General features: G+C 67.0%; 58 protein-coding genes (1 of these 58 running past the window's edge). 34 read left to right on the forward strand and 24 right to left on the reverse strand.

Going from position 1 to position 55478, the window contains the following annotated elements; all coding sequences use genetic code 11:
- From Q4F19_RS21070 to Q4F19_RS21080, 3 genes are all read right to left on the reverse strand, one after another.
- A partial coding sequence (locus Q4F19_RS21070; RefSeq protein WP_303546792.1) for a pseudouridine synthase occupies positions 1-881 on the reverse strand: 881 nt, incomplete at its 3' end.
- Positions 881-2575 (reverse strand): serine hydrolase domain-containing protein, encoded by a 1695-nt coding sequence (locus Q4F19_RS21075; RefSeq protein WP_303546794.1) that lies wholly within the window; start codon positions 2573-2575, stop codon positions 881-883. The genes Q4F19_RS21070 and Q4F19_RS21075, both read right to left, overlap by 1 nt.
- The gene (locus Q4F19_RS21080; RefSeq protein WP_303546796.1) at positions 2575-3888 is read right to left on the reverse strand and encodes a dicarboxylate/amino acid:cation symporter; all 1314 of its coding nucleotides are present in this window, start codon (positions 3886-3888) and stop codon (positions 2575-2577) included. Before Q4F19_RS21080 ends, Q4F19_RS21075 begins: the two co-directional genes overlap by 1 nt.
- A 102-nt stretch (positions 3889-3990) precedes the next feature.
- Here Q4F19_RS21080 and Q4F19_RS21085 point away from each other — a divergent pair, with 102 nt between their 5' ends.
- The 3 genes from Q4F19_RS21085 to Q4F19_RS21095 all read left to right on the forward strand — a co-directional run bounded on the left by Q4F19_RS21085 (position 3991) and on the right by Q4F19_RS21095 (position 6046).
- Positions 3991-4422 carry a response regulator gene (locus Q4F19_RS21085; protein WP_303546798.1) on the forward strand — a complete coding sequence of 144 codons (432 nt, stop codon included), beginning with the start codon at positions 3991-3993 and terminating at the stop codon, positions 4420-4422.
- Between the two features lie 44 nt (positions 4423-4466).
- A complete protein-coding gene (locus tag Q4F19_RS21090) occupies positions 4467-5804 on the forward strand; it encodes an AmpG family muropeptide MFS transporter (protein WP_303546800.1) in 1338 nt (445 codons plus the stop codon).
- Positions 5805-5884: 80 nt separating this feature from the next.
- Positions 5885-6046, forward strand: a complete 162-nt coding sequence (locus tag Q4F19_RS21095; protein WP_303546802.1) for a hypothetical protein — start codon at positions 5885-5887, stop codon at positions 6044-6046.
- A 13-nt stretch (positions 6047-6059) separates the two neighbouring features.
- Here Q4F19_RS21095 and purB read toward each other — a convergent pair whose 3' ends face one another.
- Positions 6060-7370 carry an adenylosuccinate lyase gene (gene purB, locus Q4F19_RS21100; protein ID WP_303546803.1) on the reverse strand — a complete coding sequence of 437 codons (1311 nt, stop codon included), beginning with the start codon at positions 7368-7370 and terminating at the stop codon, positions 6060-6062.
- A 134-nt stretch (positions 7371-7504) separates the two neighbouring features.
- On the opposite strand from purB, the gene Q4F19_RS21105 reads away from it, so the two are divergent.
- On the forward strand, positions 7505-7885 hold the full coding sequence (locus Q4F19_RS21105) for a hypothetical protein (RefSeq protein WP_303546805.1): 381 nt from the start codon (positions 7505-7507) through the stop codon (positions 7883-7885).
- Positions 7886-7890: 5 nt separating this feature from the next.
- Here the strand turns inward: Q4F19_RS21105 and radC are convergent, their stop codons facing one another.
- A complete protein-coding gene (radC, locus tag Q4F19_RS21110) occupies positions 7891-8577 on the reverse strand; it encodes a RadC family protein (protein ID WP_303546807.1) in 687 nt (228 codons plus the stop codon).
- A 143-nt stretch (positions 8578-8720) separates the two neighbouring features.
- On the opposite strand from radC, the gene Q4F19_RS21115 reads away from it, so the two are divergent.
- The 5 genes from Q4F19_RS21115 to Q4F19_RS21135 all read left to right on the forward strand — a co-directional run bounded on the left by Q4F19_RS21115 (position 8721) and on the right by Q4F19_RS21135 (position 11270).
- Positions 8721-9053, forward strand: a complete 333-nt coding sequence (locus Q4F19_RS21115) for an AtpZ/AtpI family protein (RefSeq protein ID WP_431312443.1) — start codon at positions 8721-8723, stop codon at positions 9051-9053.
- A 39-nt stretch (positions 9054-9092) separates the two neighbouring features.
- The gene (locus Q4F19_RS21120; RefSeq protein ID WP_303546811.1) at positions 9093-9878 is read left to right on the forward strand and encodes a F0F1 ATP synthase subunit A; all 786 of its coding nucleotides are present in this window, start codon (positions 9093-9095) and stop codon (positions 9876-9878) included.
- A 42-nt stretch (positions 9879-9920) separates the two neighbouring features.
- Positions 9921-10151 (forward strand): F0F1 ATP synthase subunit C, encoded by a 231-nt coding sequence (locus Q4F19_RS21125; protein ID WP_303546813.1) that lies wholly within the window; start codon positions 9921-9923, stop codon positions 10149-10151.
- Positions 10152-10201: 50 nt separating this feature from the next.
- Positions 10202-10693 (forward strand): F0F1 ATP synthase subunit B family protein, encoded by a 492-nt coding sequence (locus Q4F19_RS21130; RefSeq protein WP_303546815.1) that lies wholly within the window; start codon positions 10202-10204, stop codon positions 10691-10693.
- 82 nt (positions 10694-10775) lie between these two features.
- Positions 10776-11270 carry a F0F1 ATP synthase subunit B family protein gene (locus tag Q4F19_RS21135; protein ID WP_303546893.1) on the forward strand — a complete coding sequence of 165 codons (495 nt, stop codon included), beginning with the start codon at positions 10776-10778 and terminating at the stop codon, positions 11268-11270.
- A 199-nt stretch (positions 11271-11469) separates the two neighbouring features.
- On the opposite strand, the gene Q4F19_RS21140 is transcribed toward Q4F19_RS21135, so the two are convergent.
- Positions 11470-12015, reverse strand: coding sequence for a DUF4337 family protein (locus tag Q4F19_RS21140; protein WP_303546816.1), 546 nt, complete (start codon positions 12013-12015; stop codon positions 11470-11472).
- Between the two features lie 86 nt (positions 12016-12101).
- Here Q4F19_RS21140 and uvrC point away from each other — a divergent pair, with 86 nt between their 5' ends.
- The 4 genes from uvrC to Q4F19_RS21160 all read left to right on the forward strand — a co-directional run bounded on the left by uvrC (position 12102) and on the right by Q4F19_RS21160 (position 16750).
- Positions 12102-14030 carry an excinuclease ABC subunit UvrC gene (gene uvrC / locus Q4F19_RS21145; RefSeq protein ID WP_303546817.1) on the forward strand — a complete coding sequence of 643 codons (1929 nt, stop codon included), beginning with the start codon at positions 12102-12104 and terminating at the stop codon, positions 14028-14030.
- A gap of 248 nt (positions 14031-14278) precedes the next feature.
- Complete coding sequence (gene recO, locus Q4F19_RS21150; RefSeq protein WP_303546819.1) at positions 14279-15007, forward strand: DNA repair protein RecO; 729 nt, start codon at positions 14279-14281, stop codon at positions 15005-15007.
- A 124-nt stretch (positions 15008-15131) separates the two neighbouring features.
- Positions 15132-16130, forward strand: coding sequence for a GGDEF domain-containing protein (locus Q4F19_RS21155; RefSeq protein WP_303546821.1), 999 nt, complete (start codon positions 15132-15134; stop codon positions 16128-16130).
- A gap of 230 nt (positions 16131-16360) precedes the next feature.
- On the forward strand, positions 16361-16750 hold the full coding sequence (locus Q4F19_RS21160) for a hypothetical protein (protein WP_303546823.1): 390 nt from the start codon (positions 16361-16363) through the stop codon (positions 16748-16750).
- Here Q4F19_RS21160 and Q4F19_RS21165 read toward each other — a convergent pair.
- Complete coding sequence (locus Q4F19_RS21165) at positions 16747-17586, reverse strand: methyltransferase domain-containing protein (RefSeq protein WP_303546826.1); 840 nt, start codon at positions 17584-17586, stop codon at positions 16747-16749. The genes Q4F19_RS21160 and Q4F19_RS21165 overlap by 4 nt on opposite strands.
- 55 nt (positions 17587-17641) lie before the next feature.
- On the opposite strand from Q4F19_RS21165, the gene Q4F19_RS21170 reads away from it, so the two are divergent.
- Positions 17642-19699: a TonB-dependent receptor plug domain-containing protein gene (locus tag Q4F19_RS21170; protein ID WP_303546827.1), complete on the forward strand. Its 2058-nt coding sequence runs from the start codon at positions 17642-17644 to the stop codon at positions 19697-19699.
- A gap of 109 nt (positions 19700-19808) precedes the next feature.
- Here Q4F19_RS21170 and Q4F19_RS21175 read toward each other — a convergent pair whose 3' ends face one another.
- Entirely contained in the window at positions 19809-20513 is a 705-nt protein-coding gene (locus tag Q4F19_RS21175) for a glutathione S-transferase N-terminal domain-containing protein (RefSeq protein ID WP_303546829.1), read from the reverse strand.
- 73 nt (positions 20514-20586) lie between these two features.
- Here Q4F19_RS21175 and fumC point away from each other — a divergent pair, with 73 nt between their 5' ends.
- From fumC to Q4F19_RS21190, 3 genes are all read left to right on the forward strand, one after another.
- Positions 20587-21978, forward strand: coding sequence for a class II fumarate hydratase (gene fumC / locus Q4F19_RS21180; protein WP_303546831.1), 1392 nt, complete (start codon positions 20587-20589; stop codon positions 21976-21978).
- A 68-nt stretch (positions 21979-22046) separates the two neighbouring features.
- Positions 22047-22268, forward strand: a complete 222-nt coding sequence (locus tag Q4F19_RS21185; protein ID WP_303546832.1) for a hypothetical protein — start codon at positions 22047-22049, stop codon at positions 22266-22268.
- Positions 22265-22459 (forward strand): hypothetical protein, encoded by a 195-nt coding sequence (locus Q4F19_RS21190; protein ID WP_303546834.1) that lies wholly within the window; start codon positions 22265-22267, stop codon positions 22457-22459. The genes Q4F19_RS21185 and Q4F19_RS21190 overlap by 4 nt, the downstream gene beginning before the upstream one ends.
- A 4-nt stretch (positions 22460-22463) precedes the next feature.
- Here Q4F19_RS21190 and Q4F19_RS21195 read toward each other — a convergent pair whose 3' ends face one another.
- The 3 genes from Q4F19_RS21195 to Q4F19_RS21205 form a co-directional block, all read right to left on the reverse strand.
- Positions 22464-22655 (reverse strand): hypothetical protein, encoded by a 192-nt coding sequence (locus Q4F19_RS21195; RefSeq protein ID WP_303546835.1) that lies wholly within the window; start codon positions 22653-22655, stop codon positions 22464-22466.
- Positions 22656-22747: 92 nt separating this feature from the next.
- Complete coding sequence (locus Q4F19_RS21200; RefSeq protein ID WP_303546836.1) at positions 22748-23305, reverse strand: DUF2585 domain-containing protein; 558 nt, start codon at positions 23303-23305, stop codon at positions 22748-22750.
- On the reverse strand, positions 23302-23832 hold the full coding sequence (locus tag Q4F19_RS21205) for a DUF1697 domain-containing protein (protein ID WP_303546837.1): 531 nt from the start codon (positions 23830-23832) through the stop codon (positions 23302-23304). Before Q4F19_RS21205 ends, Q4F19_RS21200 begins: the two co-directional genes overlap by 4 nt.
- A gap of 43 nt (positions 23833-23875) precedes the next feature.
- Between Q4F19_RS21205 and gmk the strand changes: the two genes are divergently transcribed.
- Both gmk and Q4F19_RS21215 read left to right on the forward strand, forming a co-directional pair.
- Positions 23876-24517, forward strand: coding sequence for a guanylate kinase (gene gmk, locus Q4F19_RS21210; RefSeq protein WP_303546839.1), 642 nt, complete (start codon positions 23876-23878; stop codon positions 24515-24517).
- Positions 24518-24552: 35 nt separating this feature from the next.
- On the forward strand, positions 24553-25104 hold the full coding sequence (locus Q4F19_RS21215; protein ID WP_303546841.1) for a hypothetical protein: 552 nt from the start codon (positions 24553-24555) through the stop codon (positions 25102-25104).
- On the opposite strand, the gene Q4F19_RS21220 is transcribed toward Q4F19_RS21215, so the two are convergent.
- The 8 genes from Q4F19_RS21220 to Q4F19_RS21255 form a co-directional block, all read right to left on the reverse strand.
- The gene (locus Q4F19_RS21220; RefSeq protein ID WP_303546843.1) at positions 25067-25951 is read right to left on the reverse strand and encodes a PEPxxWA-CTERM sorting domain-containing protein; all 885 of its coding nucleotides are present in this window, start codon (positions 25949-25951) and stop codon (positions 25067-25069) included. The genes Q4F19_RS21215 and Q4F19_RS21220 overlap by 38 nt on opposite strands.
- A gap of 154 nt (positions 25952-26105) precedes the next feature.
- Positions 26106-26969, reverse strand: coding sequence for a PEPxxWA-CTERM sorting domain-containing protein (locus Q4F19_RS21225; protein ID WP_303546845.1), 864 nt, complete (start codon positions 26967-26969; stop codon positions 26106-26108).
- Between the two features lie 289 nt (positions 26970-27258).
- Positions 27259-27939 carry an ATP12 family chaperone protein gene (locus Q4F19_RS21230; protein WP_303546847.1) on the reverse strand — a complete coding sequence of 227 codons (681 nt, stop codon included), beginning with the start codon at positions 27937-27939 and terminating at the stop codon, positions 27259-27261.
- A complete protein-coding gene (locus Q4F19_RS21235; protein ID WP_303546848.1) occupies positions 27936-28595 on the reverse strand; it encodes an HAD-IA family hydrolase in 660 nt (219 codons plus the stop codon). Before Q4F19_RS21235 ends, Q4F19_RS21230 begins: the two co-directional genes overlap by 4 nt.
- Positions 28592-29191: an FMN-binding negative transcriptional regulator gene (locus Q4F19_RS21240; RefSeq protein WP_303546850.1), complete on the reverse strand. Its 600-nt coding sequence runs from the start codon at positions 29189-29191 to the stop codon at positions 28592-28594. The genes Q4F19_RS21235 and Q4F19_RS21240 overlap by 4 nt, the downstream gene beginning before the upstream one ends.
- Positions 29191-30321: an RluA family pseudouridine synthase gene (locus Q4F19_RS21245; RefSeq protein ID WP_303546852.1), complete on the reverse strand. Its 1131-nt coding sequence runs from the start codon at positions 30319-30321 to the stop codon at positions 29191-29193. Before Q4F19_RS21245 ends, Q4F19_RS21240 begins: the two co-directional genes overlap by 1 nt.
- Complete coding sequence (crcB, locus tag Q4F19_RS21250) at positions 30318-30698, reverse strand: fluoride efflux transporter CrcB (RefSeq protein ID WP_303546854.1); 381 nt, start codon at positions 30696-30698, stop codon at positions 30318-30320. Before crcB ends, Q4F19_RS21245 begins: the two co-directional genes overlap by 4 nt.
- 60 nt (positions 30699-30758) lie before the next feature.
- Positions 30759-31154, reverse strand: a complete 396-nt coding sequence (locus Q4F19_RS21255) for an MAPEG family protein (protein ID WP_303546856.1) — start codon at positions 31152-31154, stop codon at positions 30759-30761.
- A gap of 157 nt (positions 31155-31311) precedes the next feature.
- Here Q4F19_RS21255 and Q4F19_RS21260 point away from each other — a divergent pair, with 157 nt between their 5' ends.
- From Q4F19_RS21260 to Q4F19_RS21285, 6 genes are all read left to right on the forward strand, one after another.
- On the forward strand, positions 31312-32487 hold the full coding sequence (locus Q4F19_RS21260) for an MBL fold metallo-hydrolase (RefSeq protein WP_303546858.1): 1176 nt from the start codon (positions 31312-31314) through the stop codon (positions 32485-32487).
- A gap of 81 nt (positions 32488-32568) precedes the next feature.
- Positions 32569-32877 carry an FtsB family cell division protein gene (locus Q4F19_RS21265; RefSeq protein WP_303546860.1) on the forward strand — a complete coding sequence of 103 codons (309 nt, stop codon included), beginning with the start codon at positions 32569-32571 and terminating at the stop codon, positions 32875-32877.
- Positions 32878-33096: 219 nt separating this feature from the next.
- Positions 33097-34104 (forward strand): pyruvate dehydrogenase (acetyl-transferring) E1 component subunit alpha, encoded by a 1008-nt coding sequence (gene pdhA, locus Q4F19_RS21270; protein WP_431312444.1) that lies wholly within the window; start codon positions 33097-33099, stop codon positions 34102-34104.
- A 12-nt stretch (positions 34105-34116) separates the two neighbouring features.
- A complete protein-coding gene (locus tag Q4F19_RS21275) occupies positions 34117-35532 on the forward strand; it encodes a pyruvate dehydrogenase complex E1 component subunit beta (protein ID WP_303546864.1) in 1416 nt (471 codons plus the stop codon).
- A gap of 70 nt (positions 35533-35602) precedes the next feature.
- A complete protein-coding gene (locus Q4F19_RS21280; protein WP_303546865.1) occupies positions 35603-36307 on the forward strand; it encodes a squalene/phytoene synthase family protein in 705 nt (234 codons plus the stop codon).
- Between the two features lie 31 nt (positions 36308-36338).
- Positions 36339-36809 carry an EF-hand domain-containing protein gene (locus Q4F19_RS21285; RefSeq protein WP_303546867.1) on the forward strand — a complete coding sequence of 157 codons (471 nt, stop codon included), beginning with the start codon at positions 36339-36341 and terminating at the stop codon, positions 36807-36809.
- A gap of 100 nt (positions 36810-36909) precedes the next feature.
- On the opposite strand, the gene rsmA is transcribed toward Q4F19_RS21285, so the two are convergent.
- From rsmA to Q4F19_RS21305, 4 genes are all read right to left on the reverse strand, one after another.
- Entirely contained in the window at positions 36910-37749 is an 840-nt protein-coding gene (gene rsmA, locus Q4F19_RS21290; protein WP_303546869.1) for a 16S rRNA (adenine(1518)-N(6)/adenine(1519)-N(6))-dimethyltransferase RsmA, read from the reverse strand.
- Positions 37746-38777 carry a 4-hydroxythreonine-4-phosphate dehydrogenase PdxA gene (pdxA, locus tag Q4F19_RS21295; RefSeq protein ID WP_303546871.1) on the reverse strand — a complete coding sequence of 344 codons (1032 nt, stop codon included), beginning with the start codon at positions 38775-38777 and terminating at the stop codon, positions 37746-37748. Before pdxA ends, rsmA begins: the two co-directional genes overlap by 4 nt.
- Complete coding sequence (locus Q4F19_RS21300; RefSeq protein ID WP_431312445.1) at positions 38755-40077, reverse strand: peptidylprolyl isomerase; 1323 nt, start codon at positions 40075-40077, stop codon at positions 38755-38757. The genes pdxA and Q4F19_RS21300 overlap by 23 nt, the downstream gene beginning before the upstream one ends.
- A 96-nt stretch (positions 40078-40173) precedes the next feature.
- Positions 40174-42441, reverse strand: coding sequence for an LPS-assembly protein LptD (locus Q4F19_RS21305; protein ID WP_303546873.1), 2268 nt, complete (start codon positions 42439-42441; stop codon positions 40174-40176).
- A 163-nt stretch (positions 42442-42604) separates the two neighbouring features.
- On the opposite strand from Q4F19_RS21305, the gene Q4F19_RS21310 reads away from it, so the two are divergent.
- On the forward strand, positions 42605-44083 hold the full coding sequence (locus Q4F19_RS21310) for a leucyl aminopeptidase (RefSeq protein ID WP_303546897.1): 1479 nt from the start codon (positions 42605-42607) through the stop codon (positions 44081-44083).
- Positions 44084-44086: 3 nt separating this feature from the next.
- Here Q4F19_RS21310 and Q4F19_RS21315 read toward each other — a convergent pair whose 3' ends face one another.
- A complete protein-coding gene (locus tag Q4F19_RS21315) occupies positions 44087-44563 on the reverse strand; it encodes a PilZ domain-containing protein (RefSeq protein WP_303546875.1) in 477 nt (158 codons plus the stop codon).
- 100 nt (positions 44564-44663) lie between these two features.
- Here Q4F19_RS21315 and Q4F19_RS21320 point away from each other — a divergent pair, with 100 nt between their 5' ends.
- The 8 genes from Q4F19_RS21320 to Q4F19_RS21355 all read left to right on the forward strand — a co-directional run.
- The gene (locus Q4F19_RS21320; protein WP_303546877.1) at positions 44664-45764 is read left to right on the forward strand and encodes a nucleoside hydrolase; all 1101 of its coding nucleotides are present in this window, start codon (positions 44664-44666) and stop codon (positions 45762-45764) included.
- Positions 45765-45830: 66 nt separating this feature from the next.
- Positions 45831-47237, forward strand: a complete 1407-nt coding sequence (locus Q4F19_RS21325) for a M20/M25/M40 family metallo-hydrolase (protein WP_303546879.1) — start codon at positions 45831-45833, stop codon at positions 47235-47237.
- A 151-nt stretch (positions 47238-47388) separates the two neighbouring features.
- Positions 47389-48351 carry a malate dehydrogenase gene (mdh, locus tag Q4F19_RS21330; RefSeq protein WP_303546881.1) on the forward strand — a complete coding sequence of 321 codons (963 nt, stop codon included), beginning with the start codon at positions 47389-47391 and terminating at the stop codon, positions 48349-48351.
- Positions 48352-48414: 63 nt separating this feature from the next.
- Positions 48415-49299, forward strand: coding sequence for a succinate--CoA ligase subunit alpha (sucD, locus tag Q4F19_RS21335; RefSeq protein WP_303546883.1), 885 nt, complete (start codon positions 48415-48417; stop codon positions 49297-49299).
- Between the two features lie 119 nt (positions 49300-49418).
- Positions 49419-52328 (forward strand): 2-oxoglutarate dehydrogenase E1 component, encoded by a 2910-nt coding sequence (locus Q4F19_RS21340; RefSeq protein ID WP_303546899.1) that lies wholly within the window; start codon positions 49419-49421, stop codon positions 52326-52328.
- A 9-nt stretch (positions 52329-52337) separates the two neighbouring features.
- Entirely contained in the window at positions 52338-53636 is a 1299-nt protein-coding gene (odhB, locus tag Q4F19_RS21345) for a 2-oxoglutarate dehydrogenase complex dihydrolipoyllysine-residue succinyltransferase (protein WP_303546885.1), read from the forward strand.
- Positions 53637-53750: 114 nt separating this feature from the next.
- Positions 53751-55145 (forward strand): dihydrolipoyl dehydrogenase, encoded by a 1395-nt coding sequence (gene lpdA / locus Q4F19_RS21350; RefSeq protein ID WP_303546886.1) that lies wholly within the window; start codon positions 53751-53753, stop codon positions 55143-55145.
- A gap of 95 nt (positions 55146-55240) precedes the next feature.
- Positions 55241-55478: the beginning of a hypothetical protein gene (locus Q4F19_RS21355; RefSeq protein ID WP_303546888.1), read on the forward strand. It continues 401 nt past the right edge of the window; only the first 238 of its 639 coding nucleotides appear in the window; the start codon lies at positions 55241-55243; its stop codon lies beyond the right edge, outside the window.

Raw genomic sequence — 55478 nt, forward strand, 5'->3', positions numbered from 1 at the left:
CCGGCAGGCCGGGCAGGACGCTCGCTTGCGCCGGCGGCCGGACGCACCGGGCGCGCCGTCCCCGCCGCCCGCGTCGGCGCCACGGTGCGCGGGGCGCCGAGCACGGGGGTCGTCTTCGGCGGCATCGTCGTGCCGAACGCCACGCGCGCGGCCGGATCCGCCTTCAGGTCCTTCAGGAAGCCGACCAGATCATGCTGCAGCACCTCCACCGCGCCGCCCGGCGGCAGATCGGCGAGGATGAACGGGCCATAGGCGGTGCGGATCAGGCGATTGACCTCGAGCCCGAGGAATTCCAGCACGCGCCGCACTTCGCGATTCTTACCCTCGCGCAGGCGCAGCTCGATCCACTGATTGGCGCCGGTGCGCCGCTCCAGATTGGCGTTGATCGATCCGTAGCGGATCCCCTCGATCTCGATCCCGTCGCTCAGCGTCTCGAGATCGGCCTGCGTGACATTGCCGTAGCAGCGCGCGCGATAGGTGCGCTCCAGCCCGGTCGCGGGCAACTCCAGCTGGCGCTTGAGCCCGCCGTCGGTGGTCAGCAGCAACAGCCCTTCGGTGTTGAGATCGAGCCGCCCGACCGGCACGACGCGTGGCAGCTCCGCGGGCATGCGATCGTAGATCGTCTTGCGGCCCGCCGGATCGTTGGCCGCGGTCAGCAGGCCGACAGGCTTGTGGTAGAGGAAGAGCCGCGCGAAATCGGGCTCGGCGACGGGCTGCCCGTCGACGGTGACGCCCGCGAGCGATTTGACGATCGTCGCCGGCGTCTCGATTGCGACGCCGTCGATCGCGATGCGCCCCTCCTCGATCATCCGCTCGATCTCGCGGCGGCTGGCGACTCCCGCGCGGGCGAGCAATTTGGCGATACGTTGAGGTTCGGCCATTACTCGATCCGATTGAAACGCACGTCGAACGCGCGGGGAATACTGATCGCGAGCGCATCGATCTTGCCCGCGGCGTTGCGCCGGAAGCGCACCATCGCACCGCGCGCCTCGAACAGATCGGGTCCGATCGGCTTGGCGCGCAGCTCGATCTGCGGGCGATTTTCCAGCCGGAGCCTGATCTCGTTGTCGCCGGCGATCACGCGATAGGCCGCGCCTACCTCTTCGCTCGAATAGCGGCCAGCATAATCGGCGATGACGAGTCCCGAGATGGGCGGGATGCGCCGGAAGCGCGCGCGCCCGTCGGGGGTCGTCATGCTCAGCTCGCCGGGCGCGGCGAGGCTCAATTCGCTATCGTCGCCCATCCGGAAGCGATCCGAGGAAAGCGGGAACAAGGCGCCGCCGCCCGCGATGCGCAGCTTGCCCTTGTCGTCCACGATCGTGAGCGGCTGGTCGTGCGCGTCGAGATAGAGGCCGGCGACCTGGCCGACCGTGGCCGGCACGCCGACATCGGCCTGCCGGGGCGGCGCGGGCGTCGGCCCCAGCAGGATCGAGGCGACTGCGCGGCCGAGATCGGGCGCATTGGCATCCGCGCTGCTGCACAGCAGAGCCACCGACATCCGGCGCGAGGGATAGAAAGCCAGCCACGCGCGATAGCCCGCGGTCGATCCCGCATGCGAGATTTCGGGCAATCCCGCGAAGCGCGTGACGACGAGCCCGCGCGCATATTGGATCGCCACGCCGTCGTTCAGCACGCCGCGCTGCTGGAGCTCGGCGGCGACGTTGCGGCCGATCCGCCCGGCCAGCAGCGCCTCGCTCCAGCGCGTCAGATCGCCCACCGTCGTCAGCAGCCCGCCATTTCCATAGGCGCTCTCGAACGGCATATCCTGTTCGTAGACGACGCCCTTGGCCGAATAGGCGATCGCGCGGCCGGGCAGCACGCGCCGGAAATCGTCGCGCCAGCCGGTCGATGCCATGCCCAGCGGCCGGAAGATCTTCTCGGCGGTGAAGCGCGGGAAGCTCATCCCGGACACGCGCGAAACGATCAACGCCGCCAGCGTATAGCCGCTGTTCGAATAGCTATATTCGGCGCCCGGGCGGAAATTGAGCTGCTTCTGGCGGGCGATGATCGCGAGCGCATCGTCCATTCCGTAGGCCGCGGTGCCACGCGGCCAGCCGGCGAGCTCGGCGACCGCGCCCCAGTCGCGCAGCCCGCTCGTATGGTTGAGCAGATGCCGGATCTGGATCGGCTCGTCGCGCGCCGGCAGTTCGGGCACATATTTGCGGACGTCGTCGTCGAGCCGGAGCTTGCCCTCCTCGACGAGCAGCAGGATCGCCGCCGCGGTGAACTGCTTGGAGACCGATCCCGCCTCGAACACCGTGTTCGCGTGGATCGGCGTCACATGCTCCAGATCCGCCGAGCCATAAGCCCGCAGCGCGATCGGCTGCCCGCCCTCGGCCACCTCCAGCGCACAGCCGGGCGTGGTGGGCCGGTTCCAGCGCGCAAACAGTCCGTCGATCCGGTTCAATTGCTGCGCGCGCGGCACCGCGACGGGCATCGGCACGGGCGCGGGCATCGGCGTCTTCGCCGCCTGCGGCTTCGACACGGCCTTGGCGGGCATCTTGGGCGGCGGCGGCGGCGCCTTCGTCGCGGCGACGAAGAGCAGGGCGGCCGGCACTAACAGGAAGTGGCGCATCAGCGGTTGGGGTCGAGGTCCAGGCCGGCCTTGCCGCCCGCGGGCGTATGGGCCGGGGCGGGCAACGGCGCCATGTCGTCGCTCTCGATCTTCTCGAACGCGCCCTCCCATTTGGTCACGAGCACCGTCGCCACCGCATTGCCGAGCACGTTGGTCGCGGTGCGCCCCATGTCGAGGAAATGATCGACCGCGAGGATCAGCAGCAGCCCGGCTTCGGGAATGTTGAAGAAGGACAAGGTCGAGGCGATGACGACGAGGCTCGCGCGCGGGACGCTGGCGATGCCCTTCGAGGTCACCATCAGCAGCAGCATCATGATGATCTGCTGCCCGAAGCCGATATGGATGCCATAGGCCTGCGCGATGAACATCGTCGCGAAGCTGCAATACATCATCGAGCCGTCGAGATTGAACGAATAGCCCAGCGGCAGCACGAAGCTGGCGATGCGCTTGGGCACGCCGAACTTGTCGAGCGCCTCCAGCAGCCGCGGGAAGGCTGCTTCCGACGAGGCGGTCGAGAAGGCGATCATGAACGGCTCGCGCACGTAGCGGATCAGCGTGCTCGTCTGCTTGCCGATGAGCGCGTAGCTGACCGCATACAGGAAGGCCCACAGCACGAGCAGAGCCAGGAAGAATCCGCCCATGAACCAGCCATAGGTGACGAGGATGCTGAGCCCCTGGTTGGCGACGGCATTGGCGACCGCGGCGAACACCGCGACCGGCGCGGCTTTCATCACATAATCGGTCACCTGCAGCATCACGCTGACGAGCGATTCCAGCCCGCGCACGATCGGCGCGCCTTTCTCGCCGACCGCGGTCAGCGCGATCCCGAAGAAGACCGAGAAGATCACGATCGGCAGCACTTCGTTCTTCGCCATCGCATCGATGATCGAGCTCGGCACGAGATGGACGAAGAAATCGTGGAGCGAGAAGGGCGGCTTGACCACGCCGCTCGCCGCGGTGACGGGCGGCAGGGGCAGATCCAGCCCGACGCCCGGCTGGAACAGATTGACGAACAGGAGCCCCAGCGCGAGCGAGACGAGGCTCGCCAGCACGAACCAGCCGATCGCGCGTCCGCCGATCCGCCCCAGCGCCGACGTATCGCCCATATGCGCGATCCCCGCGACGAGCGTTCCGAAGATCAGCGGCGCGATGATCATCTTGATCAGGCGCAGGAAAATATCGGTGAGGATCGAAAAGCCGCCGGTGATCGTTGCGAGGTCAGCAGGATCGGATACGGTCTGGTTCAGCGCGAATCCGGTGAGGATGCCGATGAGCATCGCAAGGAGGATGTAGAGGGTCAGGCGCCGGGCCATGCATGTTCCGTTCAAGTGGGACAGGCTTGGTCGGGCGAAAGCGGTGAGGCGTCAAGTCCGCGTGCCTGGGTTGGGTTCGGGCGGTCGGTGGGAGCGAGCGGCGTGGCGTTGTTCAGCAAGCGGGAAAAGGTCACGACCAGCATCAATCGCATCCTCATCGTCGAGGATGAGCCGCTGGTCGCGTTCGACAATGAATATCTGCTCCAGGATGCCGGTTATCTGGTCGTCGCCTCGGTCGATACGGTCGACGATGCGATTCGGACGATCCACGGGCAGCCGCTGCACCTCGTCCTGGCCGATGTGCGCCTCTCGGACGGCGGCACGGGCCTCGACGTCGCGCATGCCGCGCGCGATGCGGGCGTGCCCCTGATCTTCGTGACGGGCGCCTGTCCGGTCGAGGCGCAGGAACTGGCCGTCGGCTGCCTCGCCAAGCCCTACACCCCGCGCGATCTGCTCGCCGCGATCGACGCGGTCGATGCGAGCATGGCGGGTCGCAAGCCCAAGCGAATGCCGCGCGGGTTCACGCTGTTCTGAGGGGCGCCGCTCGACAGGCCCGGTGATCCCGTTACACCGGCAGCATGACCGCCACGATCGACGCGCCATCCCGCAGCTTCTTCTCGGGCATCAAGCCCTATGTCGAGAAGGCGCCGCTCGCGTCCTTCTTCCTCGGCGTCTCGTCGGGCTTTCCCTATGCGATGATCGCGGCGACGCTCACGACGCGGCTCGCCCAGTCGGGCATCGAGAAGAAGACGGTCACCGCCTTCGCGCTGGCCTTCCTGGTCTATAATCTCAAGTTCCTATGGGCGTGGATGATCGATGGGGTGCGGATCCCGTTGCTCGGCCGGCTCGGCCAGCGCGTGTCGTGGATGATCCTGGCGGGTGCGCTGGTGATCGCCGCCGTCGCCAATCTCGCGATCGTCGATCCGGCCGCCAGCCTGTGGTGGACGGGCGTCGCCGCCGTGGTCGTCGCGGTCGCGGGATCGACCTACGATATCGTCATCGATGCCTACCGGATCGAACTGCTCGAACCGCGCCAGCTCGGGCCGGGATCGGGCATGACCCAATATGGCTGGCGGATCGGATCGCAGCTCGCCGCCGCGCTGGCTTTGGTGATGGCCGCGCGGATCGGCTGGACCGGCGCCTATCTGCTCTGCACCGTCTTCGCGCTGCCTGCGGTCGTCACGGCCCTGCTCATCGGCGAGCCGCCGCGCCACCGCGAGCCCCCGGCCCGCAAGGGCATGAGCGAGGCGTTCACGGCCGTGCTCGGCCCGTTCGTGGAGTTCTTCAGCCGCAAGGGCGCGATTCTGGTGCTGGCCTTCATCCTCCTGGCCAAGATGGGCGATACGCTCGCCAACCTCACCTTCCGCCTGCTGTTCGACAGCCTCGGCTACACCAATGACGAGATTGCAGTGTACGATGTCGGCGCGGGCTTCTGGGCCTATCTGATCGGCATCTTCGTCGGCGGCTATCTCTATGCGCGGCTCGGCGTGAAGCGGTCGGTGATGATCAGCCTCGTGCTGATGGCGGTCTCGAACCTCAGCTTCGCCGGCCTGGCGGCATCGGGCCATTCGAACTGGGCGATGGCGGGCGCGATCAGCTTCGAGAATTTCACGAGCGGGATCGGCGGCGTCACCGTCACCGCTTATTTCGCGGCTCTGTGCGACCTGCGCTTCACCGCCTCGCAATATGCGCTGATCTCGGCAGCGGCGAGCATCGTCGGCCGCCTGCTTACCGGCACGACCGCCGGCGCGCTGATCGAGGCGATGGGCTATGTGAACTTCTACCTGCTGACGACCGTGATCGCGCTGCCCGGCATCCTGCTCTTCTGGCTGATGCTGCGCGCGGGGCTCGTCGAGCAATCGATCGGCAGCGCCGGCATCGAACCCGCCCAAAGCGACGCCAAACCGCCACTTTGATAGTATTTACAAAGAGATAGTAGTATCTTCGCCCGAATAGGCGCATGATCCTCCGCGGCTTGGTAAGCGGCGTGAGTGTCATGATCATGTCATCCGACGAAATCGATCGCTGCCTCCTGCTGTTGCTGGAGGCGGAGGCGACGCTTCAGCGGAACGGCGAGAATATCCTCGCCGCGCATCTCTCGCTCATCACCAGCCGGCTGCGGCGCCGCCATGTCGAGCTGGCGCCGCTCACCCACTGATCGGCCTGACGGCTCAGCTACGCCCGAAGACCCGCCCGAAGATCGTCTCGACATGCTTGAGATGGTGGCCGAGATCGAAATTCTCGGCGAGCGCCTCGTCCGACAGCGTCACTTCGGGATCGGCCTTCAGCAGTTCGAGCAGCGAAAGCTCGCCATCCGATTCCCAGACCTTCATCGCGTTGCGCTGGACGAGCGCATAGGAGGCCTCGCGGCTGAACCCCGCCTGCGTCAGCGCGAGAAGCACGCGCTGCGAATGGACGAGCCCGCCCATCCGATCGAGATTCTTCTGCATCCGTGCCGGATAGACGAGCAGTTTATCGACGACGCCGGTCAGCCGCGCGAGCGCGAAATCCAGCGTGATCGTCGCGTCCGGCCCGATATAGCGCTCCACCGACGAATGGCTGATGTCGCGCTCGTGCCACAAAGCCACATTCTCGAGCGCCGGGGTCACATAGCCGCGGACCATCCGCGCGAGGCCGGTGAGATTCTCGGTCAGCACCGGATTGCGCTTGTGCGGCATCGCCGACGAGCCCTTCTGTCCCGGCGAGAAATATTCCTCGGCCTCCAGAACTTCGGTGCGCTGCAAATGGCGCACCTCGGTCGCGAGCCGTTCGATCGACGACGCGATCACGCCCAGGGTCGCGAAGAACATCGCATGCCGATCGCGCGGGATCACCTGCGTCGAGACGGGCTCGACCGCGAGGCCGAGCTTGGCGGCGACATGCGCCTCCACGCTCGGATCGATATTGGCGAAGGTGCCGACCGCGCCCGAGATCGCGCAGGTCGCGATGTCGGCGCGCGCCGCGACGAGGCGCACGCGGTTGCGCTGGAATTCGGCATAGGCCTCGGCCAGCTTCAGTCCGAACGTGACCGGCTCGGCATGGATGCCGTGGCTGCGGCCGATCGTCGGCGTCATCTTGTGCTCGAACGCGCGCCGCTCGATCGCCGCGAGCAAGGCATCGATATCGGCGAGCAGCAGGTCGCTCGCCTGCGCCAGCTGCACCGCCAGCGCGGTATCGAGCACGTCGGACGAGGTCATGCCCTGGTGCATGAAGCGCGCCTCGTCGCCGACCTGCTCGGCCACCCAGGTCAGGAAGGCGATCACGTCATGCTTGGTGACCGCCTCGATCGCGTCGATCGCGGCGACGTCGATCGCCGGGTTGGTCGCCCACCAGTCCCACAGCGCCTTCGCCGCGGACTTGGGCACCACGCCGAGCTCACCGAGCGCCTCGGTCGCATGCGCCTCGATCTCGAACCAGATGCGGAAACGGTTCTCGGGCGTCCAGATGGCCGTCATTTGCGGCCGCGAATAGCGCGGGATCATGGGATGGGTCGCCTCGTTGGAAAGTCGGCGCGCGGGTAGCAGCGGGACAAGCGGGGTTCAATGCGGCGTCTGGCCGTCGCCATCGCCACGGCTTTGTGCCAGAGGGCGGCGTCCTCCGATCAAAAGGCCCTGCGATGCGCTCTCGTCTCCTGTTCTCCGCGGTCCTCGGCCTCGCGATCGGCGCCACGCCCGCGATCGCGCAGGATGCCGCGTCCGACGTGCGCTGCCTGCTCGTCAGCAACGCCTTCGCCGCGACCGACAAGGATCCGCAGCGCAAGCAGCTCGCTATCGAGGCGTCGCACTTCTTCCTCGGCCGCATCGATGCCCGCATGACGCAGCCGCAGTTGAAGGCCTCGATCATCCAGATCGCCAAGACGCTGACCCCGCCGGGGATGGGGCCGGCGATGAACGCCTGCGTGACGCGCCTCCAGTCGCGCCAGCGGATGATGCAGGTCATCGGCCGCGAAGTCGCCGCGACGGCAGCGGCCCCCAAGATCGGCGCCGTCAAGAAGTAAGGCCGCTAGATCAGCCCCATCGATCGCAGGCTCGACTGGCCCTTGCTGCCCACGATCACATGATCGTGGACGGAGATGTTCAGCGGCCGGCAGGCGGCGATGATCTCGCGCGTGATCGCGATGTCCTGCTTGGACGGGCTCGGATCGCCGCTCGGATGATTGTGGACGAGGATGATCGCCGAGGATTGCAGCTCCAGCGCGCGGCGGACGACCTCGCGGACATGGATCGCCGCCTGATCGACTGAACCTTCCGAGATCAATTCGTCGCGGATCAGGACATTCTTCGTGTTGAGATGCAGCACGCGCGCGGATTCGGTCGCGCGATGCGCCATCGCCGCGTGAAGATAATCGGACAGCGCCTGCCAGCTCGCGAGCACGGGCCGATCGGCGATTCCGCTTTTCAGCAGGCGCAGCGCCGCCACCTGGGCGATGCGCAGCGCGCCGATCGCGGTCTCGCTGACGTCGGCACGGGCCAGCGTCTCGCTGTCGGCGCTGAGCAGGGCGCCGAGGCCACCGAATTCGGCCAGGAGCGCGCGCGCCATCGGCTTCGTGTCGCGGCGCGGAATGGCGAGCGCGAGCAGATATTCGATCAGCTCGTGATCCAGCAGCGCCTCGGCCCCACCCTCGATCAGCCGCCGCCGCAGCCGCGCGCGGTGGCCGCTCGTGTCCTGCGCGGGATCGACGTCGCTCATGGTGCTGAGGCTAGCGCGGCTTTCGGCGCTGACAACCGTCCATCGCCCCTGCGGGGTACCGTTCGGTTGACTCGGCGGAACCCCTTTCCTAGAGGGTGCGCGCCTGACGGGATCGCCCGCCGGTGCGGCAGCTTTCCCGATAAATGAGGAGGATTGCCGTGGCGGAGGATGAAACCGGGCAGGATCCGATCGGTCAGGATGTCCGGCTGACGTCGCTGGATCAGCGGCTGAAGGCCGCCGCAGACGCCGAGAAGGTCAGAACCGGCACGGTGCAGCGCGAGCCTGGCAAGGGCTATAGCCAGGGCAGCCGCGTGTTGACGGAACTGATCGCGGGTCCCGCCGGTGGTGCGCTGATCGGCTGGCTCTTGGATGGCTGGCTGGGCACATCGCCCTGGCTCCTGTTGGTGCTGATGGTCCTCGGGATCGCGGTCGCCTTCCGGAACATCATGCGGATTTCGAGCCAGCGCGCGGAGTGATCCGGGCGCTTCGGCTGCAACAGAACGGGGACAAGAAGAGTGGCGGCTGAGGGCTCCGGCATCGATCCGATGCACCAGTTCAAGGTCGAGCCGTTGTTCGGCGCCGACTGGTCCATTGCGGGCCACAATATCGCCTTCACGAACAGCGCGCTCTTCATGGTGCTGACGCTGGCCGGGCTGTGGCTGTTCATGCTCGGCGGCATGAAGCGGCAGCTCGTCCCCGGCCGCTGGCAGGCCGCGGTGGAGGGCATGTCCTCCTTCATCACGAACATGATGGATGCGAATATCGGGCCGAAGGGCCGGGCGTTCACGCCTTATGTCTTCTCGCTCTTCATGTTCATCCTGTTCGCCAATCTGATCGGGCTGATCCCGCTCGGCGTCGTCCCGGGCGTCCACCCGTTCACGGTGACGAGCCACATCACGCTCACCGCGATCCTGGCCTTCTTCAGCTTCGGCATCGTCGTCATCGTCGGCTTCGCCAAGCACGGCTTCCACTTCTTCTCGCTGTTCGTGCCGTACGGCACGCCCTGGTATATCGCGATCCTCGTCGCGCCGATCGAGTTCATGAGCTTTCTCGTGCGCCCGTTCAGCCTGGGCCTGCGACTGTTCGTGGCGATGACCGCGGGGCACATCCTGCTCGATGTGTTCGCCAGCTTCGTCGTCCAGGGGCTCAACGCGGGCGGGATCGGCTACGGCGTCAGCATCCTGTCGTTCATCATGATCATCGGCGTGTCGGCGCTGGAATTGCTGGTCTCGGCGATCCAGGCCTATGTGTTCGCTCTGCTCACGTCGCTATACCTTAACGACGCGATCAATCTTCACTGATTTCAAATACTTACATTTCATAGTTCAAAGAAGGGAAGACTCATGGATCTCGCATCTGCCAAGTATATCGGCGCCGGTCTCGCAGCCATCGGCGTTGGCATGGCCGCACTCGGCGTGGGTAACGTCTTCGGCTCGTTCCTCGAAGGCGCGCTGCGCAATCCGGGCGCGGCCGACGGCCAGCAGGGCCGCCTGTTCATCGGCTTCGCTGCCGCCGAGCTTCTGGGCCTGATCGCGTTCGTCATCGCGATCCTGATCCTGTTCGTCGTCAAGTAAACAGGCCTAGAGCCTCAACTTCCTCAACTTCGTAAGGCCTTCCCAAGCCGATGCCTCAGATAGACCAGATCGCCGAAATCTACGCGTCCCAGTTCTTCTGGCTCGTGATCGTTTTCGCGCTCCTCTATTTCGGCATCGGCAAGGCGATGCTGCCGAAGATCGAGAAGACGATCGAGGATCGCGACGCGCGCATCCAAGGCGATCTCGCCGCTGCCGAGGCTGCGCGCGCGCAGGCCGACGCGGCCGAGGAAGCCTATCTCGCCAAGCTCGACGAGAGCCGTGCCGCCGCGCAGGCGGAGACGGCCGCCGCCAAGCATCAGGCGACGTTGGATGCCGAAGCGAAGGTGAAGGCCGCCGACGCCGCGGTCCACGCCAAGGCCGTCGAGGCCGAGGCCAAGCTCGCGGCGCAGCTCGCCGAGGCATTCGCGGGGATCGAGAATGTCGCCGCCGAGGCCGCGCAGGAGATCGTCGCGCGCGTGTCCGACCTGAACGTCGATCGTGCCGAGGCCGCACGCGCGGTCAAGTCCGCGCTGGCGGCATAAGGAACTTAAGATGGCCGAAGTCGCCGGCACCGAACTCACCGCCACCACGCTCGCCAATCCCGAGACGATCGAGCATGGCGAGATGACCGCGCTCGGCCTGCCGCCGGGCGGCTGGGTCGCTCTGTCGATGCTCGTCGTGATCGCGATCATCCTGTGGAAGAAGGTGCCGGCCGCGATCGCCGCATCGCTCGACAAGAAGATCGCCGGCATCCGCGCCCAGCTCGACGAAGCCGCCAAGCTTCGTGCCGAAGCCGAGGCGCTTAGGTCCGAATATGAAAAGAAGGCGCTCGCCGCCGCGGGCGACGCCGCCTCGATCGTCAGCCATGCGCATGCCGAGGCTGCGCTGATCGTCGAGAAGGCGAAGAGCGACGCCGAGACGCTGATCGCGCGCCGCGGCAAGATGGCCGAGGACAAGATCGCCGCCGCCGAGCGCATCGCGCTCGCCGAACTGCGCGCCACCACCGCCAACGCCGCCGCCGCCGCAGCGGCGCAGATCATCGGCGAGAAGCTCGACGCGAGCGGCGACAAGGCGCTCGTCGACCGCACGATCGCCGGTTTGGGCCAGCGGGCGAACTGACTTACGGTATCTCGTCCGCAGGCGAGATCGTTGCAAAAAGAGATCCAACCCTAAAAGCCGTTCGTGCTGAGCCTGTCGAAGCACCGTTCTTCTCTTGAAAGGGTTCAAGAAAGAGTACGGCCCTTCGACAAGCTCAGGGCAAACGAAGGAAAGGGTTTTCGTTTTTTGTAGCAGTCCCGAAGACGGGAGAGGGCTCGGCTCAGGTCAGCCACCCCACGATCCAGTCCGGATGGATCGGCAGCTGCGCGAAGCCCGCGACGCAGAACAAAACCGCCAGGGCACCCGCGCCCCAGCCGAACCAGAGCAGACCCCACAATTCCACCAATGCCGCGATCGCCGTCGTCGCCAGCGCGATCGAGGCGAGGCCGTCGGACAGGTCGAACTGGTCGTCGCGATAATTGTTGTGATCGTAATCGGCCTTCGCCGCGGCGGCCTGCGCCTTCAGCTGCGCCGATTCCGCCGTATATTTGGCGATCTCCGCTTTCGCCCGCACCGCATCCGCACCGGGCGCCACGGCGGCGATCTCCTCCATGTGCAGCTTGAGCCGCGTCGCCTGATATTCGTTCCACGTATCGACCTGCGTCGCCTGCGCGGCCTGCATGTTCTGGACGATATTGCCGTCCTTGATATTGGCGAGCGCCATCGACACCGAGAGGGCGACGACCGTCATCGCGACGGCGCGGTTCAGCCTCTTGTCGTGGATCTCGGGCTGGTCGAGTTCGGGAAGGTCGGGCGTCTCGCTCATGCGGCGGCTCATAATCCTCGCAGGCTGAACGCCAGCTAAGCGTCTCGACGCTGGCGCGCGCGGCGCGCCGCTCCTAAATCGCGGGCGTGAGCGATCGTCCCGACAGTCCCGACCGTTTCTCCGAGGAGAAGCAGACCTATAGCGTGCGCGGCGACGGCTCCGCGCCCGATCTCGAGGCGGGGGTCGCCGCGATCCGCAACGTCCTGAAGACGCTGCCGCAGCGCCCCGGCGTCTATCGCATGACCGACATACGCGGCGACGTGCTGTATGTGGGCAAGGCGCGCTCGCTGCGGAATCGCGTGACCAATTACACGCAGGTCACGCGCCTGCCCAAGCGGCTGAGCCGGATGGTCGCGCAGACGCGCGGGCTGACCGTCGTCACCACGAATACCGAGGCCGAGGCGCTGCTGCTGGAGGCGCAGCTGATCAAGCGCTTCCGCCCCGCCTACAATGTGCTGCTGCGCGACGACAAAAGCTTCCCCTTCATCCTGCTGCGCGAGGATCATGCCTTTCCGCGCGTCCAGCTCCATCGCGGCGCACGCCGCGCCAAGGGGCAGTATTTCGGGCCGTTCGCGGGGGCGGGGGCGGTGCGCAAGACGCTGACCGCGCTCCAGAAACTGTTCCTGCTGCGCTCGTGCACCGACAGCTTCTTCGCCAATCGCACGCGTCCCTGCCTGCTCCATCAGATCAAGCGCTGCTCGGCGCCCTGCGTCGATCGGATCAGCAAGGAAGATTATGCCGAGCTCGTCGCCGATGCGTCCGATTTCCTCGGCGGCCGCTCTACCAAGGTCCAGCAGAAGCTAGGCGCGCAGATGACCGCCGCGGCCGAGGCGATGGACTTCGAATCGGCCGCGATCATGCGCGATCGGCTGAAGTCGCTGACCTTCATCCAGGGCACGCAATCGATCAACGCCGAGGGCGTCGACGATGCCGACGTGTTCGCGCTCGCCTGCAAGCAGGGCCATATCGGCATCCAGGCCTTCTTCATCCGCGGCGGCCAGAATTGGGGGCATCGCGCCTTCTTCCCGACGCACACCGCCGAAGTGCCCGAGGACGAGGTGCTGACCTCGTTCATGATGCAATTCTACGAGGAGGTGCCCCCGCCGCGGCTCGTCCTGATCGATCGCGTCCTGCCCGAAGCCGAACTCGTCACCGAGGCGCTGGGCGAGAAGGCCGGGCGCAAGGTCGTGCTCAAGGTGCCGCAGCGTGGCGAGCAGAAGCGCCTGCTCGCCCAGGCGACGCGCAATGCCGTCGAGGCGCTCGATCGCCGCCTGGCCGAAGGCGCGACGCAGAACCGGCTGCTGAAGGAGGTCGCCGACCTGTTCGAGCTGGAGGCGGTGCCCAACCGGATCGAGATCTACGACAACAGCCACATCATGGGCACCAACATGGTCGGCGGGATGGTCGTCGCCGGGCCGGAGGGCTTCCGCAACGGCCAGTATCGCAAGTTCAACATCAAGCGCCCCGAAACCGCTCCCGGCGACGATTTCGCGATGATGCGCGAGGTGCTGGAGCGCCGCTTCGCGCGGCTGGAGCGGGAGGATCCCGATCGGCGCTCGGGCGAATGGCCCGATCTGCTGCTGATCGATGGCGGCAAGGGGCAGGTCTCGGCGGTGTTCAAGACGCTGGAGGAAATGGGCGTCCACGACGTCCCCGTCGTCGGCATCTCGAAGGGGCCGGATCGCAATGCCGGGCGCGAGCATTTCCATCTGCCCGACGGGCGCGAATCGATGCTGCCGCCCGGATCGCCCGTGCTCTTCTATCTCCAGCGGCTGCGCGACGAGGCGCATCGCTATGCGATCGGCGCGCACCGCACGAAGCGCGCGGCGGCGTTCGTCGCGAGCCCGCTCGACGACGTGCCCGGCATCGGTCCGGCGCGGAAGAAGGCGTTGCTCATGCATTTCGGCACGGCCAAGTCGGTGCGCGGCGCGGGGCTCGAGGATCTCCAGCGCGCGCCCGGCATCTCGGCGGCGATGGCGCGGCTGATCTACGATTATTTCCATCCGAGCGGGTGAGGCCCGCGATCAGGCTCCGGCGAAAAACATGCCTGTCGCCATTTTAACCTTCGCTCTTTGCGCGCTGGTCATCAGCCGCGGCTAGCCAGAGCAGGCGGCGTGATCGTCGCGCGTATCGGTAGCGTATCGTATCTGCGTCAGCGTCGTTCCGGGTTCGCCCGGCCCACGGCCTCCCCCGCTGGCCGGAGGGGCGGCCATCCGGGACGACGCATCTCGCCACCGCGCGCGCGGCCCCCTACATCGCTGTCATGCATATCGAGGCGGAGGCGATCGTCTGCGCGGTCCGCGCGCATGGCGAACATGGCGCGGTCGTCCGCGCGCTCACGCCCGCGGACGGGCTGATCGCGGGCTATGTGCGCGGCGGGCGCTCGCGTCGCCTGCGTCCCGTCCTGATCCCCGGCAACCGCATTCGCGGCGACTGGCGCGCGCGGAGCGAGGATCAGTTGCCCGCGCTGGTTGCCGAGCTGGTCGAGAGCCGGGCAGGGCTGCATGCCGAGCCGCTTGCGGCGATGGCGATCGAATGGACTACCGCGCTCGCCACCGCCTCGCTGCCCGAGGGCCAGCCTTATCCGCGTGTCTATGCCGCGCTGGAGGGGACGCTCGCCGCGATCGCCGCCGCGCCCTCGGCGCGGGGCTGGACGGCGGCGCTCGCGCGTTACGAACTGCTGGTCCTCGCCGAATTGGGCTTCGGGCTCGATCTGTCTGCCTGCGTCGCCACGGGCGCGCGCGAGGATCTCGTGTTCGTCAGCCCGAAGAGCGGCGGCGCGGTCTCGCGCGCGGCGGGCGACATCTATCGCGACAAGCTGCTGCGGCTGCCTGCCTTTCTGCTGGAAGGCGGCGCGGGCGACTGGCCCGATCTGTTCGATGCGCTCGCGCTGACCGGTCATTTCCTCGCGCGCGATCTGCTCCACGGCCACGCCGCCGATACGCTCGCTGCGCGCGACCGCCTCGTCACCCGGCTCCAGCGCATCGCCTGATCGGCAGTTCGCCTTACAAAATGTGTGCTGACACAAAACAAACCGGGCTTCGGCAACGGATTGTTTGCCTTTGGCCGTTACGCATCCGGCTCAAGAAATTCCACCTCACTGAAGGAGGTTCAGCATGTTGGCCCGCCGCGTATCCAGTACCCAAAGCACTGCAAGCGCCGCCGTCGCCGAAGACGTGGGGCCCAATGTTCTCGGCTTCCTGTCGCGCCAGCAGCTTCCCGCCACGCCGCAAAATTATGCGCTCGGATTCCTCATCGTCACCAATAGCGAAGGCCTTGCCGCGCGCGCGGTGGATGCCGTGCTGATGAACGGCGATCGCCTCACGTCCGACGACGTCGGCCGGATCCTCGCCGCGCACGGCCCGAAGGAAGAGGAGAAAGGCGAGAGCGAGGATCATGCCAAGGTCCGCCGGCATACGCTGCGCCTTGCCGAGCTCGCCGCCACCGCCGTCGAGGAGACCGGCGAATTCGGCCGCGCGCTGGAGGCGGAGCAGACTCTGCTCGCGGGCACGGTCGCGATCGCCGAACTCGTCGCGACGATGATCGAGCGCTCCACGCGCACCGAGACGCAGCTCGCCAAGGCCGCCAAGCAGATCGAGGATCTTCGCCAGGAGGTCGAGACCGCCAAGGGCGATGCGCACAATGATTCGCTGACCGGCCTCCACAATCGCCGCGGCGTACTCGCCAGGCTGCAGGGCATGACCCCCGATCAGCGGCCCTTGCTCGCCATCTGCGACATCGATCGCTTCAAGACGGTCAATGATCGCTACGGCCATGTCGTCGGCGATCGCGTGCTCAAGCTCGTCGCCGCCTCGATCAAGGAAAGCTGCGGTCAGAATTTCCTCGCGCGCTGGGGGGGCGAGGAATTCCTCGTGATCTTCAACGGCGCGGTCACGCCCGACGAGGCGTTCACGATCCTGAACCGCGCGCGCGAGGATCTCGCCAATCGCAAGGTCAAGCTGCGCGCGACCGATCAGCCGCTCGGGCTGCTCAGCTTCTCGGCCGGCATCGCCCGCTTCGGCGAAAAGAGCCTCGATCAGGCGATCGCCGCCGCCGATGCGCTGCTGTACCAGGCCAAGGAAAATGGGCGAAACCAGGTGCTGGTAGAGGATTAAGGGACACAGTCCCGCATTTTATTCCTTACGGTACAGAAAGGATTTGACCTCCTCGGGGCATCGGCATAGCGACGTTCCCGCAGGGCGAGCGCCACCGCGGCGCCGCTTTCAAGATCCGATGCAGGATGCGCGGCTCCGTCGCGACTGTCGGCGCTGCGTGACAGGCTGCGTTCACGCGGCGCACGCGACAAGGATCCGAAGGCGATCGTCCGGCGTGAGGGAGACGAGGGATGGGATATCTCGATCTGAATGCGGCCTATGCGCAAGCGGCACCGCTGGATGCCTTCACCGGCCACGCCGCCGCGCGCGGCGAGGTCGCCGAATTCTCTCCGCTCGAATGGACGACGATCCTCTTCTCGCGCCGCGACGGGCTGTCGAGTCTGTCCGCGCCCGGCCGCCTGTCGCGCCTCATGAGCCGTCTGTTCGGGCTCGAGCACAAGCCGCAGCTTGCCGACACCCGGCTGGAAGCGCTGCGGCGCTTCGCCGTATTGGCCTGGCACAGCGGCTATAATGTCGCCAAGTCCGAGCTGCTCGCCTTCAAGGCTGCCGGCTATTCGACGGCCCAGGCGGAAACACTGCTCGCCAGCGTCGCCATCGCCCGGACGGATCGGGCGCGTTAGGTCCCGGGCGCTGACGGCAGGTCGAAGCGGAAGACGCCGTAGCGCATCGCGCCGGTGCGATAGGCGAGGATCAGCCGCGGCAGGCTCAGCGCGAAATCGCGATTGCGGCCGGACAGCGCGATCCGGCGCACGTCGGCGCGCGTGACGAAGGCCCGCAGGAAGCGGCCGAGGCAGATCGTCCAGGTCTTGGCGACCGAGCCGCTGATGTCGGCATAGCTCCGGACGCTGAAACCTGCCTGCTTGGCCATCACCTCATATTCGGCGGCGGTGGCCATCGACGGCAATCGCCCTTCCTCGCAGATCGGCCGGAGCAGATGCTCCACCTGCCAGCGCGGCACGGGATCGTTGGCCAGCCACGCGCAGACGACGAGGCGCCCGCCCGGCTTCAGCACGCGCGCCGCCTGCGCGAAGAAGGCGGGCTTGTCGGCCATATGCTCCGAGCTTTCGATCGCATAAGCGCCATCGAACGACGCATCGGGCAACGAGTTCTCCAGCCAGTCCTCGACCCGCAATGTCACGCTTTCACGCGGGGCAGCCCGTGCGATCTGCGTCTCGGAGACGGACAGCCCGGTGACGATCGCGCCCGCGGCGGCGAAGCGGCGCGTGGTCGCACCATAGCCGCAGCCGATATCGACGAGCCCGTCTCCCGGCGCGACATCGAGCGTCCGGCCGACGAGGTCGCTGAGCGCGGTCACGGCCTCCAGCGTGCTCTCGCGGCCCGTGCGCCACATCCCGTGATGAAGATCCTCGCCCCACAGATCGCGATAGAGCGGATCGAGTTCGTCATAATGATCGGCGACGGCATGCAAGGATGAGGATGCGCGCGGCAGGATCATCGATCGCTCCGTCGAAAGCGCGGAGATGGGATCGCGCCATGCTGATTCTGTCACTATGGCGGCGACGCCGGGAGGCGGCAAGACGGTGGCGAAGGGGCAGGATTTGCGAGGATTTCTGAGGATCGGTGTGGCGGTCACCGCTTTGGGCGCAGGCGCGGCATCGGCCGAGCCGTCATCCCCCCCGTCGGACATCGTCGTCCTCGGCGCGCCGCTCGCGCGCCCCGAATCCGATCGGGCCTATGACAGCGTTGTGATCGATCGCGCGCGGCTGACGGGCGACGCCTCTGGCCGGATCGAGGATGTGCTGGGCGATGTCGCGGGGCTCCAGCAGTTCCGCCGATCGGACAGCCGATCCGCCAACCCGTCCGCGCAGGGCCTCACTTTGCGCGCGCTCGGCGGCAATGCCTCGAGCCGGACGCTCGTGCTGCTCGATGGCGTGCCGATCACCGATCCCTTCTTCGGCTATGTCCCCTTCAATGCACTGTCGGCCGAGCGCCTGTCCGAGATCCGCGTCACGCGCGGCGGCGGCAGCGGCGCATTCGGCGCGGGCGCGCTGTCGGGCACGGTCGAGCTGATCAGCGCGGGCCGCGACGCATTGCCGCCGCTCGCCGCCAACGCCTCCTACGGCAGCTTCGGATCGGTGCAGGTCGCCGCGACCGCGGCGCCGGACGTGGGCGCGGGCTATATCGCCGTGTCGGGCCGCTATGATCGCAGCGACGGCTTCTACACGACGCCCGAGAGCCAGCGCGTCGCCGCGACGGCGCGCGCGCGCTATCGCGACTGGTCGACCTCGATCCGCGCGGTCGCGCCGATCGACGAGCTGACCGAGCTGCAGGCCAGCGCCAGCGTGCTGCGCGACGATCGCACCCTGCGCTTCAAGGGCGCGGACAGCAGCACCGACGGCCAGGATGCGAGCGTGCGGCTGATCCATCGCGGATCCTGGGCGGTCGACGCGATCGCCTATCTGCAGACGCGCAACTTCACCAACAAGGTCATCAGCGCGACGACCTTTCGGATGACGCTGAACCAGCGCGATACGCCCGCGACGGGACTCGGCGGCAAGATCGAGCTGCGCCCGCCCGTCGGCGACGCGCATCTGCTGCGGATCGGCGGCGATGTGCGCCGCGCTTCGGGCGAACTGTTCGAGGACGGCTACAATGCGACGACGGGCGCGCTCACGCTTCGCCGCAATGCCGGCGGCAACCAGACCACCGCGGGCCTGTTCGTCGAGGACGAATGGAAGCTGGGCGATCTGGTCGTGACCGGCGGCGGCCGCGTCGATCGCTGGAGCATCGCCGACGGTTTCCTGCGCGAGCGCAACCCGGCCGGCGTGCTGACGACCAATGCCGCTTATGCCGATCGCGACGGCACGCGTGCCACGGGCCGCGCCGGCGCGCGCTGGCAGGTCGCCGGGCCGCTCGCGATCCGTGCCGCCGCCTATACGGGCTTCCGCCTGCCGACGCCGAACGAGCTCTATCGCCCGTTCGTGGTCGTGCCGATCACGACGCAGGCCAATGCCGATCTGAAGCTGGAGCGGCTGCGCGGTGCCGAGGCGGGGATCGACCTGACCCCGCTTCCGGGCGTGTCGCTCAGCGCGACCGCCTTCACCAACCGGCTGGAGGATGCGATCGCCAATGTGACGATCGCCACCAATGTCCGGCGCCGGCAGAATGTCGATGCGATCGTCGCCAAGGGGATCGAGGCGTCCGCCGCCTTGCGCCACGGGCCCTTTTCGCTGACCGCGAGCTATGCGTTCAACGCGTCGCGCGTCCATGCCTCGGGCAATGCCGCGCAGCTCGACGGCTTCATTCCCGCGCAGAGCCCGCGCAACGCCGCTAACGCCACCTTCGCCTGGGCGCCGGCCAAGGGCCCGTCGCTGTCGGCGACGGTCCGCCGGATCGGCAAGCAATATGAGGACGATCTCCAGACCGACATCCTGCCCGCGGTGACGACGGTGGACGGGGTGGCGAGTCTGCCGGTCGGGCACGGCCTGACGCTCGTCGCGCGCGCCGAGAATGTGTTCGACGTCAACGTCATCACCCGAAATGCGGGCGGCTCGATCGACTATGGCACGCCGCGGACCTTGTGGATCGGGGTGCGCCTGGGCGGCTGATCCCGTCATCCTGAACTCGTTTCAGGATCCATGGCCCGCAATCTCGACCGCGATGACCGTGGAGAGTCCGGGTACTGCATCCTGAAACGAGTTCAGGATGACGGTCTGATCAGGGCCGCGCCGGTATCGTCAGCCCGCGCTGCACCGCCGGGCGCGCCAGCCCGCGCTGCAGCCAGGCATCCACCGCGCCGAACCGGTCGTAGCCGGTAATCTCGCGCGCCTCGTACATCCCGATCAGGTTGCGTACCCAGCCGAGCGTGGCGATGTCGGCGATCGTATAGTCCTCGCCCATGACCCAGCTGCGCTCCGCGAGCCGGCCATCGAGCACGCCGAGCAGGCGCGTCACCTCGGCGACGTACCGGTCGCGCGGGCGCTTGTCCTGGTAATCCTTGCCGGCGAATTTGTGGAAGAAGCCGAGCTGGCCGAACATCGGCCCGATCGCGCCCATCTGGAACATCACCCACTGGATCGTCTCGTAGCGCCGCGCGGGATCGGTTGGCAGGAATAGACCGCTCTTCTCGGCGAGATAGAGCAGGATCGCGCCCGACTCGAACAATGCCAGCGGCTGCCCGCCCGGCCCGTCGGGATCCAGGATCGCGGGGATCTTGCCGTTCGGGTTGAGCGAGAGGAATTCGGGGGTCCACGTCTCGTTCGCGCCGATATTGATCGTGTGCGGCTCGTAGGCGAGCCCCATCTCCTCCAGCGCGATCGAGACCTTCACGCCGTTGGGCGTCGGCAGCGAATAAAGCTGGATGCGATCGGGATGCTGCGCGGGCCAGCGCGTGGTGATCGGGAAGGCGGAAAGATCGGCCATGGTTGCTCCTGCGAACGAACACGCCATCTAGGGTTTCGCCCCCAGCCGCGCCAGACGCAGGAGATTTCGCATCGTGACCGAGACCCGCATCGAAACCGACAGCTTCGGACCGATCGACGTGCCCGCCGACGCGTATTGGGGTGCGCAGACGCAGCGATCGATCGCCAACTTCCCGTTCGGCGCGAGCGAGCGGATGCCGCTCGGCATCGTCCATGCGCTGGCGATCGTGAAGCAGGCGGCGGCGCGGGTGAATCGCGCGCACGGATTGGAGAGCGAGAAGGCCGACGCGATCGAGGCGGCCGCGGCCGAGATCGTCGCGGGCCAGCTCGACGATCAGTTCCCGCTCGTCATCTGGCAGACGGGCTCGGGCACGCAGAGCAACATGAACGTCAACGAGGTCATCGCCGGCCGGGCCAACGAAATGCTGACCGGCACGCGCGGCGGCAAGACGCCCGTCCACCCCAATGACGACGTCAATCGCAGCCAGTCCTCGAACGACAGCTTTCCAACCGCGATGCATGTCGCCGCGGCATTGGCCTCGCGCGATCGGCTGGTGCCCGCCCTCGAAAAGCTCGAGGCCGGGCTGCTGGAGAAGGCGAAGGCGTGGGACGATATCGTCAAGATCGGCCGCACCCATCTCCAGGATGCGACGCCGCTGACGCTGGGCGACGAATTTTCGGGCTATTATGCGCAAATCCGGCTGGCGCGGACGCGCACCGTGCCGCTGATCGAGCATGGCCTGTCGAAGCTCGCGCAGGGCGGCACCGCGGTGGGGACGGGGCTCAACGCGCCCAAGGGCTTCGGCGAGGATATTGCGCGCGAGATCAGCGCGATCACCGGCTTCGCGTTCGAGACCGCGCCCAACAAGTTCGAGGCGCTGGCGAGCCACGATACGCTCGTCGACTTTTCGGGGCGGCTCAATGGGCTCGCCGTTTCATTGACCAAGATCGCCAACGACATCCGCCTGCTCGGCTCGGGCCCGCGTTGCGGCTTGGGCGAACTCTCGCTGCCCGAGAACGAACCCGGCAGCTCGATCATGCCCGGCAAGGTCAATCCTACGCAGTGCGAGATGCTGACGATGGTCGCGGCGCAGGTAATGGGCAATCATGTCGCGGTCACGATCGGCGGCATGCAGGGGCATATGGAGCTCAACGTGTTCAAGCCGCTGATCGGCGCCGCCGTGCTGCGCTCGATCGACCTGCTCGCGACCGGCATGGACAGCTTCCGCGAGCGCGCGCTCGACGGACTCGAGCCCAATCGTGCGCGCATCGCCGAATTGCTCGATCGCTCGCTGATGCTCGTCACCGCGCTCGCGCCCGCGATTGGTTACGACGATGCCGCCAAGATCGCCAAGCATGCGCATCATGAGGGGCTGACCCTGCGTGAGGCGGGTAAGGCGCTGGGGCTTGTCAACGACGATACCTTCGATCGCTTCGTCGTCGCGGAGACGATGCTCGGGCGATAACGTCGTCACGGGGGCGGAACCGAACGGCCGGTCGCGCGCTCCATGGCCGACTATCCCGGGAGGTTGATGTGAGTGCGACGACGATAGGAGCGCTGGTAGGTGGCGCGATCGATTCGGTCAGCGGCGACGACAGCGCCGCGGACGGCGCGCTGGTCGGTGCGATCACCGCGAACGTGCTGAAAGTCGCGATTCCCGTCGTGATCACCTACGCGATCGGCTGGGCGGTCCTGCGCGGGCTCGGCCTCGCCAAGGATGAGATTTTCGGCGAACAGAAGGACCTAAATGCATGATCGGCAAGATTATCGGCGCGCTCGTAGGCCGTCAGCTGGATCGTCGCGACGGCGATAGCGGCGTCAAGGGCGCGGTGATCGGCGCGACCGTCCCGGCCTTGCTGCGTCGCCTGGGGCCGCTCGGCCTGATCCTCGGCGGCGCCTATGTCGCCAAGAAGGCCTATGACAGCCGCAAGGCTCCCAAGGTCTGATCGATCAGGCGGCCTGCGCCGCGCTCTTGAGGATCGCGACGAGCCGGCCGCGCTCCCACAATTCGGTTTCCAACCCGCGCATATGATCGGCGAGGCGCATCAGCGCCTCCCGATCGTCGGCGCAGTCGCCCAGCACTTCGCTGTCGACGATGCGGCCGGTCTGGGCACTGCGATGGAAGAGGCGGTAACAGGGCATGAAGGCGGCTCCTTGTGAGCGCCTGATTGCATTTGGGCGTGGCCGGGGAATTGCCGCTCTTTTGCGGCACCGAAATATGCGACGAACCGGACTCAGCCGATCGCGGCCTGCCACGTCCGGACCGCCTCGATCGGCCAGACCAGCATCAGCACGTTGAGCGTGAGATTGTCGCGGATCACCGCGAGTGTCAGCAGTTCGAACCCGATCGCGATGCCGATCGACGCTGCCACCGGCAGCCGGCGCGCCAGCCAGAAGCCGAGCGACATGAAGCCGATGTCGCACAGCGAATTGAGCACGCTGTCGCCTTCATAGCCGAGCGCCATCGTCGCGGTGCGATAGCGATCGATGATCATCGGGCTGTTCTCGAGCAATTCCCACGCCGCTTCGATCGCCAATGCCGGCAAATAGCGCGCCGCCACCGGCCAGCGCCGCAGCAGCGCCCAGCCCGCCGCGTAGAAAAGCAGACCGTGGATCAGATGGCTCGGCGAATACCAGTCGGCGATATGCTGGCTGTTCCCGGCATCGATCGCGCCGTGCCACAATGCGACATGGCCGCAGGTGCAGATCGGCGGCCGTCCCATCGCCAGCAGGATCGCGGCGGTGGCGGCAAGCATCAGCAGGGCGGCGGCGGCCGTGCGCCGGCCGCTCATTCGCCCACCATCTCGATCAGCTTCTGGACGGTGTTCCAGTTGCGTGCGGTCAGCGTCGATCCCGCCGCCTTGTCGAGCAGCGGCGGTGTAAGCTTGCTGTTGCCGACCCCGCGCGCGAAATCGATCCACAGCGCGCCGCCCGCCAGCGCGATGCGCTCCCCCGCCAGCGCGCGCGCCGCGAGCGTCGCGGATGCATCGGAATAGGGCGGATGCTTCGTCAGGCACAGATGCAGCTGGTTCGGCAACGCCTCGGGAAAGGGATTCGCCTCGGCAATCTCGGCGAAATGGCGCGCCGATCGCACCAGCGCGATAACCTTCAATCCGAACGCGGTCTCGATGAGCGCCTCGATCGCGTCTTCCGCCTCGGCTTCGTTGCCCTTCGCCGAAAAGAGCAAATTGCCGCTCTGGATATAGGTCCGGAACGCCTCGAAGCCGGCCGCCTCCGCCGCGGCGCGCAGATCGGCCATGACGAGCTTGCGCCCGCCGACATTCACGGCGCGCAGCAGGCAAATGAAGGTCTCGGCCATGAAGCCATGTTGACGGCACGGCTTCGCGGCGACAAGAGCGCGCATGCCTCGTCACGGCCTCGATCATCGCGGCGTCCTCTTCGTCCTCTCCTCGCCCTCCGGCGCGGGCAAATCCACGATCGCGCGGATGTTGCTCGCCGGCGACGATGATATCGCCATGTCCGTCTCGGTCACGACGCGGCCGCCGCGCGCGGGCGAGGTCGACGGCAAGGATTATCACTTCGTCGACGTGCCCCGCTTCAAGGAGATGGTGGCGGAGGGCGAGCTGATCGAATGGGCGCACGTCTTCGATCATCGCTACGGCACGCCCGAAAAGCCCGTGCTCGACATGCTGGCGGCCGGCCGCGACGTCCTGTTCGACATCGATTGGCAGGGCGCGCAGCAGCTGTTCCAGAAAGCGGGCGGCGATGTCGTCCGCGTCTTCATCCTGCCGCCCTCGGTCGAGGAACTCGGCCGCCGGCTCGCGAGCCGCGGCACCGATGACGAGGATGTGATCGCCGGTCGCATGCAGCGCGCCGCATCCGAGATCAGCCATTGGGACGGCTATGATTATGTGCTGATCAACGACGACGTCGATCAATGCTTCGAAGAAGTGCGTACGATCCTGCAGGCCGAGCGTTTGCGTCGTTCGCGCCAGACCGGATTGATCGGATTCGCGCGAAAATTGATGAGCGCGACGGCTTGATCTAGCCTTCGCCTCGCGAAGAGGGAGGCGAAACCATGATCAAGGTCCTACTCGGCAGCATTGCCGGCGGAGTCGCGATGTTCATCGCCGGCTTCCTGTTCTGGGCGACGCCGCTCAACAAGATCGCTTTTTCCAGCGCGACCGAGGCACAAAGCGCGGCCGTTCAGCTGTCGCTCGCGCAGAACCTGTCTGCGACCGGCTATTATCTGATCCCCAATCCCGAGACATCGAACGGCGCGGTGCTCTACGGCAAGGGCCCGACCGCGCTCGTCAATTATAACAGCGCCGGCTTTTCGACCGCGGATCCCAGCGCGATGATCGGCGGCTTCATCCACGAGGTGGTCGTCTCGCTGATGATCGCGCTCAGCCTGTATGCGGTCGCCGGCCGGGTCACCGATTTCGCGTCGCGCGCGCGGCTCGTCGTCGGGCTGTCGGCAGCGACGGTCGTCATGATCACGCTCAGCGATCCGATCTGGATGCACGGCGCCTGGCGTTTCGCGCTCTACGGCCTCGTCGCCGATCTCGCGATGATGTGTGCGTCGGGGCTCGTCATCGCGCGCTGGTTCGTGCCAACGCGGGCGGGCTGACGCCTCGACGGCGGATCGTCGCCCCGATCAGCCCGAAGCCGAGCATCATCATCGCCCAGGTCGCCGGCTCCGGCACGTCCGCGGTCGTCGAGACGCTCACGCGGCTTTGCCCGGCTATGACGTCGCCGGAGAGCGCGCTGCCCGGGATCGCATAGCCGGTGAAGCGGATGTGGAGGGCGTTGGTCGTCAGCGAGCGGACGAAGGCATCGCCAGACATATTCTCGGTCAGGATCTGCTCGTTCAGGACGACGCGATGGCCATCCCGATCCCAGACGATCGTGTTCGGTGCGAAGCTCGTGGCGGCATCCGAATAGAAAACGGGGTCGCGATTGTCCCGATTGACGTAGAGTTCGGTGACATTGCTCGTGCCCACGAAGTTCGCGCCGTCGAACGTCGTCGTCGAGCCCAGCGCCGATGCCGAAAAGCTCGCGAAGTCGCTGTCTCGCGTCACGGTCTGGGCGACGAGCAGGCCGAAGCCGGCGAAGGCCAGCATCGTCGATGCGCTGCCGGCCGGAGACTCCGTATCGCCCTGCGCGCTGCTCGTCAGGCTATTGGCGCCGAAGCTCAGATAGAGCGGCCCGGTGGCGACCGGCCCGACGTCGAGGCGTCCCGAATAGGAAACCGGCCCCGTCGACTCGCTGAACGCGGGCGGGGCGGTGCCGGTGGCCGCGCCAGCCGGCGTCAAGGTCGCCGTCGCCCCCGAGGCGAGGCGAACGTCCGACAGGAACGCGGTGGCGCTGGCCGAGATCATCGTCGCGGCCTGCGCGGTCTGCAAGGGGAGGGTCAGCAGGGATATCGCCAGCGCGCAGCGGCCCAGTGACATTCGCACACGTGCATCATCCGCCATGCTCGCCTCCTGCCTTCGTTGCCCGATCTAGGGCCGGAGTCACTCGATAGGACGTCGTTTCAGGCTACAGGCTGCCTTGGCATCAACGATATCGAAAAAGGGGCCCGGCGGCGAGTGCCACCGAGCCCCTTCGCTGCAGGTCGCCTGGTTGCGGTCAGGCGAGTGCGCGAACCGCGCGGCGCTGATGACGGAGCGCGCCGCCGACCATGCCGAAGCCGAGGATCATCATCGACCAGGTTGCCGGCTCGGGCACCGCCTGGGTGACGCTGACCTGGCTCTGCCCGACGATCACGTCGCCGTTCAAGAGCGCGCCGCCGACGAGGAAGTCCGTATAGGTCACGCGCAACGCGTTGGTCGTGAACGATCGCGTATTGAGCCCCGCGCTCGTCAGGTCGGTGGCGATCTGCTCGTTGAGCGTGATCTTGAGGCCGAGTATGTCGATCAGCGTACGGTTGGCCGCGGTCGAGGCGTAGATGCCCGCATTGATCGGCAGCGACAGGATCAGGCTGTTCAGGGCAAGATCTGCGACGCTGCTGACACCGGTGAAGTTGCTCCCGTCGAACGTCGTGGTCGAGGTCACCGCGGACGAGCCCAGCGACAGCGCGTTGAGCGATCCCAGCACGCCGAGATTGATCGCAAGGCCCAGCCCGAGATTGTTGATCGTGGCGCTGGCGCTGCCCGTGGGGCTGACGGGGAAGGCCGATTGCGCCGAGGTCGTCATCACGCCCGTCGTCAGCCCCTGGCTCAGCGGGCCGCCGACGACGCCTCCCAGCGCGAGCGACTGATTGACCGAAGCGACGCTGTTGCTGGCGCTATAAGCGGGCGCGGCGGTCCCGCTCGACGTACCGATCGTGACGCCGACGGGAATGGTCGCGATCCCGAGCGAAACCTTGAGGTCGGTCGCGTTGCTCGAAATGCTGGTGACCGCGAGGGCCGACCCGGTCGTGGCTACGGCGAACGATGCCGTGATGGCGGCGCGGGCCCCGCCCTTCGCAATCAAACCGATAATGTTACGCATAAAAAACCCTACTCTACGCGGACTATGGTTACTGACGAAGGTTCACGGAATGTCGTGCCATTTTTCTCGGAAATCCGAATATAAATGCACTAATACCCTGTTCCGAAAGCAGTATTACTGCCCCGAAGTCCTAACTAGCAAGGTGTATGTTTGGTTAACGGTCGTAAGTTTACGATCGTTTTCAGAAGTTAGACTGAAGTCTAAATCTTGTTTGCGCGCCGTAAGGCAAATAGCAGCAGTAATCTGCTCAGCTCGCGATCTGACAACGAAAAGAGAACGCGATTAGACTTCAGTCTAATAGCTGCAGAAATCTTGCCGCTGCCGTGAAATCGCGCCGCCGCGCATCGCGCGTCTGCGTCGCGAGCGCATCTTCGCCCCAGCGGCGCGCCTGCCAGATTTCGTCGAGATGGGTCGCTTCGAAGGCCGGTTCGCCGTCGATCGCGCCTTCGGCGATGGCGAGCGCGGTGACGAGCGAGCCGCTGATCGTGATCAGCGGCGCCATCGCGGCGAGCGCGAAGGGGGAGCGCACCGTTAGCGCTTCGCGCAGGCGGGCGACGGTCGCCGGCGGCTGCGGGCAGTGGACGATGCCGGCGACGATCTCGAAATGGACGTCGTAGCGCGCGCGCGCCCAGTCGAGCAGCGGATCCCAGGCGGCCTTTTCTTCGATGAGGAGCTCGGGCGGCGTGAGCGCACGATAGCAAAGCAGGTCCGTCTCGGCATAACCCGCAAGCGTCGCCACGAAGGCGGGGGGATCGGGCGCGACGCGATCGATCGCGGCATTGGCAAGCCCGGTCATCGGCATCGATCGCGGATCGAGCACGTCGCCCTGCGCGCGCCACTCAGCGGCGATCGCTGTCGCAAGCGCGGGGTAGGGGACGGAAAGGGCCGCGCGGTCCGGCGTCTTGACGATGCGGCCGTCGAGCCGGATCGCTCCGTCCTCGATCGTCACGTCCGTGTAGAAGCGCTTCACGGCAGGGCTTCGAGCAGATCGACCAGTTCGGACGCGTGGCTGGCCACCGCATCGGCGCCCGCCTCGCGCAGCATGTCCGCCGAATGATAGCCCCAGGCAACGCCGATCGCGGCGACGCCCGCGGCCTTCGCCATTTCCATGTCGTAGCTCGTATCGCCGATCATCGCGGTGCCGGCGGGCTCGGCGCCGGCATCGGCCATCGCCTGCCGGATCATCGACGGATGCGGCTTGGACGGGTGGCGATCTGCGGTCTGCAGCGTGATGAAGCGCGGGTGGAGGCCGTGCTTCTCCAGCACATGGCCGAGCCCCCGATCGGACTTGCCGGTCGCGACGCCGAGCAGCCAACCGCGCGCCTCCAGCCCGTCGATCGCCGCGAGGATCCCGTCATAGAGCGGCTCGTCGGCCCGGCCCTGCGTCCGCAGTTCCGCGAAGCTGGCCTTGTAGGTCGCGCCCAATGCCTCATGATCGTCGGTCGATCCGGCCGGGTGCAGCACCGCCATCGCCTGGGTCACCGAAAGGCCGATGATCCCGCGCGAGGCCGCGCGCGTCGGCGGCGCGATCCGGTGTGCCGCGAAGCTCTGCTCGATCGCGGTGCAGATCACGCCCTGCGAATCGACGAGCGTGCCGTCGCAATCGAAAATGGCGAGGCGGTTCATCGGGCGGTCTCCATTGAGGCGGCAATGTCGGTGCGGTCGAGTTCGCGCAACGCGGCGATCGCGCCGGCAGCCTCGACAGCGCTCTTGTTCTGGCCGAGCTTCACGGTGCCGCGGATCGCGGGCGCATCGATCGCAAATCCGACGATCGCCTTCGTCATCGCCGCGAAGCGGGCAGGGTTCATCTTGTCGCGCGTCCATGGCGGCTTGGGCGCGAGCAGCGCCTCCTGCGCGGCGCTCAGGCGATCGAGCTGGTCGATCAGTCCGGCATCGTCGAGGCGGCGGACGACGCCTTCGATCTCGACGAGCCGGTAATTCCACGTCGGCACCTGATCTTCGCTGCCGTACCAGTCGGGGCTGATATAGCTGTGCTCGCCGACGATGGTGGCAAGCGCCGGCCGACCGTCGAGGTGGCCGACCAGCGGATTGGCCCGTGCCAGGTGGAAGACCGGCGCTCCGTCGCCGGCGAAGGCGAGGGGCGCCTGCGCGGTGACGACCCGCCCATCCACCGCAACCGCGATCAGGGCGAAGGCGACGCGCTCCACGAAATCCCGCATCGCTGGTTCGTCATCCCAGACGAAGGCCCTGTTGGGATGCATCAGTCGCGCGCGGTCCGGTTGCGCCTCTCGCCCTTGCGATCCTTGCGGCGCGCTTTGGCGGCGGCGCTGACGGCGCGCTTCTTGCCTTCGGCGGTCTCGCTGAACTTCGGCTCGTCGATCGGCAGCGCATCGCCCAGCTCCATGTCGAAGCCGAGATGGCCGAGGCTTTCGGCGAAATGACGCGGCGGCTCGGCGGTCACGTCCAGCTTGCTGCCGTCGGGATGGTCGATGCGGATGCGGCGCGCGTGCAGGTGCAGCTTGCGGCTGACGCCCCCGGTCAGGAACGCGTCCTGCCCGCCATATTTGCCGTCGCCGACGATCGGATGGCCGATCGCCGCCATATGGACGCGCAGCTGATGCGTGCGGCCGGTGAAGGGCTGGAGCTCGACCCAAGCGGTCGCGTTGCCCGCGCGCTCGACGACGCGATAGCGGGTGCGCGCGGGGCTGCCCTCCTTCTCGTCGACATACATCTTCTCGCCGCCGGTGCCGGGCTGCTTGCCGATCGGCAGCTCGATCATGCCGTCCTCGATCGAGGGCACGCCGACGATCAGCGCCCAATAAAGCTTCTTCGCCGTGCGGCTGGAAAAGGCCTTGGCGAAATGCGCCGCCGCATTGGACGAGCGCGCGAGCAGCAGCGCGCCGCTCGTATCCTTGTCGAGCCGGTGGACGAGCTTGGGGCGGTTCTCCTGCTCGAACTGCAGTCCGTCGAGCAGCCCGTCGACATGGCGATCGGTCTTGGTGCCGCCCTGCGTGGCGAGGCCGGGCGGCTTGTCGATGACGATCGCCGAGCGATCGCGATAGATGACGAGGCTCTGGATGAACGCCTCGTCCTCGGCCGAGAGCGGCGGGCGCTGCTTCTTGGGCTTGGCCGTCGAGGTGGCGACGGGCAGCGCCTCCAGCGGCGGCACGCGCAGCACCTGGCCGGCTTCGATCCGGTCGCCCGGCGCGATCCGCTTGCCGTCGACGCGCAGCTGCCCGGTCCGCGACCAGCGCGAGACGATGTTGAAGCTCGCGTCCGGCATGTGCCGTTTGAACCAGCGATCGAGGCGGATGCCGTGATCGTCTTCCGCGATCGTGAAATTGCGGGCGTCGTCCGCGGTCGCGGTGGGATCACTCTTTGCGTCGCTCATGCCATCGCCTTTGTCAGCAGCAGGCCTACGAACAGCATCAGTACCGACCCTGCGACCGAGGATACCGCATAAGCGGCCGCTTGCACATGCTGGCCGCGGATCAGCATGTTCGCCGTCTCCAGGCTGAAGGCGGAGAAGGTCGTGAAGCCGCCGAGCACGCCGACGCCGAGGAACAGGCGCAGAGGCTCGCCCTGCAGCGCCGGGCCCTTGGCGAGCGTGCCCGCGAGCACGCCCATCAGCAGACCGCCGAGGAGGTTGACCATCCACGTCCCCCACGGAAAGTTCGGCCCGAGGTTGCGGAGCGCGACGTTGCCGATGTGGAAGCGGAAGCCGGCGCCGATGGCGCCGCCGATCATGACGAGAAACAGAGGGGGCATGAGGCGCGCTCTAGAGCGTCCCCGCAGCTTGGCAATGCGTGATCGGCGGGGAAGGGGGCGTCAGCCGAACATCAGCGCCCACAGGATCAGCACGAGACCGACCGAGGCGACCATCCAGACGATCGATCGGACGATCGGGATGCCCGCCGCATAGAGCGGCACATAGAGGACGCGGCCGCCGAAATAGAGCGCCGCGCCGATCGCCGTCAGCTCGCCCAGCTTGTTGGCGAAGGCCGCGGCCAGCACTGCGCCGATGAAGATCGGCAGCGTCTCGAACAGATTGGCCTGCGCGCGCACGAGCCGGCCCGCCAGCGGATTGAGCGGCGGCATCTCCGCGTCGCGCGCGCCGGTATTCCACTTGGTGCCATATTGCATCGTGCGGACCTGCCCCGCGAGCATGATCTGGATGAGCGCGAGAATGAGCGTGGCGCCCAGCAGGGTAATTTCGATACGCATAGTCAACTCCGCAAGCCGCCATCGCCCGCGCGATCGAACGCGCGGACGCTAATGTTGTGTCGCCGCAACGATATCGCCGCTGTGTTACGCTTGCAATACGGTTGGTCGCAAATGTCCGGCGCTGGACAAATGCCACTTTCCCGCCGATGCGCCGACCATGACGGGTTCCGCGACACTGCGAACAACGCTGCGCCTGCTCGGCGCCGGCTTGCTGTGGCTGGTGATCGTGCTGCTGCTCGCGCCGGTCGTGATCCCGCCCTTCCTCGACCGCATCTATTATCGCGGCCCGAAGAGCGCGCATTACGACGGCGCCCATTTCTTCAATCCCGATGGCGAATATGGCACGGGCGGCACTCAGCGGCGTCCGCCCGCCGCCACCTTCGTGCGCTTCCTGCTCGGGCAGGACCGGAGCGCATGGCCCGAACATATCGACGTGGCGCCGGGCTATCCCGCGGCCCAAGGCACGCCCTGTCCGGCGGCGAAAGCCCGCATCGTCGAAAGCTGGGCGCGCTGCGTTCCCAAGGTCGATCCGCGCCGCATGTTCGTCACCTGGATCGGCCATGCGACGGTGCTGATCCAGGCGGGCGGGATCAACATCCTCACCGATCCGATCTACGCCACGCATTCGGGCCCGTTCGGCGTGACCGGCCCGTCGCGCGTCCGCGATCCGGGCATCCGGTTCGAGGATCTTCCCAGGATCGATCTCGTCCTCGTCAGCCACGATCATTGGGATCATATGGATCTGGCGACGCTTCGGCGGCTCTGGGAGCGCGATCGCCCGCTTATCGTCACCAGCCTCGGCAACGACACTGTGATCGCCGGCAGCGGGGCGAAGGCGGTCGCCAAGGACTGGGGCGAGCGCATTACCGTCCGGCCGGGCATCGACGTGATTATCGAGCGCGTCCATCACTGGGGCTCGCGCTGGATGAGCGATCGCAACCGCGCGCTCTGGTCGGGCTTCACCGTCACGCTACCGGGCGGCAATCTGTTCTTCGCCGGCGATACGGGCTGGGGCGACGGCAGCTGGCCGGCCGAGGCGGCGCGCGACGGGCCCTACCGCCTCGCTCTGCTGCCGATCGGCGCGTGGCAGCCGCGCGCGCTCATGTCCGGCAACCATATCGGACCGGCCGAGGCGGTGGCGGCGTTCCAGACGCTGGGCGCCGCCCATGCGCTCGCGATCCACTGGGGCACCTTCCGCCTGTCCAACGAGGGAATCGACGAGCCGCCGGCGCTGCTGGCGAAGACGCTGGCCGACAAGGGCATAAAGCGGGATCGCTTTCGCGCGCTGGAGGTCGGGCGCAACTGGGAGGTGCCGGCGCTGCCGGGCCGCTGAGTCGGCATGCTCACCGTGCTTCTGATTCGATCCGCACCATTTCGCTTGAACCCTTGACTCGATTGTGATTCTGTCCGGCTGATGTCGCGCCGCTCGGCCCTTACCCTGATGAAGTCGGCTGCCCTCCCGGCGGTGGCGCTGTTCGTCATCGCGCATTTTGCGGGCTTCGCCGTATTCGGCGAGAATGGCCTGCTGCAGCTGGCCGGATACCGCCAGCAGAAGGTCGATCATCTTTCGACGCTCGACCGGCTGAAGGCCGAGAAGGCGATGCTCGAGCATCATGCGAGCCTGCTCGACCCGCGCCACGTCGATCCCGATTATGCGGACGAGCTGGTTCGGCGCCAGACCGGGCAGGTCCGGCCCGACGAAGTGATCATCACCCACCCATAAGCCGACATCGGCCCGAAACGCCCCGGCAACATCCCGTCTTTGCAGCAATCCGTTCGCAGCAGGTCATTGCCGTCCGGCGGTGGCAGCGCCTATACGGGCCCGTCCCATTGTCCCCCCCGACAGGAGCCATGATCCTTGGCGAAGGCAGCATCAGCAGGAATTCCACGCGCACAGGCCGCGGCGCCCCCCGCCGTGTCGAAAGTTTCGACTCCGGCCGGAATCGGCAATCGCGAACGCCCCGATGAGCCGAAGGCTTACGCTGCCTCGAAAGAGGAGATGCTTGAATTCTATCGGCAAATGCTTCTCATCCGGCGCTTCGAGGAGAAAGCCGGCCAGCTGTACGGCCTCGGCCTGATCGGCGGCTTCTGCCATCTCTATATCGGCCAGGAGGCCGTCGCCGTCGGGCTCCAGTCCGCGCTGACCGTCGGTCGTGACTCGGTGGTAACCGGTTACCGGGATCATGGGCACATGCTGGCCTACGGCATCGATCCGAACGTCATCATGGCCGAGCTGACCGGCCGCGCCGCCGGCATCTCGAAGGGCAAGGGCGGCTCGATGCACATGTTCTCGGTAGAGCATGGCTTTTACGGCGGCCACGGCATCGTCGGCGCGCAGGTCTCGATCGGCGCCGGCCTCGGCTTCAAGCACAAATATGCCGAGGATGGCGGCCTCGCGCTCGTCTATTTCGGCGACGGCGCGGCCAATCAGGGCCAGGTCTATGAGAGCTTCAACATGGCGGAGCTCTGGAAGCTGCCGGTGATCTTCGTGATCGAGAACAACCAATATGCGATGGGCACGAGCGTCAATCGCGCCTCGGCCGAGGACCAGCTCTATCGCCGCGGCGAGAGCTTCCGCATCCCCGGCATCCAGGTCGATGGCATGGACGTCCTCGCGGTGCGCGGCGCGGCCGAGGAAGCCAAGGCCTGGGTCCAGGCCGGCAAGGGTCCGATCCTGCTCGAGCTCAAGACCTATCGCTATCGCGGCCATTCGATGTCGGATCCGGCCAAGTATCGCTCGCGCGAGGAGGTCCAGTCGGTCCGCGACAAGAGCGATCCGATCGATCATCTCGCCAAGCTGCTGGAAGGCGAGGGCGTCTCGGCCGACGAGCTGAAGGCGCTCGACAAGGACATCCGCAAGATCGTCGCCGATTCTGCGGCCTTCGCCGAAGAGAGCCCCGAGCCGGATCTGTCCGAGCTTTACACCAACGTCCTCGTCGACACTTACTGAGTTACGAGCCCCATGCCGATCGAACTGAAGATGCCGGCCCTGTCTCCCACGATGGAGGAGGGCACGCTTTCCAAATGGCTCGTCAAGGAAGGCGATACGGTCAAATCCGGCGACATCCTCGCCGAGATCGAGACCGACAAGGCGACGATGGAATTCGAAGCCGTCGACGAAGGCACCGTCACCAAGATCCTCATCGCCGAGGGTAGCGACGGCGTGAAGGTCGGGACGGTGATCGCGATGATCGCCGGTGAGGATGAGGACGCCTCCGCCCCGAGCGAGCCGGCCAAGCCCGCCGCCGAAGCACCGAAGGCCGAGGCGAAAGCCGATGCCGCCGTTCCCGCGCCCGAGGGCGGCGAGGTGTCGAACCAGATGCCGACCGCCGCGCGTGCGCTCGTCGCGGCCGTCGCCGATACCCGCGACGATCTCGAGGTCCCGGCCGGCACCGAGCTCGTCAAGATGACGGTACGCGAGGCGCTGAAGGAAGCGATGGCCGAGGAGATGCGCTCCGACGATCGCATCTTCGTGATGGGCGAGGAAGTCGCCGAATATCAGGGCGCCTACAAGGTCACCCAGGGGCTGCTCGCCGAATTCGGCCCGAAGCGCGTCATCGACACGCCGATCACCGAATATGGCTTTGCCGGCATCGGCACGGGCGCGGCGATGGCGGGCCTGCGCCCGATCGTCGAGTTCATGACGTTCAATTTCGCGATGCAGGCGATCGATCACATCATCAATTCGGCTGCCAAGACCAATTACATGTCGGGTGGCCAGATGCGCTGCCCGATCGTGTTCCGCGGACCCAACGGTGCCGCCGCGCGCGTCGGCGCGCAGCATTCGCAGAATTATGCGCCCTGGTACGCCTCCGTCCCCGGTTTGATCGTGATCGCGCCTTATTCGGCGGCCGATGCGAAGGGCTTGCTGAAGGCGGCGATCCGCTCTAACGATCCGGTCGTCTTCCTCGAGAACGAACTGCTTTACGGCCAGTCGTTCGATGTGCCGAAGCTCGACGATTATGTCCTGCCGATCGGCAAGGCGCGCATCGTCAAGGAAGGCAAGGACGTGACGCTCGTCAGCTACACGATCGGCGTCGGCGTCGCGCTGGAAGCGGCGAAGAAGCTGGCCGAGGACGGCATCGATGCGGAGGTCATCGATCTGCGCACGATCCGTCCGCTAGACAGGCAGACCGTGCTCAAGAGCCTCGCCAAGACCAATCGCATGGTCGTCGTCGAGGAAGGCTGGCCGACCTGCTCGGTCGCGTCCGAGATCATGGCGCTCGCGATGGAGGAGGGCTTCGACGATCTCGACGCCCCCGTCCTGCGCGTCACCAATATCGACGTGCCCTTGCCTTATGCCGCGAACCTCGAGACCGAAGCCCTGCTCAAGGTCGGCGACGTGATCGAGGCGGCGAAGAAGGTCTGCTACAAGTAAGAACCTGGTCCTCCCCGGAACGGGGAGGGGGACCACCGCCGAAGGTGGTGGTGGAGGGGGTGCCCCGCTCGTGGTGACCCCCCTCCACCAGCCTTCGGCTGGTCGCCATCCCCGTGCCGGGGCGGAACTGACGCTCGCCGATCCCGAGCGCGCGCTCATCGTCACATATGCCCCCGCGCATCTTCGCCCCGGCCTGAGCGCCCTGTTCGCGCTCGACGAGCGCCTCGGCATGATCGTGGCGAGGACCACCGAACCGACGATCGGGCTAATCCGCCTCGCCTGGTGGCGCGAGGCGCTGCAGCGGCTGGATCACGCAGCCCCCCCGGCCGAACCTTTGCTCGCATCGCTCGCCACGAATGTCCTCCCGCGCGGGCCCTCGGGCGAGGCGCTGGCGGCAATAGAGGATGGCTGGGCCGCGCTGCTCGACGCCGAGGATGTCGTCGTCCGTCACGGGCACGAACGCGGCGGCAATCTCTTCCTCGCGGCCGGCCATCTGCTCGGCACCGATGACGATCGGATCGAGCCGGCGGGCGAGGCATGGGCGCTCGCCGATCTCGCGCACCGCCATTCCGATGCGGCGATCCGCACCGAGGCGCGGCGCCGGGCCGCCGAGATCGCTGGGCAGATCCGGCCCGGCTCTTGGCCGCGCGCGGCCCGTCCGCTCGGCGCGCTCGCGGCGCTGGCAAGGTGGGATGCGGCGAGTGACGGCCTGCGTCGGCAGGGATCGCCGGCGCGGCTCGCGCGGATGCTGGTGCGACGGCTGACGGGACGATAAACTCTGCCCGATCCGGGGGGAGACAGGGACGATGTGGCGCTATCTGGTCGGTGCGGTGGCGGCGCTGTTGCTGGCGGGCGGCGGGCTTCTGATCTGGCGGGGCGGGGCGGATGCGCGGTCCGGCCTGCCCGATGTGCCGCTCGCCGCGCGCAGTGCCGCGGGACGTGACGAGGCTGTCCCGGAGCCACCCGCCGCCAGCGAGAAGACGCGCGAGGAGCGGCGCTTCAGCCGCTACGACAAGGACAAGGACGGCCAAGTGGCCCGCGAGGAGTATCTCGCGTCACGCCGCAAGGCCTTCGCGAGGCTGGACGCGAATGGCGACGGCAGACTCGACTTCGACGAATGGGCGATCAAGACGACGACCAAATTCGTCGCCGCTGATGCCGATCATGATGCGAAGCTGACCCCGGTCGAGTTCGCCGTGACGAAGGTCGCGCGGAAGACGGCGCCGAGGATCGCCTGCCCGCCCGCGACCGCGGCGAAGGACGACGAGGAGACGTAAACGCGGTCCTTCGACCCGTTCGGCCTGAGCTTGTCGAAGGCCCGTCCTTCTTGAGCCGAAAGGGAAAGGCCGTGCTTCGACAGGCTCAGTACTATCGTTTTCAGCCGTCGGGAGCGTCCAGGATCCGCGCCAAGGCCACGAAATCCTCGACCGACAGCGTCTCGGCGCGCCGCGTCGTCTCGATCCCCAGCGCCTCCAGCGCCTCGATCGCACCGCTCACGCTCTTGAGGCTCTGCCGCAGCATCTTGCGGCGCTGCCCGAAGGCCGCGGCCGTGATCCGCTCCAGCGTCGCCAGCCGGACGCCTTCGGGCGCGTCGGCGGGCACGATATGCACGACCGCCGACGTGACCTTCGGCGGCGGCACGAACGCGGCGCGATTGACGGTGAAGGCGATGCGCGGCGTCGAGCGCCACTGGGCGAGCACCGCCAGCCGCCCGTAATGATCGCTGTCCGGCTTCGCGACGATGCGCTCGGCCACCTCCTTCTGGAACATCAAGGTCAGCGATGCCCACCACGGGGTCCAAGCGGTGTCGCTCAGCCAGCGGATCAGCAAAGCCGTGCCGACATTATAGGGCAGGTTGGCAACGATATGCGCGCCGCGCCCGACCAGCGGCGCCTCGTCCAGATCGAGCGCGTCACCTTCGATCACGGTCAGTTGGCCATCGACGACCTGCGCCAGCTCGATCAGCGGCACGAGGCAGCGCCGGTCGCGCTCGACCGCGACGACATGCGCGCCCGCGCCGAGCAAGGCGCGCGTCAGCCCGCCGGGTCCCGGCCCGACCTCATAGACCGAGGCACCGTCGAGATCGCCCGGCACGCGCGCGATCCGATCGAGCAGCTGCGCGTCGAGCAGGAAGTTCTGGCCGAGCGCCTTTTCGGCCGAAAGGCCGTGCGCCGCGATCACCTCGCGGAGCGGCGGCAGCGGCGGCAGCCGGCTCACGCGTTGGCTAGGCGGTTCGCCGCGCAGCTGCCGGCAAGCGCGATCGCCGCGATCATCGCACCCGGATCCGCTTTGTCCTGCCCGGCAATGTCGAAGGCGGTGCCGTGATCGGGCGAGGTGCGGACGATCGGCAGGCCCAACGTCAGGTTCACGCCCTCGTCGAAATGGAGCGTCTTGATCGGGATCAGCGCCTGATCGTGATACAGGCACAGCGCCGCATCGTAATGGACGCGTGCGCGGGCATGGAACATCGTGTCGGCAGGCAGGGGCCCGATCACGTCGACGCCGTCGGCGCGCAGCCGCTCGATCGCGGGCTCGATCAGGTCGATCTCCTCGCGGCCGAGCGCGCCGCCTTCGCCGGCATGCGGATTGAAGCCGGCGATAACGAGGCGCGGCTTCTCGATCCCGAAATCGCGGATCAGGCCGCGCTCGACGGTGCGCGCGCAGGCGATGATCAGATCGACCGAAAGGAAGTCCGGCACCTCGCGCAGCGCCATGTGGATCGTGACGGGGACGGTCCGCAGCGTCGGCCCGGCGAGCATCATCGCGACGTTGCCGGGCGAGATGCCGCAGCGTTCGGCGATGAATTCCGTCTGGCCGGGATGCGTGAAGCCGATCCCGTAGAGCTGCGCCTTGGCGACCGGGCCCGTGACGACGCCGCCGGCCGCGCCGGACCGCGCGAGCCCCACCGCCATCTCCAGCGAATCGAGCGAGCAGCGGGCGCCGGCCGGATTGGGCACGCCGGGCTCGATCTCGCCTGCATCCTCGACCTGCAGCAGCGGCAAGGCGCGATCGAAGCAGGCGATCGCCTCGGCCGGATCGGAGATGCGCTCGATCGGCCCGCGCCAGACGATCTCGATCGAGCGCGTATCGCCGATCGCGAAGAAGATCGGGAGATTATGTTCGCGGCGCAGCGCCCAGGCCTTGCCGACGATCTCGGGGCCGATCCCGGCGGGATCGCCGACGGCGACCGCGAGCGGCGCAGGCGCGCCCCCGGGCATGGCCTCAGCGATAATCGATGACGGCATCGCGCCGGAGATCACGCAGATAGCGGCGTGCACGCAGATTGACGCGCGCCTCTTCCATCTGGCTCTGGACCTGCTCGAAGGTCGGCAGATTGGCGTCCTGCGGCTCGTCGCGACCGCAGACGACGAGCGCGCGGATGATGCCGTCGGCGCTGGAGCCGAATGGCGGGGTCGCCTCACCGACGCGCAGGTTGAGCATCACGTCCTGCAATTGCGGCGGGAGTTCGCGCACGCGCAGCGAATCATTGTCGATCACTTCGGCGCCGATCTTCGTGGCGATGCCGGCGACGTCGCCGCAACCCTTCAGCGTCTTCAGCTGATCGGCGAAGGCGGTGATCTTCGGCTGCGCCTGTTCCTTGGACGCGCCGGGATCGACATGGATCGAGATCTGCTTGAGCGCGAGCACCGTATCGCGCGGATCGGTCGTCAGCACCTGGCGCTTGTCGATAAGCGCGATGATCGAGACGCCGCCCGGCACCGCGATCGGATCGCTGACCGCGCTCGTCGGCATCTGCTGGACGGCTGCGGCCAGCGCATCGGGCAGCTGCTCGGCGCGCACCCAGCCGAGATCGCCGCCGACCGCCTTGGTCGAGGCTTCCGAATATTCGTGCGCATAGGCCACGAACGACGCGCCCTTGCGGATCTGGTCGACGATGCGGTTGGCGTTGGCCATCACCGGCGCTTCGTTGCCGAGGGGCGCGGCGAGATAGATCTCGCCGACGTGGAATTCCTGCGCGCCCTTCGAAGCCTTCAGCCGATCGATGACCTGGCGGACCTCGTCGTCGCTGACGCTGACGAACGGCTCCACCTGCCGGCCGAGCAGGCGGCGCCAGGCAACCTCGCCCTCGATCTGCCGCTTCATCGAGGCTTCGGACGAGCCTTTTTCTTTCAGGAAGTCGGCGAACTCGGTCGGGTTCTTCTTGAACTGGGTGCCGACGCGGACATAGGTTTGCTGGATCTCGGCGCGCTCGACCGTGATCTTGTTGGCGGCGGCTTCCTGGATCTGCAGCGTCTCGTCGATCAGGTTGCTCAGCACCTGAAGGCGCAACCGGGCGCGCTCCTCGGGCGAGATCGCCTGCGGGCTGGCGGCGAGCACCAAGCCCAGCCGCTGATCGACATCGGTATCGGTGATGATCGCGCCGTTGACGATCGCGGTCGCCTTGCGGACGGTCGGATCGTTGTGGCCGAGCAGGGCGACGTTGGCGGGCAGGTTCAGCGGATCGTTATCCGGCGCTTCGGCCTGTTCCTGCGCGGAGACCGCGCTCATCGCCAACGGGATCGCGCCTGCCATCAGCATGGCCATCACCGTGGCGGCCACGCGCCTTCCTGCACCTGTCACTCTTGTTTATCCGTCCAGCCTCGGGAACGCCGCACTTCACCCTTGCGGCTGAACCTGTGCTTAGCGACCGATGTTCTTGAGCGCCAGCCGCAAGCTGAACGTACTGCCGCGTCTTGCGTCGCCCGTGGGATCGTAATCCTTGCGCCACGAAACGCCGAGCGAGAGGCATTCGTCTTCATAGACGACGCCCACGCGCTGCCGCACCGGCTGATAGCCATCGGTCAGCGCCAGCGGATCCTCGCTCTTGCCGGTCAGATCGACGACCGTCGATCCGAAGATCGACCAGAAGCGCGCGATCTGGACGCGCCCGCCGAGCCGGATCTCCTCGCGATCGCGCAGATCCTCGATCGACGTGTCGATGTTCCGATTGAGGCGCAGATAGCCGATCAGCGCATAGGTGTGGCTGGAGCCGATCGTCGCATCGACTTCGTTGCGGCGGACGTTGAGATTGTCCTTGTCGATGCGGAACCGCTCGGTGACCTCGAGCCACTTGCCATATTTGACGCTGACGCGGCCGACGATGTCCGAAAAACGATCCGATAGCCCGGTGCCGGGGGGCAGGATCGTCGGCTCGCTCGTCAGGCGATAGCTCTGGCCGGCGACGGCGCGGATCTCGACGCGGGGGCGCTGGTAGTTCCACTCCGCGCCATAGGTGACGCGGCTGCCGTCCTCCCACCGGTCATATCCGGCGAAGCGGTTGAGCGCGAACAGGTTGCTGTCCTCCAGATCGATCGCGCGCGCATCCTCATTAGGGATGACGAGATTGCGTGTCTGGGGCGAGGCGACGAGCTGGACGCGGGGCGTGAGCTGCTGGCTCCCGCCAAACAGGCTGCCGATGAACGGCCAGCGCATGTCGACCGCGCCGGCGACGATCGCTCGGCCTTCCCAGCCTTCGCGGCCGCGATAGACCACGGTCGGCGAGCGGTCATTCTCGTCGCTATGATAGATGTCGGCCCGGCTATAGGCGGTGAAGGTCACCTGCTGGCCGAGCCCGGTCAGCGTCCGCAGGTCCCAGCGCGCGCCGGCGAAGGCGCGCTGCGTATCCTGGCCGTCGGTGCGGATCAGCGACAGGCTGTTCGCCTGCAGCTGGATGACGCCGCCGAGCCAGGGATCGGTGATCCGCTTGCGATAGTCGATCGCGGGCAGTGCGATCGGTTGCTGCCCCTGCTTGTCGCCGGTCCGCACCGATTGCACGTACCAGCCGGCGATCTGGAGATAGCTGCTGGTGTCGATCCGCTCGGCCGATAGGCTCGATCGCAGGCGATCGTCGCTGCTGATGTCGTAGCGCCGCATGAACGTGCGGTCGGTCTGCAGCCGGACCTGGCCGCTCAGCGTCCAGTCGGGGCCGAGCTGATAGGTGCCGTTCGCGTCGATGAAGGCGCGGATGCCCTTGTCCTTGTCGAGCGCGGTCGCATTGACGCTCGCGGGCAGGCGCGAGCCGTAGGTCACCATGCCGCGCACCTGATACGCGCCCAACGTGTTCAGCGCGCGATATTGCGCCTCGATGCCCGGCGCGACCTTGGAGTAAACGTGCGGCGTGACCGTCAGGTCGCGATTGGGCGCGAGCTGCAGATAATAAGGGATCGATAGATCGACCCCGAGCGCGCTGGAAACCTCGAAATTGGGCAGCAGCAGCCCCGATCCGCCGCCCGCCTGGTTCGATCCGTCGGGATGCGAAAAGCCGGGCAACCACAGCACGGTCTGGCCGAGGATGCTGATCCGCGCATCCTTGTAATAGATGCGATGGCGATTGCCGTCGTGGATGATCCGCACCGCGGTGACCTTCCACGATGGCTCCTGCGCGCAGCCCTTCACATTCTCGACCGAGCAGGGCGTGTAGGCGGCGCGATCCAGCGTCGTGATCTCGCCCTTGCGCACGCCGTGGCGCGCCGCGAGCCGGCCGCCATTGGCGAGCACGATCAGCAGATTTTCGACGACGCCGTCCTTCATGTCGTCGGTCAGCACCGATTCGTCGCTATAGGCGGTATCGCCGCCCGGGTTGACGACGGCGACATTGCCCGAGGCGTGGACCTCGCCCGTGCGGCGGTTCCAGACGACCTTGTCCGCGCGCAGCCGGCTGCCGGCGCGCTGCATGCGCACGTCGCCGCTGGCCGTCACGATATCGTTGGTATCGTCATAATCCAGCGCGTCGGAGGCGAAGCTCACCTGATCGTCGGCGTTGGTCGCGGGCAGGCCGGCGGCGTCGGCGGGCGGCGCGACGGGCCGATCCTGGAGGTTCTGCGCCTGCGCCGACGTCGCTGCGCCGATGGCGAGAATGACGAAAGGCGCGAGCGCGCATCCCCTGAACCTTATCGCGCCCCGCTTCATCGGCCGCGCCCTATCGTACCGCCATCATGCCTGCAATCGGCTCGCGTCGGGCTGCGGCTGTTCTTGTCCAGCCCTTTCAATGACGGGGAGAAAGGGACTGCCCTTTGACACGCGGGGGCGCGCGCCTAGATAGGCGCCTCCTTCTGAAAGGCGTCCCGCGTTGATCACCGTCTCCTTCGCCGCCGCTCGCCCGGCCGAGCCCCATGTCCTCGTCATTCCCGTCGCGAGCGGGGAAGGGCTGGAGGCGCGGCTGCCGGCGGAGCTTTCCGGCGCAGGTCCGGTCGCCAAGGCGGCGGCGACCGCCGCGCGCTTCGAAGGCAAAGCGGGGACGATCGTCGAATTCTATGCGGCCGAGGGCGATGCGGTGCGGCGCGTGCTGCTCGTCGGTCTCGCCGGCAGCGCCGATGGCGAGAGCGCGGGCGGCGCGGTCGTCGCGCGCCTGCTGGTCTCGGGTGAGACGCGCGTCGCGATCGATCTGACCGGCCTGCCTTCGGCCGATCGCCCGGCGATCGCGGCAGGAATCGCCGAAGGGGCGATGCTGCGCAGCTGGCGCTACGACATCTATCGCACCAAGCTTCCCGCCAAGCAGCGGCCGAGCCTCGACAAGCTCGTCCTCGTCGTCGGCGACGCAATCGAAGCGGCGCAGGCCGCCGCCGCGCCGCGCATCGCCGTGGCCGAAGGCGTTGCCTTCACCCGCGCGCTCGTCGCCGAGCCCGCCAACATCATCTATCCCGAGAGCTTCGTGGAGCGTGCCCGCGCGCTGGCCGATCTCGGCGTCGAGATCGAGGTGCTCGGCGAGGACGAGATGCGCGCCGCGGGCATGGGCTCGCTGCTGGGTGTCTCGCAGGGATCGCCGCGCGAGGCGCAATTGCTGGTGATGCGCTGGGACGGCACCGGCGGCGCCGTCGCCACGCCGACCGTCTTCGTCGGCAAGGGCGTGACCTTCGACACCGGCGGCATCAGCCTAAAGCAGCCCGGCGGCATGGAAGACATGAAGTGGGATATGGGCGGCGCAGGCGCCGTAGTGGGCGCGATGAAGGCGATCGCCGGCCGCAAGGCGAAGGCGCATGTCGTCGGCGTCTGCGCGCTCGTCGAGAATATGCCCGATGGCTTGGCGCAGCGCCCGGGTGACATCGTCACCTCGATGTCCGGCCAGACGATCGAGGTCATCAACACCGATGCCGAAGGCCGGCTGGTGCTGTGCGACGCGATCACCTGGGTCCAGAAGCGCTATTCGCCCAAGACGATCGTCGATCTCGCGACGCTCACCGGCGCGATGATCGTCAGCCTGGGGCATGAATATGGCGGCATCTTCGCCAATGACGATGCCCTGGCCGATGCGCTCACCGGCGCGGGCAAGGCGACCGGCGAGAAATTGTGGCGGATGCCGATGGGCGATGCCTATGACAAGATGATCGACTCGCCGATCGCGGACATGAAGAATGTCGGCCCGCGCGAGGCCGGCTCGATCTCGGCCGCGCAGTTCCTGCTCCGCTTCGTCGACGAAGGCGTCCACTGGGCCCATCTCGACATTGCCGGGATGGTCTGGGCGTCGAAGCCCGGTACGCTCTACGACAAGGGCGCGACCGGCTATGGCGTGCGCCTGCTCGATCGCTTCGTCAGCGAGACGCTGGAGAGCTGATCCTCAGCCGACGGCGCGGGCAAGCAGCAGCGACAGGGGAGCGGCCACCGCGACCATCGCCGCGGCGAGCCCCGCCATCCAGAAGCGGCCGCGCGTCGGCCGGTCGTCGATCAGGCGGAGCAACGCCTCCGTCTCGTCGTCGGCCTCCGGCGCGGCGGCCGCGCGACCGAAAGAGTGGAGCTGTACGACGGGCGCGCCGTGAAAGGCCTGCGCCGCGACCTCGCTCGTCAGCGGCTCGTCGAACTGGCAGCCATATTCGTTGCCGCTGCGCCAGACGATCCGCGCCCGCGTCGCGCCCGCACCGGCGAGCCCGACCGTGACCTCGTCGCCCACCGCCAGATCGGCGCGGCATTCGATCCGCATCCCCGTGCTGGAGACGTCATGGACCCAGCTGTCCTGCGGCGCGCTGCCCTGGCCGCGCAAGGTGCTGGGCTGGTCCGCGTTGCGGCGTTCGGCGCGAGGGGTTGCTTGCGTGCTCATCATCGATCCTCTTTGACCCGCGCATAACGCACGCAGGTTGCCAGAGGATTGACGGCTGGCGATCGATTGCGTTCCGCTCTTTCGGGGAATGGAAGGAATGATGATGCGCTGGGTCCTGACGGTCGCGATGCTCGTTCTGGCCGCGCTCGGCGCGACGGGCGCGCCTGCCGCCGAGCGCCGCAAGATCATCATCGATCAGGATGCGTTCGAGGGGCCGGGCCTCCAGCCGATCCTGATGCTGCTGAACGATCCCGCGATCGACGTGCTCGGCATCACGATCGTCAGCGGCGACGGCTGGCAGCCCGAAGAGACCGCCGCCACGCTCCGCATGCTCGAACTGGTCAAGCGCACCGACATCCCCGTCATCGCCGGCGCGACCTTTCCGCTCGTCAACAGCAAGGCGCGTAACGCGCGGCGCGAGGCGCTTTACGGCGCGCTGCCCTACAAGGGCGCGTGGATGGACAGCTGGCCCGCCTACAATACGATCAAGCGCCGCGAGCCGCATGCGCCCGATGTGGTCGCGCCGATGGCGGAGGGCATGCCGACGACGAAGCCGCTGCCCGTCAGCGCCGCCGAGTTCCTGCTGGCGATGTCGCGCAAATATCCCGGGCAGGTGACGATCCTGGCGATGGGACCGCTCACCAATCTCGCGCTCGCCCAGCGCCTCGACGACGGATTCGCGGGCCGCATCCGGGAGATCGTGACCGAAGGCGGCAATTTCGTCGGCCGCGATCTGGCCAAGGCGCAGGACGAGTTCGCGATGCAGGTCGCGTTCAATCCGCGCATGTCGTTCAACCATTTCTGGGATCCCGAAGCCGCGCACATCGTCTTCACCAGCCCGTGGCCCAAGCTGACGCTCGTCACCGGCGACGCGAGCGATCCGACCGTCGGCACGCAGGCGCTGCTCGACAGGGCGACGGCGAGCGGCCGGCCGGTCGCCGCGTATGTGAAGCGGATCGCGCAGCCCGGCTATCCGCTGTGGGACGAGACGCAGGCGGCGGCGTGGCGCGATCCGGCGATCGTCACCGCGCGCGGCCGGCTGGCGATGGATGTCGATCTGATGCCGGGCGCCAATTATGGTGCGTTGCTGACCTGGCCCGCGGGCAAGGGGCCGGGCTTGGGCGAGCGCGACGTCGACCTGATCTATGCGGTCGATGTCCCGAAGGTGGAGGCGATGTTCGTCGATCTCGTGGGACGGTGAGGCTCTCGCGTCCGCGGGCGTGCGATCCGGGATGACGCGGCACGCGGTGCGCGCTAGCAAAGCGTCATGAAGCGCATCGCCCTCCTCCTCCTCGCCCCCTTCCTCGCCACCTCCGCCATCGCCCAGCCCGCCGATCCGTGGGTCGCGCGCGGGCGGGCGATGCTGGAACATGCGATCAACATCCCCACCGTCGCCGGGCGTGAGAAGGTGCCCGAACTGGCCAATTATCTCGCGGGGGAATTCCGCAAGGCCGGCTGGGCCGAGGCGGACATCCACGTCATTCCCTATGTGGGCGAGGGTGACAACAAGACCGCCGCGCTGATCATGCGCTGGCCGGCCGCGGGAGCGCCCAAAGGCAAGCCGATCCTGCTGATGGGGCATATGGACGTCGTCGAGGCCAAGCGCGAGGATTGGACGGTCGATCCGTTCGTCTTCGCCGAGAAGGACGGCTATTATTACGGGCGCGGCACCGCCGACATCAAGGGCCCGACGGTGGCGATGCTCACCGCTCTGCTCAAGCTGAAGAGCCAAGGCTTCAAGCCCCAGCGCGATTTGGTCGTGCTGCTGACGGGCGACGAGGAGACCGCCGAGGTCGGCGCCAAGCTCGCCGCGACCGAATGGCGCAAATGGACCGATGCCGAATATGGCCTCAACGCCGATGCCGGCGGCGGCAGCTTCACCGCCGACGGCCGTCCGCTCGGCTTCGGCCTCCAGACCGCCGAGAAGACCTTCGCCGATTATACGCTGACCGTCCGCAACAAGGGCGGCCACTCGTCGCGCCCGCGGCCCGACAACGCGATCTACCAACTCGCCCACGCGCTGGACAGGATCGAGGCCTATCGCTTCGAGCCTGCGCTCAACGAGACGACGCGCGCTTATTATCAGGTGCGCCAGCAGGACGAGAAGGGCGCGCTCGGCAATGCGATGCGCGCCTGGCTGAAGGATCCGAAGGACGGCAAGGCGGCCGACGCGATCGAGGCGGATCCGCTCGAAGTCGGCTCGACGCGCACGCGCTGCGTCGCAACATTGCTGTCGGGCGGCCATGCCGACAATGCGCTCCCCCAGCTCGCCACCGCCAACATCAATTGCCGGATCCTGCCCGGCGTCTCGCCCGATGCGATCCGCACCGAGCTGGAGGCCGCGATCAAGGATCCCGGCGTCGTCGTGACCCGCCGCGACGACAACGCCACCACCGCGGCATCGCCGCTCCGGCCCGATGTCGTCGCCGCCTTCACCGACGCCGTGCATGCGCGCTTCCCGGCGTCCAAGATCGTCCCCCAGATGTCGGCCGGCGCGACCGACGGCGCCAAGTTCCGCGCGGTCGGCATCCCGATCTACGGAGTCGACGGCGCGTGGATCATCTCGCCCGACGACGAGCGCGCGCATGGGCGCGACGAACGGCTGCCCGTGAAGGCTTTCGCCGACGATATCGCGCATTGGGACGGAATGTTGTCGCGCTTGGCCGCGCAATAACATGTCACAAAATGCATCGTGCAATCGCAGCAAAGGCGGTTGCCCCGCGTGGGAGTCGGGTCTAAGTCGCCCCCGCTGATCCGCGGCCCGGGTTTTTCGTGGCCGTATCCTGGCAGCGCCTCAATGGCTGGCAAGCAGGAAAGGGGGCCTAGTGGCTCGGAAGAAAATTGCGCTGATCGGCGCAGGGAATATCGGCGGGACGCTGGCGCATCTCGCCGCGCTCAAGGGTCTTGGCGATATCGTGTTGTTCGATGTCGTCGAAGGCGTGCCGCAGGGCAAGGCGCTGGATCTGTCGCAGTGCGGCCCCGTCGAGGGCTTCGACTCCACGATCACCGGCACCAATGATTATGCCGATATCGCGGGTGCGGACGTCATCATCGTCACCGCCGGCGTCGCCCGCAAGCCGGGCATGAGCCGCGATGATCTGCTCGGCATCAACCTGAAGGTGATGAAGGCCGTCGGCGAGGGCATCAAGGCCAACGCACCCGACGCATTCGTGATCTGCATCACCAACCCGCTCGACGCGATGGTCTGGGCGCTGCGGGAATTCTCCGGCCTCCCCGCCGAGAAGGTCGTCGGCATGGCCGGCGTGCTCGACAGCGCGCGCTTCAGCCACTTCCTCGCCGAAGAGTTCGGCGTGTCGGTCAAGGACGTCACCAGCTTCGTGCTCGGCGGCCATGGCGATACGATGGTCCCCGTCATCGAATATTCGACCGTGTCGGGCATTCCCGTGCCCGATCTGATCGCAATGGGCTTCTCCACGCAGGAGAAGATCGACGCGATCATCAAGCGCACGCGCGGCGGCGGCGGCGAGATCGTCGCCCTGCTCAAGACGGGTTCCGCTTTCTACGCGCCGGCGACGAGCGCGATCGCGATGGCCGAAAGCTATCTCTACGATCAGAAGCGCGTCCTGCCGGCGGCGGTGAACCTCACCGGCCAATATGGCGTCGACAATCTCTATGTCGGCGTGCCGGTGATGATCGGTGCGGGCGGCGTCGAGAAGATCGTCGAGATCAAGCTCAGCGAGGAAGCCAAGGCCAATCTCGCGGTCTCGGTGGATGCGGTGAAGGAGCTGCTGGTCGCCTGCAAGGCCATCGATAGCTCGCTGGCATAAGCCATTCGGTCGGCCCGGCGGCATCGTTCGCCGGGCCGATGCTACATATTGTTCGGAGCGCCCATGTCGATCCTCGTCAACAAGGCCACCAAGGTCATCACCCAGGGGATGACCGGCAACACCGGCACCTTCCATACCGAACAGGCGCTCGCCTACGGTACGCAGATGGTCGGTGGCGTCACGCCGGGGAAGGGTGGCACCACCCATATCGGCCTGCCCAATTTCAACACCGTGCATGAGGCCGTCGCCGCGACCGGCGCGACCGCATCGGTCGTGTATGTGCCGCCGCCCTTCGCCGCCGATTCGATCCTCGAGGCGATCGACGCGCAGGTCGAGCTGATCGTCGCGATCACCGAGGGCATTCCGGTGCTCGACATGGTCCGCGTCAAGCGCGCGCTCTCGGGCTCCAAATCGCGCCTGATCGGGCCGAACTGCCCCGGCGTGCTCACGCCGAACGAGTGCAAGATCGGCATCATGCCCGGCTCGATCTTCAAGAAGGGCACCGTCGGCGTCGTCAGCCGCTCGGGCACGCTCACCTACGAAGCCGTGTTCCAGACCAGCCAGGCGGGCCTCGGCCAGACGACTGCGGTCGGCATCGGCGGCGATCCCGTCAACGGCACGAACTTCATCGACATGCTCGAGCTCTTCCTCGGCGACGACGAGACCCAGTCGATCATCATGATCGGCGAGATCGGCGGCTCGGCCGAAGAGGAGGCCGCGCAATTCCTGCAGGAGGAGGCCAAGAAGGGCCGCAAGAAGCCGATGGTCGGCTTCATAGCGGGCCTGACCGCGCCTCCGGGGCGTCGCATGGGCCATGCCGGTGCGATCGTGTCGGGCGGCCAGGGCGGTGCCGAGAGCAAGATCGCGGCGATGGAAGCCGCGGGCATCCGCGTCGCGGCGAGCCCGTCGGAATTGGGCACGACGCTCGTCGAAGTGCTCAAGGGGTGATCAGCACAACCCCGGCCGCTTCGGCCGGGGTTGATTAAGTGGTGGTACACGCTCACCTCGATAGGGGTAGCGACGAAGCGGCCGATTTGGTCGCCGGAATGAACGACAGGCGGTGCATGATGGGCTTCGAGGGATCGAACTTCGATGAGCTGGAAGGCGTAAGCCCCAGCTTCGCGGAGGCGCTTTACAAGAAGTACCGCCAGGATCCGGCCAGCGTCGACGAGAATTGGCGCGCTTATTTCGGTGCGCTGGAATCCAGCGTCTCCGGCCCGAGCTGGACCAATCCCCGCTGGCCTCTGTCCGAGACCGACGCACTCACCGCCGGGCTCGATCCGACCCAGATGGAGCCCGCGCCCAAGCCCGCGAAGGGCGGCGCCAAGCCCGCTCCGGCAGCGGCCGCACCCGCTGCGCCCGCGCTCAGCCAGGCGGAGATCGAATCCGCCGCGCGCGACAGCATCCGCGCCTCGATCCTGATCCGCACCTATCGCGTCCGCGGCCATCTCCTCGCCGATCTCGATCCGCTCGGCCTCTGGCAGCGCGAGATGCCCGAGGATCTGAAGCCCGAATTCCACAATTTCACCGAAGCCGATATGGATCGGCCGATCTTCCTGGGCGGCCTGCTCGGCTTCCAGCACGCGACCCTGCGCGAGATGATCGCGGTCCTGCGCCGCAATTATTGCGGCAAGGTCGGCCTCGAATATATGCACATCCAGGACGTGGAGGAGCGGCGCTTCCTCCAGGACCGGTTGGAGGGCAAGGACAAGGAGATCAGCTTCTCGCCCGAGGGCAAGAAGGCGATCCTGTCCAAGGTGATCGAGGGCGAGCAGTGGGAGAAATTCCTCGCCCGCAAATATGTCGGCACCAAGCGCTTCGGCCTCGACGGCGGCGAGAGCATGATCCCGGCGCTGGAAGCCGTGCTCAAATATGCGGGCGCGGCCGGCGTCGAGGAAGTCGTGCTCGGCATGGCGCATCGCGGCCGCCTCAACGTGCTCGTCAATGTGATGCGCAAGCCGTATCGCATCCTCTTCCATGAATTCGCCGGCGGATCGGCCAATCCGGAGGATGTCGGCGGCTCGGGCGACGTAAAGTATCACCTCGGCACGTCCACCGATCGCGAGTTCGACGGCAACGTCATCCATCTGAGCCTCGCGCCCAATCCGTCGCATCTCGAATGCGTCGATCCGGTCGTGCTCGGCAAAGCGCGCGCCAAGCAGACCAAGCTCGACGATACGGCCCGCGCCAAGGTGCTGCCGATCCTGATCCACGGCGATGCGGCCTTCGCCGGCCAGGGCGTGATCATGGAGTGCTTCGGCTTCTCGGGCCTCGTCGGCTACAATACCGGCGGCACCGTCCACTTCGTCATCAACAATCAGGTCGGCTTCACGACCAGCCCGCAATTCGCGCGCTCGTCGCCATATCCCAGCGATATCGCGAAGATGGTGCAGGCGCCGATCCTTCACGTGAACGGCGACGATCCCGAGGCGGTCACCTTCGCCTGCAAGCTGGCGACCGAATATCGCAGCCAGTTCAAGCGCGACGTCGTCATCGATATGTGGTGCTACCGCCGCTTCGGTCACAATGAGGGCGACGAGCCGGGCTTTACCCAGCCGCTCATGTACGAAGAGATCCGCAAGCACGTCCCCGTCTCGAAGCTCTATGCCGATCGCCTCGTCGCCGAGGGTCAGATCGATGCCGAGTGGCTCGGCGCGCAGGAAGCGACCTTCATCGCCCAGCTCGAGGACGAGTTCGAGGCGGGCAAGAGCTACAAGGCCAACCGTGCCGACTGGTTCGGCGGCGAATGGGAAGGCTTCGCGCTGCCCCGCGAGCCGATCACCGAACGGCGCGCAGCGGCGAGCGGCGTCACGCCCGAGCTGTTCACGGAAGTTGGCACGCAGCTGACGACCGTTCCCGACAGCATCGTCGTCCACAAGACGCTGGCGCGCATCCTCGATGCGAAGAAGGCGATGTTCGAGAGCGGCGAAGGCTTCGATTGGGCGACCGCCGAGGCGCTCGCTTTCGGCACTTTGCTCAAGGACGATTACACCGTCCGCCTCTCGGGCCAGGATGTCGGCCGCGGCACGTTCAGCCAGCGCCACGCCGTCTGGGTCGATCAGAAGGACGGGCACAAATATATCCCGCTGTCCGCGATGGACCGGCGCTTCCAGGTGCTCGACAGCCCGCTCTCCGAATTCGGCGTGCTCGGCTTCGAATATGGCTATGCCGGTCAGGCGCCGAACACGTTGGTGCTGTGGGAAGCGCAGTTCGGCGATTTCGCCAACGGCGCGCAGGTCATCATCGATCAGTTTATCGCCGCGGGCGAGGCCAAGTGGCTGCGCGCCAACGGCCTCGTGATGCTGCTGCCCCATGGCTATGAGGGGCAGGGGCCGGAGCATAGCTCGGCCCGTCTGGAGCGCTATCTCCAGCTCTGCGCCGAGGACAATATGCAGGTCGCGAACTGCACGACGCCGGCCAATTACTTCCACATCCTGCGCCGCCAGATGCTGCGCAAGTTCCGCAAGCCGCTCATCATCATGACGCCCAAGTCGCTGCTGCGGCACAAGCTCGCGGTGTCGAAGGCCGAGGATTTCCTGGGCGACAGCTTCTTCCACCGCGTCCTGCCCGACGATCATGTCGTGCCGGCCGAGCAGGTGAAGCGCGTCGTGCTGTGCTCGGGCAAGGTCTATTACGATCTCGCCGAAGCGCGCGATGCCGCCGGCGACGAGACGGTGCAGATCATCCGCATCGAGCAGCTTTATCCGTTCCCGGCCGATGGCGTGATCGAGGCGATCCGTGATTTCACGAACCTCGAGACGGTCGTCTGGGCGCAGGAAGAGCCGAAGAACCAGGGCAGCTGGCACTTCGTCGAATGCCCGATCGAGGAAGTGCTGACGACGCTCGGCGGCAAGCCGACCCGTCCGCTCTACGCCGGCCGCAAGGCCGCCGCGGCGACCGCCACCGGCCTCGCCAAGAACCACACCAAGCAGCAAGCGGCGCTCGTCGCCGAAGCTCTCGGCTACCAAGTCCAATAGGAAGATCTAATGGCGACCGATGTTACCGTACCGACGCTCGGCGAATCCATCACGGAGGCGACCCTCGGCCAGTGGCTGAAGCAGCCCGGCGAGACGGTGAAGCTGGATGAGCCTATTGCCAGCCTCGAGACCGACAAGGTCGCGGTGGAAGTGCCGTCGCCGGTCGCCGGCGTGATCGGCGAGCTGGTCGTCGCCGAAGGCGATACCGTCTCGGTCGGCGCGGTCATCGCGCGCATCACCGAAGGCGCCTCGGCGCCGACGAGCGCGACGCCCGCCGTCGAGGATCGCACCGCGGTCGGCAAGGCTGAGGCCGCCGCCCCGCCCGAGCCTGCCGCGGCCCCCGCCGGCGCGGCGACGCCCGCCGGTTACGGCAATCATGGGGAAGTCGCGGTCGGCGACAGCCCGACGCTTTCGCCGTCGGTCCGCCGCGCGGTGCTTGAGCTCCATGTCGATCCGTCCAAGATCAAGGGCACCGGCACGGACGGCCGCATCACCAAGGATGACGTGCTGCTCGCCGCCAAGTCGGGCCAGGCCAGCGCGAAGGCGCCTGCGCCGGCGGCCCCCGTCGCCAGTGCGCCGCAATCCTCAACTTCCTCAACTTCGCCCGATCGCAAGGAAGAGCGCGTCCGCATGTCGCGTCTCCGCCAGACGGTCGCACGCCGCCTGAAGGAAGCGCAGAACACCGCCGCGATGCTGACGACGTTCAACGACGTCGACATGACCGCGGTGATCGAGGCGCGCGCCAAGTACAAGGATCTGTTCGAAAAGAAGCATGGCGTCCGCCTCGGCTTCATGGGCTTCTTCGTGAAGGCCGCCTGCATGGCGTTGAAGGACATCCCGTCGGTCAACGGCTCGATCGAGGGCGATGAGATCGTCTATCACGATTATTGCGACATCTCGGTCGCGGTCTCGGCCCCGAACGGCCTCGTCGTCCCCGTCATCCGCAACGCGCAGGACCTGACCGTCGCCGGGATCGAAAAGACGATCGGCGATTTCGGCAAGCGCGCCAAGGACGGCACGCTCAAGATGGACGAGATGAAGGGCGGCACCTTCACGATCTCGAACGGCGGCGTGTTCGGCTCGCTGATGTCGACCCCGATCATCAATCCCCCGCAGTCGGGCGTGCTCGGCCTGCACCGCATCGAGGATCGCCCGGTCGTCCGCGACGGTCAGGTCGTCGTCCGCCCGATGATGTATCTTGCGCTCAGCTATGATCACCGCCTGATCGACGGCCGCGAGGCGGTCACCTTCCTCGTCGCGCTGAAGAACGCGATCGAGGATCCGACGCGGATTTTGATCGACCTGTAAGTAGCGCGAGCCCTTATTATATTCCGTTCGTGCTGAGCTTGTCGAAGCACCGACCTTCTTTCGAGCGGAAGAAAGTACAGCCCTTCGACAAGCTCAGGGCGAACGGAGTTTCCAATGGCTGACTATGATTTCGATGTTCTGGTGATCGGCTCCGGCCCGGGCGGCTATGTCGCGGCGATCCGCGCCGCGCAGCTCGGGCTCAAGACCGCGTGCGCCGAGAGCCGCGCGACCTTGGGCGGCACCTGCCTCAACGTCGGCTGCATTCCCTCCAAGGCGTTGCTCCACGCCTCCGAACTGTACGAGGCCGCCGCCGGCGGCGCGCTCGCCAAGCTCGGCGTGAAGATCGATGCGATGAGCCTCGATCTCGGCACGATGCACGGCCAGCGTCTGGAAGCCGTCAATGGCCTGACCGCGGGCGTCGAATATCTGTTCAAGAAGAACAAGGTGGAATGGCTGAAGGGCCTCGCCACGTTCGAGAGCGCGGACACCGTCACGGTTGCCGGCCGCACCGTGCGCGCCAAGAACATCATCATCGCCACCGGCTCGTCCGTCACCCCGCTGCCGGGCGTGACCGTCGACAACGAGGCGATCGTCGACAGCACCTCCGCGCTGGAACTGCCCAAGGTGCCCGGCCGCATGGTCGTCATCGGCGGCGGCGTGATCGGGCTCGAGCTCGGCTCGGTCTGGCGTCGTCTCGGCGCCAAGGTCACGGTCGTCGAATATCTCGACCAGATCCTGCCCGGCATGGACGGCGAGGTCCGCAAGGAAGCCAACAAGATCTTCAAGAAGCAGGGCTTCGAGTTCAAGCTCTCGACCAAGGTCACCAAGGTCGAGCGTAACGGCGCGGGCGCGGTCCTGACCGTCGAACCCGCCGCGGGCGGCGCGGCCGAGACGATCGAGGCGGACGTCGTCCTGGTCTCGATCGGCCGCAAGCCGAACACCGACGGCCTCGGGCTCGACAAGGCCGGCATCACGCCGAACGGGCGCGGCCAGATCGAGGTCAATCACGAATTCGAGACGGGCGTTTCCGGCATCTGGGCGATCGGCGACGTCGTCCCCGGCCCGATGCTCGCGCACAAGGCCGAGGACGAGGGCATCGCCGTCGCGGAGAATATCGCGGGCCTCACCGGCATCGTGAACCACGATGTGATCCCGTCGGTCGTCTATACGATGCCCGAGATCGCGGGCGTCGGCCTGACCGAAGAGCAGGCGAAGCAGACGGGCGAGATCAAGGTCGGCAAGTTCCCGATGCTCGGCAACAGCCGCGCCAAGACCAATCACGAGCCGTGGGGCTTCGTGAAGGTCATTGCCGATGCAAAGACCGACAAGGTTCTGGGCGTGTGGATGATCGCCTCGGTCGCCGGCACGATGATCGCCGAGGCCGCGCTCGGCATGGAATTCGGCGCGACCAGTGAGGACATCGCCTACACCTGCCACGCGCACCCGACGCACGCCGAGGCCTTCAAGGAAGCGGCGATGGCGGTCACGGGCAAGCCGATCCACGTCTGATACGGCACGCCCTCCCGCAGGGGAGGGCGCTTGCAGGAAACCCAACCGCGCCCCACGCGTACTTTACGCATCTGTAACGACAATGTGGGGTCGGAATGCGTTTGGTCTGTGGAGCGATGATCGCGGCGGCGTTGGTTCTCCCCGGCTGCGGGGAGAAGCTCCCGACGCTTCCCGAAGACGCGGTCGATCGCGCCGCGACCTGCGGCGTCGTCGCCGCGGCGACGCAGCGCGAGAAAGCGGGCGTGAAGGGTGACCTGTCCGCCGAGGCGCAGGAAGGCATCTTCCACTACGCGCTGCTTGCCGGCGCCGAGGGCTCGGAATTCGACTCCGAGC

The sequence above is a fragment of the Sphingomonas natans genome (genome assembly GCF_030546695.1).
Lineage (GTDB): Bacteria > Pseudomonadota > Alphaproteobacteria > Sphingomonadales > Sphingomonadaceae > Sphingomonas_I > Sphingomonas_I natans.

Coding starts and splice junctions, on each gene's coding strand:
- Q4F19_RS21260 (WP_303546858.1), top strand. CDS start 31,312: ATGACGGGTTCCGCGACACTGCGAACAACGCTGCGCCTGCTCGGCGCC.
- Q4F19_RS21090 (WP_303546800.1), top strand. CDS start 4,467: ATGACCGCCACGATCGACGCGCCATCCCGCAGCTTCTTCTCGGGCATC.
- Q4F19_RS21325 (WP_303546879.1), top strand. CDS start 45,831: ATGAAGCGCATCGCCCTCCTCCTCCTCGCCCCCTTCCTCGCCACCTCC.
- Q4F19_RS21340 (WP_303546899.1), top strand. CDS start 49,419: ATGGGCTTCGAGGGATCGAACTTCGATGAGCTGGAAGGCGTAAGCCCC.
- purB (WP_303546803.1), bottom strand. CDS start 7,370: ATGATCCCGCGCTATTCGCGGCCGCAAATGACGGCCATCTGGACGCCC.
- Q4F19_RS21240 (WP_303546850.1), bottom strand. CDS start 29,191: ATGCATCCCAACAGGGCCTTCGTCTGGGATGACGAACCAGCGATGCGG.
- odhB (WP_303546885.1), top strand. CDS start 52,338: ATGGCGACCGATGTTACCGTACCGACGCTCGGCGAATCCATCACGGAG.
- Q4F19_RS21200 (WP_303546836.1), bottom strand. CDS start 23,305: ATGAGCGGCCGGCGCACGGCCGCCGCCGCCCTGCTGATGCTTGCCGCC.
- Q4F19_RS21265 (WP_303546860.1), top strand. CDS start 32,569: ATGTCGCGCCGCTCGGCCCTTACCCTGATGAAGTCGGCTGCCCTCCCG.
- crcB (WP_303546854.1), bottom strand. CDS start 30,698: ATGCCCCCTCTGTTTCTCGTCATGATCGGCGGCGCCATCGGCGCCGGC.
- Q4F19_RS21225 (WP_303546845.1), bottom strand. CDS start 26,969: ATGCGTAACATTATCGGTTTGATTGCGAAGGGCGGGGCCCGCGCCGCC.
- Q4F19_RS21165 (WP_303546826.1), bottom strand. CDS start 17,586: ATGATCCTGCCGCGCGCATCCTCATCCTTGCATGCCGTCGCCGATCAT.
- Q4F19_RS21140 (WP_303546816.1), bottom strand. CDS start 12,015: ATGAGCGAGACGCCCGACCTTCCCGAACTCGACCAGCCCGAGATCCAC.
- Q4F19_RS21215 (WP_303546841.1), top strand. CDS start 24,553: ATGATCAAGGTCCTACTCGGCAGCATTGCCGGCGGAGTCGCGATGTTC.
- Q4F19_RS21285 (WP_303546867.1), top strand. CDS start 36,339: ATGTGGCGCTATCTGGTCGGTGCGGTGGCGGCGCTGTTGCTGGCGGGC.
- lpdA (WP_303546886.1), top strand. CDS start 53,751: ATGGCTGACTATGATTTCGATGTTCTGGTGATCGGCTCCGGCCCGGGC.
- Q4F19_RS21320 (WP_303546877.1), top strand. CDS start 44,664: ATGATGCGCTGGGTCCTGACGGTCGCGATGCTCGTTCTGGCCGCGCTC.
- radC (WP_303546807.1), bottom strand. CDS start 8,577: ATGAGCGACGTCGATCCCGCGCAGGACACGAGCGGCCACCGCGCGCGG.
- Q4F19_RS21105 (WP_303546805.1), top strand. CDS start 7,505: ATGCGCTCTCGTCTCCTGTTCTCCGCGGTCCTCGGCCTCGCGATCGGC.
- recO (WP_303546819.1), top strand. CDS start 14,279: ATGCATATCGAGGCGGAGGCGATCGTCTGCGCGGTCCGCGCGCATGGC.
- Q4F19_RS21305 (WP_303546873.1), bottom strand. CDS start 42,441: ATGAAGCGGGGCGCGATAAGGTTCAGGGGATGCGCGCTCGCGCCTTTC.
- Q4F19_RS21220 (WP_303546843.1), bottom strand. CDS start 25,951: ATGGCGGATGATGCACGTGTGCGAATGTCACTGGGCCGCTGCGCGCTG.
- Q4F19_RS21255 (WP_303546856.1), bottom strand. CDS start 31,154: ATGCGTATCGAAATTACCCTGCTGGGCGCCACGCTCATTCTCGCGCTC.
- Q4F19_RS21160 (WP_303546823.1), top strand. CDS start 16,361: ATGGGATATCTCGATCTGAATGCGGCCTATGCGCAAGCGGCACCGCTG.
- Q4F19_RS21115 (WP_431312443.1), top strand. CDS start 8,721: ATGAGGAGGATTGCCGTGGCGGAGGATGAAACCGGGCAGGATCCGATC.
- Q4F19_RS21315 (WP_303546875.1), bottom strand. CDS start 44,563: ATGAGCACGCAAGCAACCCCTCGCGCCGAACGCCGCAACGCGGACCAG.
- Q4F19_RS21190 (WP_303546834.1), top strand. CDS start 22,265: ATGATCGGCAAGATTATCGGCGCGCTCGTAGGCCGTCAGCTGGATCGT.
- Q4F19_RS21095 (WP_303546802.1), top strand. CDS start 5,885: ATGATCATGTCATCCGACGAAATCGATCGCTGCCTCCTGCTGTTGCTG.
- Q4F19_RS21205 (WP_303546837.1), bottom strand. CDS start 23,832: ATGGCCGAGACCTTCATTTGCCTGCTGCGCGCCGTGAATGTCGGCGGG.
- Q4F19_RS21275 (WP_303546864.1), top strand. CDS start 34,117: ATGCCGATCGAACTGAAGATGCCGGCCCTGTCTCCCACGATGGAGGAG.
- Q4F19_RS21300 (WP_431312445.1), bottom strand. CDS start 40,077: ATGGCCATGCTGATGGCAGGCGCGATCCCGTTGGCGATGAGCGCGGTC.
- Q4F19_RS21235 (WP_303546848.1), bottom strand. CDS start 28,595: ATGAACCGCCTCGCCATTTTCGATTGCGACGGCACGCTCGTCGATTCG.
- sucD (WP_303546883.1), top strand. CDS start 48,415: ATGTCGATCCTCGTCAACAAGGCCACCAAGGTCATCACCCAGGGGATG.
- Q4F19_RS21075 (WP_303546794.1), bottom strand. CDS start 2,575: ATGCGCCACTTCCTGTTAGTGCCGGCCGCCCTGCTCTTCGTCGCCGCG.
- Q4F19_RS21175 (WP_303546829.1), bottom strand. CDS start 20,513: ATGGCCGATCTTTCCGCCTTCCCGATCACCACGCGCTGGCCCGCGCAG.
- Q4F19_RS21130 (WP_303546815.1), top strand. CDS start 10,202: ATGCCTCAGATAGACCAGATCGCCGAAATCTACGCGTCCCAGTTCTTC.
- pdxA (WP_303546871.1), bottom strand. CDS start 38,777: ATGCCGTCATCGATTATCGCTGAGGCCATGCCCGGGGGCGCGCCTGCG.
- Q4F19_RS21125 (WP_303546813.1), top strand. CDS start 9,921: ATGGATCTCGCATCTGCCAAGTATATCGGCGCCGGTCTCGCAGCCATC.
- Q4F19_RS21195 (WP_303546835.1), bottom strand. CDS start 22,655: ATGCCCTGTTACCGCCTCTTCCATCGCAGTGCCCAGACCGGCCGCATC.
- Q4F19_RS21245 (WP_303546852.1), bottom strand. CDS start 30,321: ATGAGCGACGCAAAGAGTGATCCCACCGCGACCGCGGACGACGCCCGC.
- gmk (WP_303546839.1), top strand. CDS start 23,876: ATGCCTCGTCACGGCCTCGATCATCGCGGCGTCCTCTTCGTCCTCTCC.
- Q4F19_RS21155 (WP_303546821.1), top strand. CDS start 15,132: ATGTTGGCCCGCCGCGTATCCAGTACCCAAAGCACTGCAAGCGCCGCC.
- Q4F19_RS21135 (WP_303546893.1), top strand. CDS start 10,776: ATGACCGCGCTCGGCCTGCCGCCGGGCGGCTGGGTCGCTCTGTCGATG.
- Q4F19_RS21170 (WP_303546827.1), top strand. CDS start 17,642: ATGGCGGCGACGCCGGGAGGCGGCAAGACGGTGGCGAAGGGGCAGGAT.
- Q4F19_RS21080 (WP_303546796.1), bottom strand. CDS start 3,888: ATGGCCCGGCGCCTGACCCTCTACATCCTCCTTGCGATGCTCATCGGC.